The 44,145-nt window shown below is 65.5% G+C and carries 34 protein-coding genes and 1 pseudogene (1 of these 35 running past the window's edge); 15 read left to right on the top strand and 20 right to left on the bottom strand.

Annotated features, from left to right (window positions below; genetic code table 11):
• Positions 1-196 precede the first annotated feature (196 nt).
• Both AC1RDS_RS17755 and AC1RDS_RS17750 read right to left on the bottom strand, forming a co-directional pair.
• A complete protein-coding gene (locus AC1RDS_RS17755) occupies positions 197-373 on the bottom strand; it encodes a helix-turn-helix transcriptional regulator (RefSeq protein WP_492227199.1) in 177 nt (58 codons plus the stop codon).
• A 459-nt stretch (positions 374-832) separates the two neighbouring features.
• Complete coding sequence (locus AC1RDS_RS17750; RefSeq protein ID WP_492227198.1) at positions 833-2,164, bottom strand: tyrosine-type recombinase/integrase; 1,332 nt, start codon at positions 2,162-2,164, stop codon at positions 833-835.
• 331 nt (positions 2,165-2,495) lie between these two features.
• On the opposite strand from AC1RDS_RS17750, the gene AC1RDS_RS17745 reads away from it, so the two are divergent.
• Complete coding sequence (locus tag AC1RDS_RS17745; RefSeq protein WP_287877402.1) at positions 2,496-2,813, top strand: single-stranded DNA-binding protein; 318 nt, start codon at positions 2,496-2,498, stop codon at positions 2,811-2,813.
• 161 nt (positions 2,814-2,974) lie between these two features.
• On the opposite strand, the gene AC1RDS_RS17740 is transcribed toward AC1RDS_RS17745, so the two are convergent.
• Both AC1RDS_RS17740 and map read right to left on the bottom strand, forming a co-directional pair.
• Positions 2,975-5,566 carry a [protein-PII] uridylyltransferase gene (locus AC1RDS_RS17740; protein WP_287877401.1) on the bottom strand — a complete coding sequence of 864 codons (2,592 nt, stop codon included), beginning with the start codon at positions 5,564-5,566 and terminating at the stop codon, positions 2,975-2,977.
• 72 nt (positions 5,567-5,638) lie between these two features.
• Positions 5,639-6,454 carry a type I methionyl aminopeptidase gene (gene map, locus AC1RDS_RS17735; RefSeq protein WP_092696652.1) on the bottom strand — a complete coding sequence of 272 codons (816 nt, stop codon included), beginning with the start codon at positions 6,452-6,454 and terminating at the stop codon, positions 5,639-5,641.
• 202 nt (positions 6,455-6,656) lie between these two features.
• On the opposite strand from map, the gene purL reads away from it, so the two are divergent.
• The 5 genes from purL (at position 6,657) to egtB (ending at position 15,033) form a co-directional block, all read left to right on the top strand.
• On the top strand, positions 6,657-10,664 hold the full coding sequence (purL, locus tag AC1RDS_RS17730; RefSeq protein WP_492227197.1) for a phosphoribosylformylglycinamidine synthase: 4,008 nt from the start codon (positions 6,657-6,659) through the stop codon (positions 10,662-10,664).
• Positions 10,665-10,764: 100 nt separating this feature from the next.
• Positions 10,765-11,754, top strand: a complete 990-nt coding sequence (locus AC1RDS_RS17725) for a DUF808 domain-containing protein (protein WP_492227196.1) — start codon at positions 10,765-10,767, stop codon at positions 11,752-11,754.
• A 132-nt stretch (positions 11,755-11,886) separates the two neighbouring features.
• The gene (locus AC1RDS_RS17720) at positions 11,887-12,477 is read left to right on the top strand and encodes an OmpW/AlkL family protein (protein WP_092696655.1); all 591 of its coding nucleotides are present in this window, start codon (positions 11,887-11,889) and stop codon (positions 12,475-12,477) included.
• A gap of 364 nt (positions 12,478-12,841) precedes the next feature.
• Positions 12,842-13,759 carry an L-histidine N(alpha)-methyltransferase gene (egtD, locus tag AC1RDS_RS17715; protein ID WP_492227195.1) on the top strand — a complete coding sequence of 306 codons (918 nt, stop codon included), beginning with the start codon at positions 12,842-12,844 and terminating at the stop codon, positions 13,757-13,759.
• A 26-nt stretch (positions 13,760-13,785) separates the two neighbouring features.
• The gene (egtB, locus tag AC1RDS_RS17710; protein ID WP_492227194.1) at positions 13,786-15,033 is read left to right on the top strand and encodes an ergothioneine biosynthesis protein EgtB; all 1,248 of its coding nucleotides are present in this window, start codon (positions 13,786-13,788) and stop codon (positions 15,031-15,033) included.
• A 401-nt stretch (positions 15,034-15,434) separates the two neighbouring features.
• On the opposite strand, the pseudogene AC1RDS_RS17705 reads toward egtB, so the two are convergent.
• Positions 15,435-16,253 (bottom strand): annotated as a pseudogene (locus AC1RDS_RS17705) (NYN domain-containing protein); the annotation flags it as partial.
• 135 nt (positions 16,254-16,388) lie between these two features.
• Here AC1RDS_RS17705 and AC1RDS_RS17700 point away from each other — a divergent pair.
• Positions 16,389-16,922, top strand: coding sequence for an anti-sigma factor (locus AC1RDS_RS17700; RefSeq protein WP_287877391.1), 534 nt, complete (start codon positions 16,389-16,391; stop codon positions 16,920-16,922).
• Between the two features lie 110 nt (positions 16,923-17,032).
• On the opposite strand, the gene AC1RDS_RS17695 is transcribed toward AC1RDS_RS17700, so the two are convergent.
• The 4 genes from AC1RDS_RS17695 to AC1RDS_RS17680 form a co-directional block, all read right to left on the bottom strand.
• Positions 17,033-18,316: an O-acetylhomoserine aminocarboxypropyltransferase/cysteine synthase family protein gene (locus AC1RDS_RS17695; RefSeq protein WP_492227193.1), complete on the bottom strand. Its 1,284-nt coding sequence runs from the start codon at positions 18,314-18,316 to the stop codon at positions 17,033-17,035.
• Between the two features lie 126 nt (positions 18,317-18,442).
• Complete coding sequence (locus tag AC1RDS_RS17690) at positions 18,443-21,145, bottom strand: cation-translocating P-type ATPase (RefSeq protein ID WP_492227192.1); 2,703 nt, start codon at positions 21,143-21,145, stop codon at positions 18,443-18,445.
• On the bottom strand, positions 21,135-22,169 hold the full coding sequence (locus AC1RDS_RS17685; RefSeq protein ID WP_092696662.1) for a sodium:calcium antiporter: 1,035 nt from the start codon (positions 22,167-22,169) through the stop codon (positions 21,135-21,137). Before AC1RDS_RS17685 ends, AC1RDS_RS17690 begins: the two co-directional genes overlap by 11 nt.
• 98 nt (positions 22,170-22,267) lie before the next feature.
• Positions 22,268-24,271 (bottom strand): peptidase U32 family protein, encoded by a 2,004-nt coding sequence (locus tag AC1RDS_RS17680; RefSeq protein ID WP_092696663.1) that lies wholly within the window; start codon positions 24,269-24,271, stop codon positions 22,268-22,270.
• Positions 24,272-24,496: 225 nt separating this feature from the next.
• Between AC1RDS_RS17680 and AC1RDS_RS17675 the strand changes: the two genes are divergently transcribed.
• From AC1RDS_RS17675 to AC1RDS_RS17655, 5 genes are all read left to right on the top strand, one after another.
• Entirely contained in the window at positions 24,497-25,648 is a 1,152-nt protein-coding gene (locus AC1RDS_RS17675; RefSeq protein WP_092696664.1) for a branched-chain amino acid ABC transporter substrate-binding protein, read from the top strand.
• A gap of 76 nt (positions 25,649-25,724) precedes the next feature.
• Positions 25,725-26,366: an FMN-binding negative transcriptional regulator gene (locus AC1RDS_RS17670; protein WP_348684057.1), complete on the top strand. Its 642-nt coding sequence runs from the start codon at positions 25,725-25,727 to the stop codon at positions 26,364-26,366.
• Between the two features lies 1 nt (position 26,367).
• The gene (locus tag AC1RDS_RS17665; RefSeq protein WP_092696666.1) at positions 26,368-26,619 is read left to right on the top strand and encodes a hypothetical protein; all 252 of its coding nucleotides are present in this window, start codon (positions 26,368-26,370) and stop codon (positions 26,617-26,619) included.
• A gap of 65 nt (positions 26,620-26,684) precedes the next feature.
• A complete protein-coding gene (tadA, locus tag AC1RDS_RS17660; RefSeq protein WP_287877377.1) occupies positions 26,685-27,779 on the top strand; it encodes a tRNA adenosine(34) deaminase TadA in 1,095 nt (364 codons plus the stop codon).
• A 20-nt stretch (positions 27,780-27,799) separates the two neighbouring features.
• The gene (locus AC1RDS_RS17655; protein ID WP_287877376.1) at positions 27,800-28,786 is read left to right on the top strand and encodes an LD-carboxypeptidase; all 987 of its coding nucleotides are present in this window, start codon (positions 27,800-27,802) and stop codon (positions 28,784-28,786) included.
• Between the two features lie 26 nt (positions 28,787-28,812).
• On the opposite strand, the gene AC1RDS_RS17650 is transcribed toward AC1RDS_RS17655, so the two are convergent.
• Entirely contained in the window at positions 28,813-29,160 is a 348-nt protein-coding gene (locus AC1RDS_RS17650; protein WP_348684060.1) for a hypothetical protein, read from the bottom strand.
• 158 nt (positions 29,161-29,318) lie between these two features.
• Between AC1RDS_RS17650 and AC1RDS_RS17645 the strand changes: the two genes are divergently transcribed.
• Positions 29,319-31,862, top strand: a complete 2,544-nt coding sequence (locus AC1RDS_RS17645) for a penicillin acylase family protein (RefSeq protein WP_348684061.1) — start codon at positions 29,319-29,321, stop codon at positions 31,860-31,862.
• A gap of 95 nt (positions 31,863-31,957) precedes the next feature.
• Here AC1RDS_RS17645 and AC1RDS_RS17640 read toward each other — a convergent pair whose 3' ends face one another.
• The 6 genes from AC1RDS_RS17640 to AC1RDS_RS17615 form a co-directional block, all read right to left on the bottom strand.
• A complete protein-coding gene (locus tag AC1RDS_RS17640; protein WP_092696669.1) occupies positions 31,958-32,656 on the bottom strand; it encodes a hypothetical protein in 699 nt (232 codons plus the stop codon).
• A 43-nt stretch (positions 32,657-32,699) separates the two neighbouring features.
• Complete coding sequence (locus AC1RDS_RS17635) at positions 32,700-33,974, bottom strand: acyl-CoA dehydrogenase family protein (RefSeq protein WP_092696670.1); 1,275 nt, start codon at positions 33,972-33,974, stop codon at positions 32,700-32,702.
• A gap of 57 nt (positions 33,975-34,031) precedes the next feature.
• Entirely contained in the window at positions 34,032-35,117 is a 1,086-nt protein-coding gene (locus tag AC1RDS_RS17630) for a phosphotransferase (protein WP_092696671.1), read from the bottom strand.
• Positions 35,118-35,141: 24 nt separating this feature from the next.
• On the bottom strand, positions 35,142-35,861 hold the full coding sequence (locus AC1RDS_RS17625) for a Crp/Fnr family transcriptional regulator (RefSeq protein WP_026436106.1): 720 nt from the start codon (positions 35,859-35,861) through the stop codon (positions 35,142-35,144).
• Between the two features lie 161 nt (positions 35,862-36,022).
• Positions 36,023-36,802 (bottom strand): oxepin-CoA hydrolase, alternative type, encoded by a 780-nt coding sequence (locus AC1RDS_RS17620; RefSeq protein ID WP_348684064.1) that lies wholly within the window; start codon positions 36,800-36,802, stop codon positions 36,023-36,025.
• A gap of 19 nt (positions 36,803-36,821) precedes the next feature.
• A complete protein-coding gene (locus tag AC1RDS_RS17615) occupies positions 36,822-38,345 on the bottom strand; it encodes a 3-hydroxyacyl-CoA dehydrogenase (RefSeq protein WP_348684066.1) in 1,524 nt (507 codons plus the stop codon).
• Between the two features lie 179 nt (positions 38,346-38,524).
• Here AC1RDS_RS17615 and AC1RDS_RS17610 point away from each other — a divergent pair, with 179 nt between their 5' ends.
• Positions 38,525-40,576, top strand: coding sequence for a hypothetical protein (locus tag AC1RDS_RS17610; protein WP_348684067.1), 2,052 nt, complete (start codon positions 38,525-38,527; stop codon positions 40,574-40,576).
• 95 nt (positions 40,577-40,671) lie between these two features.
• Here the strand turns inward: AC1RDS_RS17610 and AC1RDS_RS17605 are convergent, their stop codons facing one another.
• From AC1RDS_RS17605 to AC1RDS_RS17590, 4 genes are read right to left on the bottom strand one after another with little or no spacing between them, the layout of a single operon-like run.
• Positions 40,672-41,601 (bottom strand): thiamine phosphate synthase, encoded by a 930-nt coding sequence (locus tag AC1RDS_RS17605; RefSeq protein WP_092696674.1) that lies wholly within the window; start codon positions 41,599-41,601, stop codon positions 40,672-40,674.
• Entirely contained in the window at positions 41,594-42,403 is an 810-nt protein-coding gene (locus tag AC1RDS_RS17600) for a thiazole synthase (RefSeq protein WP_092696675.1), read from the bottom strand. Before AC1RDS_RS17600 ends, AC1RDS_RS17605 begins: the two co-directional genes overlap by 8 nt.
• Positions 42,404-42,416: 13 nt before the next feature.
• Positions 42,417-42,614: a sulfur carrier protein ThiS gene (thiS, locus tag AC1RDS_RS17595; protein ID WP_092696676.1), complete on the bottom strand. Its 198-nt coding sequence runs from the start codon at positions 42,612-42,614 to the stop codon at positions 42,417-42,419.
• Positions 42,611-43,720, bottom strand: coding sequence for an FAD-dependent oxidoreductase (locus AC1RDS_RS17590; protein WP_026436099.1), 1,110 nt, complete (start codon positions 43,718-43,720; stop codon positions 42,611-42,613). The genes thiS and AC1RDS_RS17590 overlap by 4 nt, the downstream gene beginning before the upstream one ends.
• Positions 43,721-43,961: 241 nt before the next feature.
• Here AC1RDS_RS17590 and thiD point away from each other — a divergent pair, with 241 nt between their 5' ends.
• Positions 43,962-44,145, top strand: partial view of a bifunctional hydroxymethylpyrimidine kinase/phosphomethylpyrimidine kinase gene (gene thiD, locus AC1RDS_RS17585; RefSeq protein WP_348684070.1) — the 5' portion only. 671 nt of this gene lie beyond the right edge of the window; 184 of the gene's 855 nt are visible here — the first part of the coding sequence; its start codon is at positions 43,962-43,964; its stop codon lies beyond the right edge, outside the window.

The raw sequence follows: 44,145 nt of genomic DNA, 5'->3' as shown, positions 1-44,145 counted from the left end.
CACGTAAGATAGTCAACCAGCTTCACGAAATCGGTGAAGGTTCAATGAGCCTCACACACAGAAATTCGGACAGGCCCCGACCCACATCAGGACACCCCCAGAATCTGTTTTATCTCGATCACGGGCCAGGCCAGGCGACCCATGGCAAGGCTTGACTCCGTGCCCATATATTTCTCCTTCTGCATGGTTTCTCCTATCAGGCACTCTTGCTTGCGGCGATCCGGCTTGCAATCCAGGCGTCAACATCAGAGCTGGGCCACGCCACGGCCTTGCCCGTGATGCGGATGGGAGGAGGGAACTCGCCATGGGCGATAAGTTTGTAGAGGGTTGACCGTGCGAGGCCGGTCTGGGCCTCCACTTGTTTGCGGCGCATGAGCGCGGTCGGTAATGTTGCGGCATGAGTCATTGCCAAACTGCTTTCTCAAAAAGGTCGAAAAAGCTCATAGCTGGGGCCGCCAGACCTGGCGCATGCTTGCCGTTCACCCTGTTACGGGTGAAGGGTGTAGCATGTGCCCTTGAAGTGGACTGCAAATCTCTTCATGGCTTTGTGCCCCTGAAACCCCATTTGCCTTGCCGGGCATCTGGGGTTTCTTGCTATGAGTACCTGTCAGTCTGAGATGGCCCGTGAAGGCCTTTCTTGGACTAACGCAGTGAGTTTAGGAATGCTTTTGCACGGTGCCGGATTTTTGTTTCGACTTTCTTTAGATCACGAAAACCCACTGTTCATGCGGGTTCCAGAGGGGTGGACGGATTCCCGACGGTGAAAATTGAGTGAATTTCTTCCAAAACACATTTTTCTGTGCTATCGAGGGGCGTAACGAGGTCAATATGGTCATGCCACGCGCAAGGTGCGCACGTTGGTAGGGCTCTGTGCTAGGAGCTCAAGGCGTTCTCCTAGCAGTCGCCAAGCGTCGTGCATGGGCCCTTCGTACTTAGCCCGCTGGTAGATTCGCTTCATTTTGTTTTCTTCGGTGTGGTTCAGGCAACGCTCCACGACATCTGGCAGGACTCCCAATTCGGCCATCATGCTGGCCCCGGTGCGGCGCAGGTCGTGCGGCCGCCACTGGCCTCCCGGCAGTGCTAGTGCGTCGATTAGTTTTGTCCTGCCTGACATGGGCTGATCCGTGCGTTGCCTATCGGCTACCTGCTTGGTGACTGTCTTGCTACATACAGGGCCGTTTAGCCGGGATGAAGGGAAGACCCATTCGGTCAGACCAGTAAGTTCCTTCAGGTGTTCGAGCTGGCGCAGCGCAAAGTCGCTCAGCCGGATGGTGTGGGATTTTTTGTTTTTCGTTTTGGGCAGCGTCCACAGGCGGCGTTCAAAATCGACATGATCCCACCGGGCGCCCAGAACCTCGCAAATGCGAGTAATCGTTGCAAGCTGTAGGAGTAAGGCGTTTTGAGAGATGTCGACCAGGCCTGACGTTGGCAGCATCTTGAAGAGTGCGGTCAATTCCGATTCGCTCAAAACACGGTCGCGCTCTCCATCTGGCCCGATCTTGGATTTCTTGATGCGGGCGGTAGGGTCAACCTCGACCAAGTCCCGATCCAGCGCGAAGCCAAACATCTGCCGCAAATCGGAGAGGACGCGCTTTGTCATCCGCACGATGTCGCGCATCATCATCGTGTCAACAATGTTCTGAATGTGTGCTTTAGTGACATCCGCTGCGGCCATGTCGCCGATCTGGGGAAAAACATCCCGCTCGAAAGCTCGCTTGGCCTCGATGCCCTTGTCGGCGCGGGTTCGGAGTTCCAGAGCCTGCCATTGGTCGAACAGGCCCCGGACTGTCAGGCGTGCCTGTTTTTCTGCAAGTTGCTGTAACCGCTCAATTTGCTGGTGAATTGCCTCGGCTTGATCAGCCTGGACCCTGAGCTTGTCGGCGGCCTTCCGGTCGATGGGGTTGATTCCGGACTTGACCTCGGCGGCGAACTTGTCACGCTTATCCCGGATCGCCTTCAACGAGGCGCCGCCCTTGTTTTTCCAAGTTCCGATTGAAATCTGCCGCGGCTTCCCGTTGAGCTTGTAGCGCCACACAACATACACACTCACCTCGCCGCCACGTCCGGCACGCACCGTACCGTACATCGATTCGCCCATGCTGATGCGGCGGCCATCGTCTGCCACCGTGAGCGCTTGCAGTTCCTTAACTGTGATTGCTGTCATGACGTTCCACAAGAAAATTTAGCCACACTTTTAGCCACACCGTTTTCGTGGCTATGAGGGTAATGTAGTGGATCTTTGTGGAATTTTGGATTTTTGTTCAGTTACGTAACCTGTTGATTTATATTAAAAAAATCTAATTTATGAGATTCAGGTGGACTTAGATGGATTGACCAATAATTGCATGGGGTGCAAGGGGTCGCGAGTTCGAATCCCGCCACGCCGACCATTGATAGCAAAAGCCCAGAGCCGTAAGGTTCTGGGCTTTTTTGCTATGTGCAGGCCGGGGCACGCGGGTCCTGGCTTGTCCTTATCCTCTCCTACCGGAAATCCCATGATCAGTGGACTCGTCGCAGGCAAGCTTTTTGGTTCGGTAGAACTGCGCACCGACAAGGCGGGCAAGCCCTTTGCCGTGGCCAAGGTGCTGGCTACCAGTGGCGATGGTGAAACGCTGATCGTGAATGTGATCGGCTTCGAGCCTGCCTTGTGCGCTGCCTTGCAGGCGCTGGGTGAGGGCGAGCCCGTTGCCCTGGCCGGCGGCCTTACGCCCCGGGTATGGACAGACAAGCAGGGCAACACCCGGCCCGCGCTGGACATGGTGGCACACCGTGTGCTGACGGCTTGCGACGCAGGCGACGGCCGCAGGGCGTGATCGCCTGGAGGCGGCGGGGGAATCGACCGCCGCCGCTCATGCGGTTTTGCCTTCAAACGTAAACGATAGTTGGTTCGCCTTGCCGTGCTAGAGCACTGTCTGCGGCTTCCCGCCTGGTTATCCGCTTGAATGCAAGACCGTATCAGGCCATGGACCGCCACTCAGGCCGAAAGGGCTTGCAGCAACTCGGTTTCGATCTCGATCTGCCGGGCGTTGCTTTGCAGTTCCGGGCCCTGGATCAGGAAGGTGTCCTCGACGCGTTCGCCCAGCGTGCTCACCTTGGCCAGCTGCACGCTCAACTGGTGGCGGGCCAGGATACGAGCCACCAGGTAGAGCAAGCCGGCGCGATCGCTCGCCGAGATCGCCAGCAGCCAGCGCTGTGCTTTTTCGTCCGGGCGCAGCGTGACGCGGGGCGCCACCGGAAAGCTCTTGACACGGCGTGACACGCGCCGGGCGGCGGGGTCGGGCAGCGGGCCCCCGGTTTCGATGGCGCGCACCAGATCGTTTTCGACCATGTGCGTGAGTTCGCGGTAGTGGCCCGGCTGGTTGGAGGCAACGACCTGGAAGGTGTCGAGTGCGTGGCCATTGTTGGCCGTGTGCACGCGCGCATCCAGAATGCTGAATCCCGCACGATCGAAGTAGCCGCAGATGCGGGCAAAAAGGTCGGCCCGGTCGGGTGCGTAAACCATGACCTGCAACCCTTCGCCCGCGAGCGACTGGCGTGCGCGCACCACCGGGTGGGCCGCACCCACATGGCGCGACAGGTGGCGGGTGTGCCAGGCGATGTCGGCGGCCTCGTGGCGCATGAAGTAGCTGACATCCAGCGTGGCCCACAGCGCCTTGTGGGCCTCGAAGGGCAGGGCGTTGAGTGCCAGCAGCACCAGCGCCTCGCGCTTGCGGGCCTCGATTTCGGCCGCTGCGTCGGGTGCGCGCCCGCCCAGGGTGCGCAAGGTGGCACGGTACAGGTCTTCGAGCAGCTTGCCTTTCCAGGCGTTCCAGACCTTGGGGCTGGTGCCGCGGATGTCGGCCACGGTGAGCAGGTACATGGCCGTGAGCTTGCGCTCGTCACCCACGCGCTGCGCAAAGGCGGCGATCACGTCGGGGTCGCTCAGGTCCTGCTTTTGCGCCACGGTGCTCATGGTGAGGTGCTCGCGCACCAGGAACTCGATGAGCCGGGCGTCTTCCCGGGCCACACCATGCTGGCGGCAAAAGCGGCGCACTTCCGTGGCGCCTATCAGCGAATGGTCACCACCGCGGCCCTTGCCGATGTCATGGAACAGCGCGGCGATGTACAGGATCCAGGGCTTGTCCCAGCCTGCGGCGAGCTGCGAGCAGAACGGGTATTCATGCGCGTGCTCGGCCATGAAGAAGCGGCGCATGTTGCGCAGCACCATCAGGATGTGCTGGTCCACGGTATAGACGTGGAACAGGTCATGCTGCATCTGCCCCACGATGCCGCGAAACGCCCACAGGTAGCGCCCCAGCACCGATGTCTGGTTCATGAGCCGCATGGCATGCGTGATGCCCGAGGGCTGCTGCAGGATGCGCATGAAGGCGGTGCGGTTGACCGGGTCGCGCCGAAAGGCGCCGTCCATCACGCCGCGTGCGTTGTACAGCGCGCGCAGCGTGCGCACCGAGAGATCCTTGAGTCCCACCGTGGTCTGGTAGAGCAGGAAGGTCTCCAGAATCGCGTGCGGGTCGCGCTCGTACAGGTCATCGCTGGCCACTTCGATGAGCCCGGCTTTCTCGAAAAAGCGCGCGTTGATCGGCCGCGGTTCGTGGGTCGATGGACTCAGGCGCTCTTCGATGTTGAGCAGCAGGATCTGGCTGAGCTGCGACACGGCCTTGGCCGCCCAGTAATAGCGGCGCATCAGGGTTTCACTGGCGCGCATGGGCAGGCGCGTGCCATCGGGCGCTTGCGACCGGTAGCCAAACGATTCGGCCACGGCCGTCTGCAGGTCGAAAACCAGCCGGTCCTCGTGCCGGCCGGCGGCGGCGTGCAGGCGGGCACGGATCAGGCACAGCAGGGCCTCGTTGCGTTCGATCTGGCGTACCTCGAACGCCGTGGCCAGGCCGCTGGCCGCCAGCTCCTTCCAGGTGCTGCCCAGGCCTGCGGCGCGCGCCACCCACAGGATCATCTGCAGGTCGCGCAGCCCTCCGGGCGACTCCTTGCAGTTGGGTTCCAGCGCGTAGGGCGTGTTTTCGTATTTGGTATGCCGCTGGCGCATTTCCAGCGTCTTGGCCACCAGAAAGGCCTGCGCGTCCATCTGGGCGCCGTATTGCTGGCGGAACTGCGCAAACAGGGCCGGGTTGCCACAGACCAGGCGCGACTCCAGCAACGAGGTCTGCACCGTCACATCCAGCGCCGCCTCGGCCAGGCACTCTGCCACCGTGCGCACGCTGGAGCCGATTTCCAGGCCCGCATCCCAGCAACTGCCAATGAAGCTTTCCAGCCGGGTGCGCAGTTCGCATCCTGCCTCTGGCGTGCTGCCTTCGGGCAGCAGCACCAGCACATCGACGTCGGAAAAGGGAAAAAGCTGGTCCCGTCCAAAACCGCCCACCGCCACCAGGGCCAGGTCAGGTGGAAGCTGGGCGCGTTGCCACAAGGTCTGCAGCAAGCCGCCCGCCAGGGTGGAGAGCTTGCGCAGCATCACGCGGATGCCACGGGTTGAGGCGCCTGTAGCCTGCATGCTGGCCAGCAGGGCTGCCTTGTCGAGGCGGTAGGCGTCCCGCAGGGCGTGGATTTCGGTCATGGGCAAGGGAGTGGAAGAAAGCGATGGGCCATGACCTGGGCAAGCAAGAGTCGTGCTCGCGGCAGGCGCACCTCAGGTGGCCGTGGCGGTCACAAAGGCGGGCAGCGGGGGCGAGCCGGCCGACAAAGTCATCACCTCGTAGCCGGTCTCGGTGACCAGCACCGTGTGTTCCCACTGCGCCGACAGGCTGTGGTCCTTGGTGACGATGGTCCAGCCATCGTTGCCGAACTCCTTGATCTCGCGCCGGCCGGCGTTGATCATGGGCTCAATGGTGAACACCATGCCGGGCCTGAGTTCTTCGAGCGTGCCGGGGCGGCCGTAGTGCAGTACCTGGGGCTCCTCGTGGAACACCTTGCCGATGCCGTGGCCGCAAAACTCGCGCACCACCGAGAAGCCATGCCCTTCGGCAAATTTCTGGATGGCGTGACCGATGTCGCCCAGGTGCGCGCCGGGCCGCACCTGCTGGATGCCCAGCCACATGGCGTCGTAGGTCAGGGCGGACAGTCGCTTGGCGGCAATCGAGCATTCGCCAATCAGGTACATGCGGCTGTTGTCGCCATACCAGCCATCCTTGGTGATGACGGTGACGTCCACATTGACGATGTCGCCCTTCTTCAAGGGCTTGTCATTGGGGATGCCGTGGCACACCACATGGTTGACCGAGGTGCACAGTGCACCGGGATAGGGTGGGTAGCCCGGTGGCTGGTAGCCCACGGTGGCCGAGATGGTGCCTTGCTGGGCCATGCATTCGGCGCCCAGGCGGTCGATTTCCTTGGTGGTGATGCCGGGTTTGATGTGCGGCGCGATGTAGTCCAGCACTTCAGAGGCCAGGCGGCAGGCGAGGCGCATGCCGGCGATGTCCTCCGCGGTTTTGATGGTGATACTCATGCCGCAATTATCCCATCGCACCTCAAGCCTTGCCGGGCAGGGGCATGGGCGGTGGGCTGCTCCCGGTAAAATGGCGGGCTGCGCCAAAAGCATCCCTTGCGTCATCTGACCGGGCAGTGGCCGCCTCTGCGGGGTGGCCGCACCCGGTGACGCAGGAGGCCCGTCGCACCTTATCCCCTCTCATTTCGAACAGGCCGCTACCGTGACCTTGCACATGACCACGCTGGCGGGCGGCAACGCCCTCAGCTCCTTTCGCGCCCAGCAACTTCAACCCGCTCTGGAGGCCATTCACCCCCGGATCAGCGGCATTGCGGCACGCTTCGTGCACCTGATCGCTACCGATGCGGCCCCCACGCCCTCCGAAAAAGAGCGCCTGGCAGCGCTGCTGACCTACGGCGATCCGTATGCGGGCCCTGCCGACGGTACCGTCCTCATCGTCACACCGCGCCTGGGCACGCTCTCGCCCTGGGCTTCCAAGGCCACCGACATCGCGCGCAATTGCGGCCTGGCCATTCGCCGGGTCGAGCGCATCACCGAATACCATGTCAGTCTCAAGGCCAGCCTGCTGGGCAAGGCGCCCGAGCTGAGTGCCGAGCAACTGGCCCAGGTGGCCGCCCTGCTGCACGACCGCATGACCGAATCGGTGGTGGCCGACCGCAGCGCCGCTGCCGCGCTGTTCACCGAGCTGCAACCCGTGCCCATGGAGCATGTGGACGTGCTGGCCGGTGGCCGCGCTGCGCTGGAAGCCGCCAACACCCGCTTTGGCCTGGCGCTGGCCGATGATGAAATCGACTACCTCGTGACCGCCTTCACGGGCCTGAAGCGCAACCCCACCGATGTGGAGCTGATGATGTTCGCGCAGGCCAACAGCGAACACTGCCGCCACAAAATCTTCAACGCCGAGTTCACCATCGACGGCGTGGCGCAGGACAAGAGCCTGTTCGGCATGATCCGCAACACGCACCAGCTGGCGCCCCAGCACACGGTGATCGCGTATTCGGACAACGCCTCGGTGATGGAAGGCCATCAGGTGGAGCGTTTTGTGGCAAAGATGGCCGTAAGCGCCCGTGAATCAATTGCCAATAGCTATCAAAAGAGCAGCGTTAGCCAGCATGTGCTGATGAAGGTGGAGACGCACAACCACCCCACGGCCATCTCGCCGTTCCCGGGCGCATCCACCGGCGCGGGTGGCGAGATCCGCGACGAAGGCGCTACCGGCCGGGGCTCCAAGCCCAAGGCCGGTTTGACCGGGTTTACCGTCTCCAAGCTGTGGGGCAGCACCGTGGGCAAGCCCGAGCACATTGCCAGCCCGCTGCAGATCATGGTCGAAGGCCCTCTGGGTGGCGCGGCGTTCAACAACGAATTCGGCCGCCCCAATCTGAACGGCTACTTCCGCGAGTACGAGCAAAACGTCGGTGGCGTTCAGCGCGGCTACCACAAGCCCATCATGATCGCGGGCGGCGTGGGCGTGATCGATGCCGAGCTGACGAAGAAGATCGAATTCCCTGCCGGCTCGCTGCTCATCCAGCTGGGCGGCCCCGGCATGCGCATCGGCATGGGCGGCAGCGCCGCCAGCTCCATGGCCACCGGCACCAATGCGGCCGAGCTGGACTTCGACTCTGTGCAGCGTGGCAACCCCGAGATCGAGCGCCGTGCGCAAGAGGTCATCAACCACTGTTGGGCGCAGGGCGCGGCCAACCCCATCCTCGCCATCCACGACGTGGGTGCGGGTGGTTTGTCGAATGCGTTCCCCGAGTTGACCAACGATGCAGGCCGTGGCGCACGCTTCGATTTGCGTGCCGTGCAGCTCGAAGAATCGGGCATGGCGCCCAAGGAAATCTGGAGCAACGAGTCGCAAGAGCGCTATGTGCTGGCGATTGCGCCCGAATCCCTGCCGCTGTTCCAGGCCTTTTGCGAACGCGAGCGCTGCCCGTTTGCCGTGATCGGCACGGCCACCGAAGAGCGCCAGCTGGTGCTGCACGACCCTGCCGCCACGGCAGAAGACCAAAAGCTGCCCGTGGACATGCCCATGAACGTGCTGCTGGGCAAGCCGCCCAAGATGCACCGCGACGTGAAGACCGTGGTGCGCGAATTCGCACCGATGGACTTGACCGGCGTGCCGCTGCAAAAGGCCGTGATCGACGTGCTGGCCCACCCCACGGTCGCCTCCAAGCGCTTCCTCATCACCATTGGCGACCGCACCGTGGGCGGCCTCAGCCACCGCGACCAGATGGTCGGCCCCTGGCAGGTGCCCGTGGCCGATTGCGCCGTGACGCTGGCCGACTACCGTGGCTTTGCCGGCGAGGCCATGAGCATGGGCGAGCGCACGCCGCTGGCCGCCATCAACGCGCCCGCATCGGGCCGCATGGCGGTGGCTGAAGCCATCACCAACCTGCTGGCTGCGCCCATCGAATTGCCGCGTGTGAAGCTGTCGGCCAACTGGATGGCCGCCTGCGGCGAGCCCGGCGAAGACGCTGCGCTGTACGAAACCGTGAAGGCCGTGGGCATGGAGCTGTGCCCCGCTTTAGGCGTGTCCATCCCCGTGGGCAAGGACAGCCTGTCCATGCGCACCCAGTGGAACGAAGGTTCGGACAAGAAGAAGGTCACGTCCCCCGTCAGTCTGATCGTGAGCGCCTTCGCCTCGCTGTCCGACGTGCGCGGCACGCTCACGCCCCAGCTCGATGCCACCGAGGCCGACACCACGCTGGTGCTGATCGACCTGGGCAAAGGCCAGAACCGCATGGGCGGCAGCATCCTGGGCCAGACGCTGGAGCAAAGCGGCGACGTGGTGCCCGATGTGGACGACCCGCAAGACCTGGTCAACCTGGTCAACGCCGTGAACGCGCTGCGCGCCAAGGGCCAGATACTGGCCTACCACGACCGCAGCGATGGCGGCCTGCTGGCGGCGGCCGCCGAAATGGCCTTTGCCGGCCATGTGGGCGTGGCGCTGAACGTGGACATGCTGGTCACCGAGGGCGACGGCATCAGCGATAGCCGCATGGAAACCGGAGACGCCAAGAACTGGGCGCAGCAAGTCAGCGCGCGCCGCGAAGAACTCACGCTCAAGGCCCTGTTCAATGAAGAACTGGGCGTGCTGCTGCAGGTGCGCACCGCAGAGCGCAACGACGTGATGCAGGTGCTGCGCGAGCACGGCCTGTCCAAGTTCAGCCACTTTGTGGGCAAGACGCGCCCCGTGTCGTCTGAAATCGACGCGGGCAAGGGCGAGCTGCAGGTCTGGCGTGACGCCAAGGCCGTGTTCAGCGCCCCGCTGGCCGACCTGCACCAGGTGTGGGATGCCGTGAGCTGGAAGATCTGCCAGCAGCGCGACAACCCCGCCAACGCCGATGCCGAGCACGCCGCAGCGGGCGATCCCGCCGACCCCGGCCTGCATGTGCACCTCACGTTCGATGCCGCCGACAACGTGGCCGCGCCGTACCTGAATCTGGCCCGCCCCAAGGTCGCCATCCTGCGCGAGCAGGGCGTGAACTCGCATGTGGAAATGGCCTATGCCTTCACCGAGGCGGGCTTCGAGGCATTCGACGTGCACATGACCGACCTGCAGACCGGCCGCGTCAAGCTCGAAGACTTCAAGGGCGTGGTCGCCTGCGGCGGCTTCAGCTATGGCGACACGCTGGGCGCGGGCATTGGCTGGGCGCGCTCCATCACGTTCAACCCCGTGCTGGCCGCGCAGTTCCAGGGCTTCTTTGGCCGCAGCGACACGTTCGGCCTGGGCGTGTGCAACGGCTGCCAGATGTTTGCCGAACTGGCCGACATCATCCCCGGCGCGCAGGATTGGCCGCGTTTTACGACCAACCAGAGCGAGCGCTTCGAGGCCCGCCTCTCGCTGGTGGAAGTGCTGGAGTCCCCCAGCCTGTTCTTGCAAGGCATGGCGGGCAGCCGCCTGCCGATCGCCGTGGCGCACGGCGAGGGTTATGCCAACTTCAAGTACCGGGGCAACGCCGACAAGGCCATTGCCGCCATGCGCTACGTGGACAACCACGGCCGCGCGACCGAGCAGTACCCGTTCAATCCCAACGGCAGCGCGGGCGGCTTGACCGCCGTGACCACGGCCGACGGCCGCTTCGCGGCCATGATGCCGCACCCCGAGCGGGTCTTCCGCAATGTGCAGATGAGCTGGACCAGCGAAGACCAGGCGCAGTACAGCGGCTGGATGCGCATCTGGCGCAACGCGCGCAAGTGGGTAGGGTGAGAGTTTTTTGCTATTGAAATAGCAGTTTGGTGCGCATGCTGTATAAGCGCTAGACGCTATTTTTGTATGTAAACATCTCTTCGAACTCTGGGAGTGATCCATGGCCGCTGGCAGCCTTCTCGCCTTGTTGGACGACATCGCCACCGTCCTCGACGATGTGGCCCTCATGACCAAGGTCGCTGCCAGGAAAAGTGCCGCCATGGCCGATGACGTGTCGGTCATGACCAAGGTGGCGGCACAAAAGACGGCGGGCGTGCTGGGCGACGATCTGGCGCTCAATGCCCAGCAGGTCACCGGCGTGCGCGCCGAGCGCGAAATTCCTGTGGTCTGGGCCGTGGCCAAAGGCTCGCTGGTGAACAAGGCGATTCTGGTACCGGCGGCGCTGCTGATCAGTGCCTTCGCGCCCTGGGCGGTGACACCGCTGCTCATGGTGGGTGGCGCCTTTTTGTGCTTTGAGGGGTTTGAGAAGCTGGCGCACAAGTTTTTGCACAGCACCCAGCACGACGAGGCCGTGCGCGAAAGCCATGCCCAGGCCAATGCCAACCCGGCCGTGGACCTGGTTGCGTTCGAGAAGGACAAGATCAAGGGCGCGGTGCGCACCGATTTCATCCTGTCGGCCGAAATCATCGCCATCACCCTGGGCACGGTGGCCAGTGCGCCGTTTGTGCAACAGGTGGCGGTGCTGGCTGGCATTGCGGTGGTCATGACGATAGGTGTTTATGGCTTCGTGGCGGGCATCGTCAAGCTCGACGACCTGGGGCTGTGGCTCCACAACAAGCCGGGTGCCACGGCCCGTGCGCTGGGCGCGGGCATTGTGCGTGCCGCGCCCTGGTTGATGAAGGCGCTCTCGGTAGCGGGCACGGCGGCCATGTTTCTGGTCGGCGGCGGCATTCTGGTGCACGGGATCCCAGCACTGCAACACGCCGTGGAGGGCGTGGGTGTGGCGGTGGCGCTTTGGCCTGTGGGCGGCCTGTGGGCGGTGCTGGTTCCCAACCTGCTCAATGCCGTGATCGGCATCGTGGCGGGCGGCCTGGTGGTGGTGGGCGTGACGCTGGTGAACCGGCTGCGCAAGGGTGCTACAGCCCCTTGATGCCGGGGTGCATGTGCCGCACCACGCTCAGGGTAACTACCAGGATTTTGACCTGAGGCAAGGTTGACCATTTTGCTAACAGGCTCAATTGCGGTACGGGGGTCGTCCCCGTTCAACCGCATCGAGTTCTGTATGAAAAAAAATCTGCTGGCTGTCGCCGTTCTGTGTGCATTGACCTCTGGCGCTGCCTTTGCGCAACAGGTCGAAAGCCCCTGGCTGGTGCGCGTGCGCGCCGTTCATCTGGACAGTGCCAACAAGGACAGCACGGGGCTGGGCCTGTCGATCAACAACAAGACGATTCCTGAATTCGACATCACGTACTTCTTCAACAAGAACGTGGCTGCCGAGCTGGTCCTCACGGTGCCTCAAAAGCACGACGTGCGTTCCAACGGCACCAACATTGGCACCCTCAAGCACCTGCCACCTTCGCTGCTGCTGCAGTACCACTTTGATGCCCCCGGCTTCAAGCCCTATGTGGGCGCTGGTGTCAACTACACGCGCTTTTCCAGCCTGAACCTGCCCGCCGGCGTGGGCATCGACCGCAACAGCTGGGGCGGTGCCCTGCAAGTGGGCGTGGACATTCCACTCAACAAGAACCTGTCGCTGAACTTCGACGTGAAGAAGGTCTACATCAAGACCGATGTGTTTGCGGGCGGCGTCAAGGCAGGTACCTTCAAGGTCGATCCCGTGCTGGTGGGCGTGGGTCTCGGCTGGCGCTTCTGATGCGAAGGCGCTGCCTGCGCGGCGCCTGGCATCACATGACTCCAAGGTGAAAAGGGCTGGCGCCTGCGCCGGCCTTTTTCTTGAGGGGGCGATTTTTCCCGGTCATCACCGATGCAGGAGCCGGGTGGCTGTGGGTTCTGATCGCCGAATGCTATATAAACAATAGCTGTTGGCGATTTGTGGGATTGCGCTACAACCAAAAAATCGTGAAATGGCATCAGGCCTTGCAATGCAAAGGCTGGCCGGTACGCTTGCGTGTGGGTGCAATCCTGCGTGGCCTGTCGTTGCAGGCTGTCACCCACGATGAACGCAGTGGGGGTAGCCTGTGGCATCGTTCACACCCCGATGCCCGACGCCCACCGCCATGCACCCCACCCACCCTAGCGCTATCACCGAAGGCCTGAACCAGCACCCCGCGCGCATCTCCCCCAAATATTTCTACGACCAGCGCGGCTCGCTGCTGTTCGAGGCCATCACCCGCCTGCCTGAGTACTATCCCACACGCACCGAAAACGCCCTGATGCAGGCGCATGCCGCCGACATGGCCCAGCAGCTGGGCCCTGTGCGCACGGTGATCGAGCCGGGCGCCGGCAGCTGCGAGAAGGCCCGCGTGCTGTGCCGCCGGGTGCGCCCCATCTGCTTTGTGGGGGTGGACATTTCGGTGGATTTCCTGCAAACGGCCGTGCAGCGCCTGCGTGCGGACATCCCGGGCCTGGACGCGCGGGCGGTGGGCGGCGACATGACCCAGGGCCTTGTGTTACCCACCGACATTCCCCGAGCGGGGCGCCTGGTGTTCTATCCGGGTTCTTCCATTGGCAACTTCGACCCGCCCCATGCGCTCGATCTGTTGCGCCACATGCGCGCGCTGGTGGACAGCGACGGCGGCTTACTCATCGGCATTGATCTGCCCAAGGAGGTGGCGGTGCTCGAAGCCGCCTATGACGACGCCGCAGGGGTCACGGCCGCCTTCAACCGCAACGTGCTCACGCACCTGAACCGCCTGATCGGCAGTGACTTTGTGGAAGAGCAGTGGGCCCACCGTGCCTTCTTCAACCGCGAGGCGTCGCGCATCGAGATGCACCTGGAGGCCCTCGCGCCGATTCGCGTGCGCTGGCCGGGCGGCGAGCGCTGCTTTGCGGCCGGCGAGCGCATCCATACCGAAAACAGCTACAAATACCCCCTTGCGGTGTTCACCACCCTGCTGGCCCAGGCGGGTTTTTCGCGTGCGCAGGCATGGACCGATGAACAGGGCTGGTTTGCCGTGGTGCATGCCCGCCCCTGAACCCTCTGCTGGAGCGCTGTCTGGCCATGCATCCCTTGATTTCCCGCTACCTTGACGTTCGCCGCCACACGCTGGGCCTGGCCGAACCCCTGTCGCCCGAAGACTGCGCCGCCCAGTCCATGCCCGACGCCAGCCCGGCCAAATGGCATCTGGCCCACACCACCTGGTTTTTCGAGACCTTTGTGCTGGAGGCGCACGAGAGCGGCTTTGCGCCGTTTGAAGCCGCATTCCGGGTCTTGTTCAACTCGTACTACAACGGTGTGGGCGCCCGGCACCCGCGGCCCCAGCGCGGCCTGCTCACGCGCCCCCCGCTGGCCGAGGTGCTGGCGTACCGGGCCGATGTGGATGCGCGCATGCAGCGCCTGTTGCCCACGCTGGTGCACGACGCAGCCCTGTGCGCGCTGGTGGAGCTGGGCCTGCAGCACGAGCAGCAGCACCAGGAGCTGCTGGTGACCGACATCAAGCACCTGCTGTCGTGCAACCCGATGCACCCGGCCTACCGCCCGGCGCAGCCCGTGGCCGTTGAATGCGCAGCCGCACCGCCGCTGGTCTGGCATGCGTGGGCCGGCGGGCTGGCCGAGATCGGCCATGCGGGCGGCGGCTTTGCGTTTGACAACGAGAGCCCGCGCCACCCGGTGTATCTGCAGCCGTACGCGCTGGCATCGCGCCTGGTCACCAATGTCGAGTTTGCTGCGTTTGTGGACGATGGCGGCTATGGCCAACCCGCCCACTGGCTGGCCGAAGGCTGGGACTGGCGCGCAGCCCAGGGGCTGGAGCAGCCCATGTACTGGCAGCGCGACGGCTCCACCTGGCACGAGTTCACCCTGGCCGGGCTGCGGCCGTTGCAGGGAGCGCAGCCTGTGGTGCACCTGTCGTACTTCGAGGCCGACGCCTATGCGCGCTGGGCGGGTGCCCGCCTGCCCACCGAGGCCGAATGGGAGCACGCCGCAGCGCCGGTGCTTGCCGGCATGGCGGCCAGCGAGGCCCCAGGCAACCTGCTGCACCCCCGCGCTGCGCAGGGCAGGGGCCTGGAGCAGCTGGTGGGCGCGGCGTGGCAATGGACGCAGTCGAGTTACGCGCCATACCCCGGTTTTCGCGCGGCAGAAGGCGCCGTGGGCGAATACAACGGCAAGTTCATGGTGAACCAGTATGTGCTGCGCGGCAGCTCGTGTGCCACACCGCCAGGCCACGCGCGCGCCAGTTACCGCAATTTTTTCCCGGCCACGGCGCGCTGGCAGTTTGCGGGGGTGCGGCTGGCAAAGGACATAGGCTGAGGTGCCTGCAGGGGAGCAACTGCCGCAAGCCGCGGTGCCGGTCTGGATTACGGGGCGGTGCTGCCTTCGGGGGGCTTGCGCGTTCGGCGGGGCCGGGCAGGGGCCTTTTCAGATTTCTGGGGTTTCTTTTCCGCTGCGGCCTGCGGCAATGCGCTGGAAGGCGCTTGCGGCACCGCCTGTGCTTCGGTAGCCGCGGGTGCGGTGGGTTCCGTGGCCGCTTCGGTGGTGGGCGCTGCCGCTTTGCGGGCGCGGCCACGGCCGCGCGCAGGGGCCGCTGGCGGCGCGGGCTCCGCCACTTCGGCGGGCGGCGCTGCGGCAGGTGCTTGCTGCCGGAAATAGCTGGTCATCACGGGCCGCTCTGCCGTCGCGTCGGGCCGCGCCGGGGCGGCGCTGGTGTTGCCCGTGCTGCGAAACACGTAGGCGCCGGATTTTTCGTCGCGGCCAAACTCCAGCAGACCGCGCTGCTGGGCTTCTTCCAGCAGGTTGCCAAAGGCCCGGAAGCCGTAATAGCTTTCGCTGAAATCAGGTTTGCGGCGCTTGATGGCTTCCTTGAGCACGGACGCCCAGATCTTGCCGCTGTCGCCCCGCACGGAGAGCAGGGCGTCAAACGTCTCCACGGCCAGCTCGATGCCCTGGGTGCGGCGCGCCTCCTGCGCTTCCTTGCGGTTGCGCTCCTCCTCGGGCGAGCGCCGGGCCACGGGCGCCGCATCGGACGGCTGGCGCCGCGCCTGCGCGCGCTGGCTCTCGCGCACCAGGTCGTCGTAAAAAATGAACTCGTCGCAGTTGGCGATCAGCAGGTCCGAGGTGGACTGCTTGACGCCCACACCGATGACCTGCTTGGCGTTTTCGCGCAGCTTGGAGACCAACGGAGAAAAGTCCGAATCGCCGCTGATGATGACGAAGGTGTTGACGTGCGACTTGGTGTAGCACAGGTCCAGAGCGTCCACCACGAGGCGGATGTCGGCCGAGTTTTTGCCCGACTGGCGGACATGGGGGATTTCGATCAGCTCGAAATTGGCCTCGTGCATCGTGGCCTTGAAGCCCTTGTAGCGGTCCCAGTCGCAATAGGCTTTCTTGACCACGATGGAGCCCTTGAGCAGCAGGCGTTCGAGCACCGGCTTGATGTCGAACTTGTCGTATTTGGCATCGCGCACTCCCAGTGCGACATTTTCGAAGTCGCAAAACAGTGCCATGCTGATGTTGTCGGTGGGGGATGCCATGGTGATTCCGGTAACGTTGCTGGCTGGATCATCACACGGAAACTGCGACGTACTGCGAACGCCGTAGGCATCTGTCGGGCGGAGCGGTGGACGCGGGCATACTCCCGATCCTTTGTTGCCTTCACGGATTGCTACATGCCCGATTCCCCATCCACTGCGCTGGCTTCCTCCACTCCCACCCGCCGTGGCGTCAGCGCGTGGTGGCGGGCGCTGGCCATTTCCCTGATGGTGGTTCTGCTGATCGCCTGGGCGGCCAGCGCGAGCATGCTCGAACAGCTCAAGGCCCAGATTGCGCACCTGCAGGCCAAGGTGAGCGTGGTGGCCCAGGTGCAGTACCTGTCGGTGCTGCTCGACGGCCAACAGCAGCCGGCCTTGCTGGTCACTGCCGATGTGCAGGGCAGCGTGCTGCAGCTGCAGCGCCTGAACGAAGTGCGCGAGGGTCGGGACGACAGCATGCAGCTGTGGGCCCTGGAGGGCGACAAGCCCCCGCGTTCGCTGGGCGTGGTCACCAGCGCCTACCAGACACTGCAACTGACTACTGCCACCGCCGCGCTGGCGGGGGTGCAGGAACTGGCCATCAGCGTGGAAGACAAGGGCGGAGTCGCCGAAGCGCGCGGGCCCCGCTTGCCTTATCTGTTCAAGGGGGCGCTGGTCAAGAAAGCCCTCTGAGGTTTGCTATTGAAAATATGGCTAATGGCGCTTGTTGCATAAGCGCCAGAGCCTGAAATGGCGCAATTATTCACCCACCGCGCAGTGCGACCCGCGCGGTAGGTGCTGCCTCAGACTTTGTCGAGCGCCTGTGCCAGATCGGCCTGCAGGTCGTCGATGTGTTCGATGCCCACCGACAGGCGCACCATGTTCTCGCTCACGCCCGCCTTGGCCAGCTCTGCGGGGTTGAGCTGGCGGTGCGTGGTGGAGGCCGGGTGCGTGGCCAGCGACTTGGCATCGCGGATGTTCACCAGGCGTGTGAACAGGCCCAGTGCATCGAGGAAGCGGGCGCCAGCAGCGCGCGGGTCGGCGTCACCCGCCTTCAGGCCAAAGCTCAGGATGCCCGAGGCGCGCCCGCCCATCTGGCGCTGCGCCACGGCGTGGTCGGCGTGGTCGGGAAGGCCGGCGTAGCGCACCCATTCCACCTTGAGGTGGCTTTGCAGAAACTTCGCCAGCGCCAGCGTGTTGTCGCAGATGCGGTCCATGCGCAGCGGCAGGGTTTCTATGCCCTGCAGCGTGAGCCAGGCATTGAACGGCGAGAGCGCCGCGCCCATGTTGCGCAGCGGCACCACGCGCGCGCGGCCGATGAAGGCGGCGGCGCCCAGCGCCTCGGTGTAGACCACACCGTGGTAGCTCACGTCGGGCTCGTTCAGGCGCTTGAAGCGGGCCTTGTGCTGGGCCCAGGGGAACTTGCCGCTGTCCACGATGATGCCGCCGATGCTGTTGCCGTGGCCGTTCATGTACTTGGTGAGGGCGTGCACCACGATGTCGGCGCCGTGCTCGATGGGGCGGCACAGGTAGGGGCTGGGCACGGTGTTGTCCACGATCAGCGGCACGCCATGGTCGTGCGCCACCTTGGCGAGTGCGGCGATGTCGGTCACGTTGCCCAGCGGGTTGCCGATGGATTCACAGAACACCGCCTTGGTGCGTGCGTCGATCAGCTGGGCAAAACTGGCCGGGTCGCGCGGGTCGGCGAAGCGCACCTCGATGCCTTGCTGCGGAAAGGTGTGGGCAAACAGGTTGTAGGTGCCGCCATACAGCGTGCTGGCCGAGACGATGTTGTCGCCGGCCTCGGCAATGGTCTGGATGGCCGCCGTGATGGCCGCCATGCCCGAGGCCAAGGCCAGCGCCGCCACGCCGCCTTCGAGGGCTGCCACGCGCTGCTCCAGCACGTCGGTGGTGGGGTTCATGATGCGTGTATAGATGTTGCCCGGCACCTTCAGGTCGAACAGGTCGGCGCCATGCTGGGCGCTGTCGAATGCATAGGCCACGGTCTGGTACAGCGGCACGGCGGCAGACTTGGTGGTGGAGTCGGGCTGGTAGCCGGCGTGGACGGCCAGGGTTTCGATGTGCATGGGGCGGTCTCTCTGTCGTTGAGTGTTGTCGATGACCCGCAAAGTCGCGGCGCCAGCGCGCATTCTTGCACTGGCCGCTGCCGGGGCCCATCGAATCGTGCGCGATGTGCTTATGGGACTATGGGGCTACGGGGTGGGGTCGTCCATGGCGCTGCCGCCGGCCTTGCGCTGGCGCCGCCAGGCCTTTTCCAGCTCGACCACGCCATACACCACCAGGGCCGCTGCCAGGCAAATGCCCAGTTCGCCCAGGCTCAGGGGCTCGGTCTTGAAGATGGGGTTGAGAAACGGCACGTAGATGGTGGCCATCTGCAGCAGGAACGTGAGCAGCACGGCGTAGAGCAGGGGCCGGTTGCTGGCCAGGCCCAGGCGCCACAGGGGTTCGCTTTCGGAACGGATGGCCATCACATGGGCCATCTGCGCGAGGGTGAGCACGGTGAACACCATGGTCTGCCAGTGCGCATGGCCGGTGTGCAGGGCCCAGGCCTGCACGGCCAGGCACAGGCCGGCGATCAGCAGGCCCATGCCCAGGATGTGCTGCCACATGCCCTGGGCGAACAGGCTCTCATTCGGCGGGCGGGGCGGGCGCTGCATGATGCCGCGCTCGGCGGGCTCGGCCGCCAGGGCCAGGCCGGGCAGGCCGTCGGTCACCAGGTTGACCCACAGGATGTGGATGGGCAGCAGTGGAATGGGCAGCAGCAGCAGGGGCGCGAGAAAGATGGTCCAGATCTCGCCCGAGTTGCCGGTCATGGCGTAGCGCACGAACTTGCGGATGTTGTCGTAGATGCGCCGGCCTTCCTTCACCGCCGCCACGATGGTGGCGAAGTTGTCGTCCAGCAGCACCAGGCTGCTGGCCTCGCGCGCCACGTCGGTGCCGCCCTTGCCCATGGACACGCCGATGTCGGCGCGCTTGAGCGCCGGGGCATCGTTCACGCCGTCGCCCGTCATGGCCACGAAATGGCCCTGGGCCTGCAGCGCCTCGACAATGCGGATCTTCTGCGCCGGGTCCACGCGGGCATACACATGCACCTGCTCGACCCTGGCGCGCAGGGCCGCGTCGTCCAGCTGGGCCAGGTCGGCACCGGTGAGCACGGGCGCGTCGGCGCTTGGCACGATGCCCAGCCGGTGCGCAATGGCGCGCGCGGTGGCGGGGTGGTCGCCCGTGATCATGACGGGCGTGATGCCTGCGCTGATGCAGTCGCGCACGGCGGCCTGCGCCTCGGGGCGTGGTGGGTCGATGAGGGCGATCAGGCCCAGCAGCTCCAGCTGGCTTTCCACGGCGTCGATGTCGTTGGTGTCCGGCAGGCGCGCATGGTGGCGGCGTGCCAGGGCCAGCACGCGCAGGCCCTGGGCGGCCAGCTGGCTGGCGGTGGCCAGCACCGTGTCGCTGTGCAGCGCGGCAGTGCCGTCGGGCGTCCAGTGGGTGGCGCAGCGAGGCAGCACGGATTCGGGGGCGCCTTTGGTGTAGGCCACGAACCCCTGGGCGTCCCGATGAAACGTCGTCATGCGCTTGCGGTCGGAGTCGAAGGGCTGCTCCTGCACGCGCGGCCAGGCGGTGTCGATCCGGGCCTTGTCCAGCCCGCCCGCGTGCGCGGCCAGCACCAGCGCGGTCTCGGTGGGGTCGCCTTGCCAGTGGGCGTCGGTGAGGTGGTCGTCGCCCGTGGCCTGGCGCGTGGCGTCGTTGCACAGGGCGGCAGCGCGCAGGGCCTCGGCGTGGGCCGGGCCGGGCAGGGGGTCGCCGGGCACCCAGCGCGTGCCGTGGGCCACCAGCAGTTCGGCGTGCATGCGGTTTTGCGTGAGCGTGCCGGTCTTGTCCGAGCAGATGGTGGTGACCGATCCCAGGGTCTCGACCGAGGGCAGGCGCCGCACCAGTGCATTGACGGCCACCATGCGGCGCGCGCCCAGCGCCAGCAGCACCGTGACCACGGCAGGCATGGCCTCGGGGATGGCGGCCACGGCCAGGCTGATCGCGGTGAGGGCCATGAGCAGCGGGGCCTCGCCGCGCAGCACCCCCACCACGAAGATCACGAGGCAGATGCCCAGCACGCCAATGGCCAGCCGCTTTCCAAATGCGGCCAGGCGCAGCTGCAGCGGGGTGCTGCGATCGTCGGTGTCGAGCAGCGTGGCGACCTTGCCCAGCTCGGTGTGCATGCCGGTGGCCACCACCAGCCCGCGCGCCCGGCCGTGGGTGGCGGTGGTGCCCTTGAAGGCCATGTTGGTGCGGTCGCCCAGGGCGCCTGCGTCCTGCGCGGCCAATGCCTCGGTCTGCTTGGCCACGGTGACCGATTCGCCGGTGAGGGCCGATTCGTCCACCTGCAGCTGCGCGATCTCGATCAGGCGCAGGTCGGCCGGTATCTGGTTGCCCGCTTCCAGCAGCACGATGTCGCCGGGTACCAGCACCGTGGCGGGCACCACCTGGATTTCGCCGCCGCGCAGCACGGTGGCGTGCGCCGCGGCCAGCTGGCGCAGTGCCGCCATGGCCTGGTCGGCGCGCCAGGCCTGCACGAAGCCGATGATGGCGTTGAGCACCACGATGACCAGGATGACCAGCGTGTCGGTCAGGTCCCCGATCACGCCGGAGACCGCTGCCGCGGCCAGCAGCACCAGCACCATGAAGTCCTTGAACTGGTCGGCCAGCAGCGCCAGCGGGCTGCGCTGCGCGTGGTTCTGCAATTCGTTGGCACCGTGCTGCATGGCGCGCTGCGTGGCCTCGTCATCGTGCAGGCCGGTATGGGGATTGACGCGGTACACCTGGGCGAGCTCCTGGGCATCACGCAGGTGGGCATTGGCTGGCGGCGGAATGCCGGACGGGAGCGTGGTTTCAGGCGCCATGAAGGAAGACCACGTAGGTGTTGAGAAGATAGACGGCCGCCAAGCCGAGGCTGACAGCGCCCACGGCGCGCAACACCCGGCCACGCGGGCGAAAGAACAGCCCCACCAGTGCAAGCCCGGTCATCACAATGGCTGAACTGGCGGTAACTGCATGGACCAGCGAGACATCTGACAGCAGCACGCCAGGGCGGTAGAAAAAGTCATCCACGGCAACAATGGTCACGTTGAACAGGTTGCTGCCCAGCAGGTTCCCAATGGCCATGTCCAGAGCGCCCAACCGCAGTGCCGACAGCGTGACCGCCAGTTCCGGCAGCGTGGTGGCCATGGCCACGAACAGGCTGCCCACGAAACTGCGATTCCAGCCCATGGTGTTGGCCAGCTCCACGGCGGCGAAGGGCAGCCACAGGCCGGCGCCCACCACCACCGATGCGGCCAGGGTGAAGCGCACCAGGGTGTGGCGCAGCGGCAGTGAGGGAGGGGCATCTGCTGCGGCGGATGTGTCGGGGTGCGAGCGCTCGTAGGCAAACAGGGTTCGCATGGCGATCAGGTACAGCATCAGCATGATGGGTGTCATCAGCCCAACGCTCCATACCGATACCTGGGTGGTGCCCGAGGAAACGGATGGGGGACGGAGTTGACCAATGAGCAGGCCTGTCAGCAAAAATCCCAGTAACACCACGCCAAAGGCGGCAGCCAGCACATGGCCTTTGCTCGCCCGGCTCCAGACCGCCTCGCGGCGGTAGATGAGGTCGATCAGCACCAGAAAAGCGAGGTTCAGCACGCAACTGCCCAGCGCATTGCCCACCGCCAGGTTGGGCGCCTGGGCCAGGGTCACGCTGGTGATGCCTGTGGCCAGTTCGGGCAATGAGGTGACGCTGGCCACCAGCGTCAGCCCGATCCAGCTCCCGGACAGTCCCGTGTGCTGCGCAATGGCGTCGCCGTAGCGAGAGAGCTGGAAACCCGCAGTTCCGATGAGTGCCGCACAGGCAATGAATTGCAGCCAGGCCCAGACGGGCGCACTCATGAGGCCACGCCCTGGCCAGGGGCGATGGGGGTGGCTGCCGTGATTGGAAATCGCTGGGTCACGGGGCTGTGCATCCTTGTGTCCAGCCTTCCGCAATGTCAGGCGGTGCGCTGGGGGCGGGTGGTGTAAAACTTGACGGGAGACTCGCTCGTCTGCTGCAGCACATGGCGTTTCATGCGGCCTACCACATGCATTTCACAGGGCTTGCAGTCAAAGCGCAAGGTCAGTTTCTCCTTGCCATTGATCAATATCAAGGGTTCGGCCTTGATGGTGCCCTGCACGCCCGTGACGCCCTTGGCCTGCTTGGGGCACAGGCTCATCGAGAAGCGCACGCAGTGCTTGGTGATCATGAGGCTGACTTCGCCTTCTTCTTCATGTGCCTCGTAGGCCGCGTCGATCACCCTCACGCCATGGCGTACATAGAAGTCGTGCGCCTTGTGGTTGAACACGTTACCCAGAAAGCTCAGCGTGTCGTCGGGGTAGGGCGCTGGCGGCTCGACCGGTGTGGCGCGCGGCAGGCGCACAAAACCCTTGGCGCGCGCTGCTTCCAGCTGTTCCAGTGCTTCGCGGCGCAAGGAGTTGAGCGCCGAGGCGGGTACGAACCAGGGCTGCGAGAGCTGCAGCGCAATGTCGTTCACCGCAAAAATGCTGGCGCCAAACCGACCGATCTGCTCGCGCAGCGATGCCTCGGCCTTGGCGGTATCGGTGGCGCTCTGGTGTGCGTGTGCCACGCGCGCGCTGCCGGTGTAGCCGTCTTCGTCGGTCAGCGTGAGGGCCAAGCCATCGGGTGCTTCGGCCAGTTGCACCCACAGGCCGATGCGCCGGTCGCTGGACTTTTTCTCCAGCGTGCGCACCCAGTCCATGTCGCGGTTGCGGTTGACTTCGGTGCCCTTGCGCAGATCCTTGAAGCCCTCCATCGGGTCCTTGGGGTACACGCGCCACTGGCCGACGCTGCGGGCCGACACCGGCTCGGCCCGGTTGATGGCCATGCCGATCAGTTCCTTGTGCAGGTCGTAGTAGCACAGGCCGTCGCCGTTGTGCAGCACGGTGGCGGGGTCGCTCACCTCCAGCTCGACAAAGTCGGGGCCGAGCTTGGTCACCCAGCCAATCGCCTGGCCGGGGTTCTTGGGGCTGTCGAAGGCGCCGATGTCGTCCTTGCGGCCGGTCACGAAGTAGTCGGTGAACTCGCGGTTGAAGTTCTGCAGCGGGTCGGGCGTGAAGGTGAAGCGGGTGCGTCCGCTGGACGAGCGCGCCAGCGGATGGCCCGAGGCCTCGCGCTCCTCCAGGATCTCGTCGATGAGCGTGCGGTAGTGGGCTGTGATGTTCTTCACATAGCCCATGTCCTTGTAGCGCCCTTCGATCTTGAAGCTGCGCACGCCCGCGTCGATCAGCGCGCGCAGGTTGTCGCTCTGGTTGTTGTCCTTCATGCTCAGCACGTGCTTGTCGTGCGCGATGAAGCGGCCCTGGGCGTCGGTCACCTGGTAGGGCAGGCGGCAGGCCTGGCTGCAGTCGCCCCGGTTGGCACTGCGGCCGGTTTGCGCATGGCTGATGTTGCACTGGCCGCTGTAGGCCACGCACAGCGCGCCGTGGATGAAGAACTCGATGTTGGCGCGGCCCGGCGCATCCACCGGGCCCAGGGCCTGGTGCACCGCGGCGATCTGCTGCACGGTCAGCTCGCGTGCCAGCACCAGTTGCGACAGGCCCGCGTCCTGCAGGAAACGCGCCTTCTCGGGCGTGCGGATGTCGGTCTGGGTGCTGGCGTGCAGCTGGATGGGCGGCAGGTCGATTTCCAGCAGGCCCATGTCCTGGATGATGAGCGCATCGGCCCCGGCGTTGTATACCTGCCAGGCCATCTGGCGGGCGGCTTCGAGCTCGTCGTCGCGCAGGATGGTGTTGAGCGTGATGAAGATGCGGCTGTTGAAGCGGTGGGCGTGTGCGATCAGGCGCTCCAGATCGCGGATGTCGTTGCCCGCACCGGCCCGGGCGCCAAAGGCAGGGCCGCCGATGTACACGGCATCGGCGCCGTGGTTGACGGCCTCGATGCCGATGGCGGCATCGCGGGCAGGGGAGAGCAACTCGATCTGGTGGGGCAGCAAAGACATGGGGCGATTATCCCAGTGCCGGCTGCCGGGCGTGGTGTTTCCGCGCATCCGTGGGTGCTGCCCGCATGGAGGAAGTCCTACCTTGTTTATTAGTGAAAGTAATAAGCATAAAAAATTCATGCTCTATTGCTAATGGACTGACTGTGGCCGGGCGCGGGCGTAGGATGCGGGGTTTTTCGCACCCTTGAAGGTTGCGTACTTTCTTATATTGATGGAGATTGAGCCATGCTGACTGCTTCCCGCCTGCGTTTTTCCCTGCAATGGACCGCTGCCGCCGCCCTGACTGTCGCCTGCGGCGCCACGCTGGCCCAAGAGGAGCAAACCGTCAAGATCGGCCATGCCGGCCCGATTTCCGGCGGCATTGCCCACATCGGCAAGGACACTGAAAACGGTGTGCGCATGGCCGTGGACGACCTGAACACGCAGAACCTGGTCATTGGTGGCAAGAAGATCAAGTTCGTGATCGCCGCCGAGGACGACGCCGGCGATCCGCGCCAGGCCACCGCCGTGGCGCAAAAGCTGTGCGACCAGAAGGTGGCCGGCGTGGTGGGCCATCTGCAGTCGGGCACGTCCATTCCCGCCTCGTCGGTCTACAACAAATGCGACCTGCCGCACATCACGGCATCGGCCTCCAACCCCGACCTGACCAAACCCGGCTACAAGACGTCCTTCCGCCTCATCGCCAACGACAACGCCCTGGGCGCCGCGTTGGCCCTGTTTGCGGCAGACAGCCTCAAGCTCAAGACCGTGGCCATCATCGACGACCGCACGGCCTATGGCCAGGGCGTGGCCTCGGTGTTCAAAGCCACGGCCCTGCAAAAAGGCCTGAAGGTGGTGGGCGAGGAGTTCACCAACGACAAGGCCACCGACTTCATGGCCATTCTCACGGCCATCAAGAACAAGAAGCCCGATGGCATCTTCTATGGTGGACTGGATGCGCAAGCGGGCCCCATGCTGCGCCAGATGGAGCAACTGGGCCTGGGCGATGTGAAGTATTTTGGTGGTGACGCCCTGTGCACGCCCAAGCTGCCCGAGCTGGCCGGCAAGTCGCCTTCCGTCAAGAACGTGACCTGCGCCACCGGTGGCGCATCGGTGGACAAGATGCAGGGCGGCAGCGACTGGAAGAAACGCTACGACGCCAAGTTCCCCGGCCAGTTCCAGATCTACAGCCCCTACGCCTACGACGCCGCCATGGTGCTGGTGGATGCCATGAAGCGCGCCAACTCGGTGGACCCCGTGGTGTACGGCCCCTTCCTGAGCAAGACCCAGTACAAGGGCGTGACGGCCAACATCAGCTTCATTGCCAAGGGTGAACTGGCCGCGCCTGCCGTCACGCTCTACACCTACAAGGATGGCAGCCGCGTGCCGCTGAACTGACGCGCGGTTGACGTGCACGGGGCGCGCCGGGGCTCCCCGGTGCTTTCCGGGGGTTTTGCCACTACAGTGAGGCCCCATGTACCTGCCACCCCAGTTCCATTCGCAAGACCCGGCCCATGCCCGCGCACTGATGCGCGCGCACCCGCTGGCCAGCCTGATTTCCAATGACGACGAAGGGTTTCCCTTCGTCGCCCATTTGCCGCTGCATGTGCAGCAGCGCGGTGATGCTCTGGTGCTGCTGGGCCATTGCGCCCGGCCCAACCCGCACTGGCGCTACCTGCAGGCACGGCCCCAGGCCCTGGTCACCTTCATGGGGCCGCAGGCCTATCTTTCGCCCTCGGTGTACCCGGATCTGGCCCGGGTGCCCACATGGAACTACCTGGCCGTGCACTGCCGTGTGCAGGCTACCCTGGTCGAGGAGCCCGCCGCCAAGGATGCGCTGCTCAAGCAGCTGATCGGCGACCACGAACCGTCCTATGCCGCGCAGTGGCGCGCGCTGGGCGAGGACTTCGCCCGCAAGATGCTGGCGGGCATCGTGGCATTCGAGCTCGAAGTGCTGGAGCTGCAGTGCAAGCTCAAGCTCAACCAGCACCGGCATGAATCCCATGCATCCCTGTACGCGCAGTATCGGCAAGGCAATGCCGATGCCCGGGCGCTGGCGCAATGGATGGAGCGGCTGGGCATGGTGCCCGGGTCCGCGCACAACCCGGAGGTCTGAGATGCGTGCTGTTTTTGGATTGGTGGGCTTGGTGGTGGCGCTGGCCATTGTGGGGGTGCTGGCCAAGAAGCAGCTGGCGGCCACGCGCACGCCGGTGCCTGCGCTGCAGCTGCCGGTGGCGCCCGACAGTGCAGCCGCCCCGGCGCCAGCAGGCACGGTGCGCGCACAAAGCCAGCAGGTGCAGCAACAGGTCAAGCAGCAGGTGGAAGGGCTCATGCAGCAGGCCCGGCCCATGCCCGACGATTCCAAGTAATATTTGAATGAGAATGGCCTGTAGAGCTTATAAATAAAGCGCTATATGCTATTATTTATATAGCAATGCAGTTGCAGCAAGACGAGCACTGGATGCGCCAGGCACTGGCCCAGGCGCAGGCCGCGGCACTGGCGGGCGAGGTGCCGGTAGGGGCTGTCGTGGTGAAGGATGGCCAGGTGATTGCCACCGGCTGCAACGCCCCGGTGCAGGGGCATGACCCCACCGCGCATGCCGAAATCGTGGCGCTGCGGGCCGCGGCACAGCTGCTGGGCAATTACCGGCTTGATGGCTGCACGCTCTACGTCACGCTGGAGCCCTGCGCCATGTGCAGCGGCGCCATGCTGCATGCGCGCGTGCCGCGCGTGGTGTTTGGGGCCACAGACCCCAAGACCGGCGCTGCGGGGTCGGTGCTCAACCTCTTCGGGCATGCCGCCATCAACCACCAAACGCAGGTGCAGGGCGGGGTGCTGGCGCACGAGTGCGGCGCGCTGCTGAGCGTGTTCTTCCGCCGCCGGCGCGCCCAGCAGCGCGCCGAGGCGCTGGCGCAGCATCCGTTGCGCGACGATGCCTTGCGCACGCCCGACGCGGCCTTTGCCCATCTGCCCGATTACCCCTGGGCGCCGCATTACCTCAGCGACCTGCCCAGCCTGGCGGGGCTGCGCATGCACTACCTCGACGAAGGACCTGCGCAGGCACCGCGCACCTGGCTACTGTTGCACGCGAGCCCGGCCTGGAGCTACCTGTTTCGGCACGCAGTGCCCACCCTGCTGGCTGCCGGGCACAGGGTGGTGGCGCCCGACCTGATTGGTTTTGGTAAAAGCGACAAGCCCAAGAAAGAGGCCGTGCACCGCCCGGATTGGCACGCGCAGGTGCTGCAGGAGTGGGTTACTCGGCTGGACCTGCGCAATGCCGTGCTGCTGGCGCAAACCGGTGCGCCGGACATGGCCATGTCTGCGCGCGCCACCTTCGAAGCCCCAGCGCCCCGGGGCAACGCTTATGAAGCGCCATTTGCCGATGCAGGTCACCGCGCCGGATTGCGTGCCTTTGCGCGATTCGGAGCCCGCGCGGTGGTGGGGCCACTTTTGGGGACTTTTGATCTGGATCGCCCTGAAGCGGCCCGGCAGCTTGTCGCGCAGGCCATGCAATACTTTGACCATTGATCTCAACCGCGCACACCATCTTGTCCTCCTCACACCACCACAGCACCGAAGACGGCCACGCCCATCACCATGGCCCCCAGCACATCTATATCTACTCGCCCGCCGGCTCCATCCGCGACAAGGCGGCCTTCAAGCGCGGCATTGCGCGCCTGAAAGCCCTGGGCCACGAAGTGGAAGTGGACCCCGATGCGCAGGCCGTGCACACCCGCTTTGCCGGCGACGACGCCACGCGCCTGGCCGCCATCCACCGCGCGGCGGCCAGCGGGGCCGATGTGGCGCTCATCACGCGAGGGTCTTACGGCCTGACGCGCATCCTGCCGGGCATCCGCTACAAGGCGGTGGCCAAGGCCATCGACGCTGGCATGAAATTCGTGGGCCTGAGTGATTTCACGGCATTCCAGACGGCCGTGCTGGCGCAGACCGGTGCCGTGACCTGGGCCGGCCCCGGTCTGCTCAGTGATTTTGGCGTCGAGGGTGAGCCCGACGACATCATGCTGGCCTGCTTCGACGACCTGCTCACGGGCCACGGCGAGGGTGCGGGCTGGCGCATGGCGCGAGAAAAACCGCAAGCCGACGGCAAGCCCGCGGTGCCGGACCTGTATGTGAAAAAAGCCACCCTCTGGGGTGGCAACCTGGCCGTGCTCACCGGCCTGGTGGGCACGCCCTACCTGCCTGCGGTGCGTGGCGGCATCCTGTTCGTGGAGGACGTGGGTGAGCACCCCTACCGCATCGAGCGCATGCTCACACAACTGCTGCATGCGGGCATCCTGGCGCAGCAAAAGGCGGTGGTGCTGGGCCAGTTCACCAACTACAAGCTGGCGCCCCATGACAAGGGCTTCAAGCTGCAATCGGTGGTGGACTGGCTGCGCAGCCAGATCAAGGCGCCCGTGCTCACCAACCTGCCTTTCGGGCATGTGCAGACCAAGGTGGTGTTGCCAGTGGGGGTCAAGGTGTCGCTGTCGGTGGAAGACCGCGATGCGCTGCTGTACTGGGGGCACCAGCACTGAGAACGTGAACACGTTCCGAGGGCTGATCAAAGGTGGGTGGGCTTGGATGCTCCGCCCAGCGCGCGGGGAAGCTGCCCCTGGAACAGCAGTGTCAATTGGGCCAGCGTGGCATGGGCAAGTGCCTCGCCCCGCAGTGGAGTGTGCACGGCGAGCAAATCGCTGCGCAGGTACCACAGCGCCTCTATGTCGCCTGCGTAGCGCAGCCGCATGTTCATGCGGGCGACGTCACCGCCACTGAGGCCCGCCAGGGACTGGATCATTGCGTACCGGATATCTTCGAGGTCCTGGTTGCGCACCCAGGCCGTCGATGCTGGAGCATCGCGGCCCAGAAGGCCGTGCAGGCTGCTGCGAAGATTGGGCTTGTTCCAGCGCATGAAGAATTGCAGGAATGTCTGCGAGTGGCAGGGCAGTTCAAGTTACGCGGGAGTGAGACGGTGCGCAAGGGGCGTGCTCCTTTTTTTGCATAAAGACAACAAACTGCGCCCTTTTATTTCAATTCGCCGATGTGGGAGCGATCGAGGAGACAGACACCATGGTGTGGTTACAGCGTGCAATCGTCGGATGGGTGGCGGCGGCCTTGCTGGCGGGTGCCGGCGTCGCCCTGTATGTGCAGCGTGCTTTTCCGGCGCTGGACGGGCGCATCGTGGTGCACGGGTTGCGCGAGGGGGTCAGCGTGCAGCGCGACGCTGCCGATGTCACGCACATCCGCGCGCAGTCTGCGCAGGATGCGTGGTTTGCCATGGGCTACGTGCATGCGCAGGAGCGCACCTGGCAACTGGAGTTCAACCGCCGGGTCATGCACGGCGAGCTTTCCGAAGTCTTCGGGCCCGCCACCCTGGACACCGACAGGCTCATGCGCGTGCTCGACATCATGGGCCATGCACGCAAGCAATATGCCGGGCTGCCCGCCCACGCCCGCGAGGCGTTGCAGGCCTACAGCCAGGGCATTCATGCGTTCCACCAAAACCTGCCGCAGGCATTGCCGCCCGAGTTCCATGTGCTGGGGGTGAAGCCCGGCGGTACCACCGGCGCAGTCTGGGAGCCCGAGGACAGTGTGGCCTGGGCGCTGATGATGGCGCTGGACCTGGGCGGCAACTGGGGCAACGAGTTTGCCCGCCTGTCTGTGGCCAGAACGCTGGACACCGGGCGCCTGTGGCAGCTGATGCCGCCCTATCCGGGCGAACCACCCGCCGCATCCGCCGATCTGGCGTCGCTGTACCGGCAACTGGGCATCTACCGTGAGGCGCAGGCGCCTTCTGCGCCCGCAGGCAGCGGGGGTGAAACGCCCGTGGCGACGAGCACCGGGCCGCGAGAGGCCGTGGGGGGTGTGTTTTCGCACGAGATCAGCCAGGGCATGCTGGCCTGGGCACAGGACCTCACGCGCAATGCGGGCACCTCCGAAGGCAAGGGCAGCAACAACTGGGTGCTGGCGGGCTCGCGCACGGTCAGCGGCAAACCCTTGCTGGCCAACGACCCGCACCTGGGCCTGAGTGCGCCGGCCATCTGGTATTTCGCGCGGCTGCAGGCACCTGCGGGGGCGGCTGCCGACGGCACCCCCATCGGTGCGATAGATGCTGTCGGCGCCACCTTGCCGGGGCTGCCCTTTGTGGTGCTGGGGCGCACCGGCGGCGTGGCCTGGGGGTTCACCAACACCGGCCCCGATGTGCAGGACTTGTACCTGGAGCAGATCAACCCCGCCGACCCCACCCAATACCGCACGCCCGATGGCTGGCTGCCTTTTACGCTGCGCACGGAAACCATTCGCGTCAAGGGGCAAGCGGATGTCGTGCTGCCGCTGCGCGCCACCCGCCATGGCCCGGTGCTGAGCGATGTACAAAAGTCGCATGCCGAGGTGCTGGATTTGCGCAAATACGTGCTCGCGCTGCGCTGGAGCGCGCTCGATGCCGACAACCAGACGGTGCTTGCCGGCCTGCAGAGCAACCAGGCGCAGTCGGTGGATGCGCTTTTCCAGGCGCTGGAGCCCTACCACTCGCCCATGCAGAGCGTGGTGGCCGCCGATGTGCAGGGGAACATCCGCTTCAAGGCCATGGGCAAGGTGCCTGTGCGCCATGCCGACAACGATATTCGCGGCATCGCGCCGTCGCCCGGCTGGGATGCGCGCTACGACTGGCAAGGCTGGCTGCCTTCTGCCCAGACGCCCGAGGATGACGGCGGCAGCGGCTGGGTGGCCACCGCCAACCAGCGCGTCACCGCGCCCGGCTATCCGCACTACCTCACTCAGGACTGGGTCTTGCCCTACCGCCATGACCGCATCGCCCAGCTGATAGCGGCCACCCCCCGGCATGATGCGGCCAGCATGCAGGCGATGCAGGCGGATGCCTTGTCGCTGGCCGCGCAGCGGCTGCTGCCCCATCTGCGCAAGGCCGCGCCGCAGCACCCGCTGGCGCCCGCCGTGCAGGCCCTGCTGCGTGATTTTGACGGGGTGATGGACGCCAACCGGGCTGCGCCGCTGGTGTTTGCGGCCTGGGCGGATGAACTGGTACGGGGTTTGGTTGCCCCCCGTGTGGGCGACGACCGTTTCAAAGCCACCTACGGCAAACGTGACTACCGCGCGGCCCTGGAGGGCATTCTGGAGCGCAACGATGCCTGGTGGTGCCAGCCCCTGTCGTGTGCCGACCAGTCGGCCGCCGCGCTGGCGCGCGCGCTCGATCGCCTGCAGGCCGCCTACGGTGCCGACCCGGCCCGGTGGCGCTGGGGCGACGCCCACCCCGCGCTCAGCAGCCACAGGCCTTTGGGTAACGTGGCCCTGCTGGCGCCGTATTTTGATGTGAGCGTGCCTTCGCCCGGCGATGCCTATACGGTGAACGTGGGCCAGTACAACGCGGGCGACGCCAAAGGCCCCTTTGTGAATCGCCATGCGGCTTCGCTGCGGGCGGTGTATGACTTGGCCGATCTGGAGCAGTCCCGGTTCATCTACCAGACGGGCCAGAGCGGGCTGGTGTTCTCGCCGCGCTACCGCGACATGCGCGCCACCTGGGTGCAGGCGGGCTACCGCCACTTGCAGCGCGAGCCCGCGCAGATGCGGCACGACCTGCGGCTGGTTCCTGCGCCATAGGGGTCTGCTGAGCCCCGAAATCTTTGGCTGTGGATCCGGCAAGGCTGACCCATGCGGCAGCACTCAGAATGTGAAGAAATCATGCGGCGAGCGCTTTATGGGTACGCGCTGGCCGCGACGAAGATGGAGGCAAGTGATTCCGTGTCGGGCAGCACATAAGCCACGCCGCTGCTGCGGCCAAACAAGGGCGCAATCCACTGGTCGTAGAACACCTCGGGCGCGTTGATGCAGCCGTAGCTGATGCGCTTGTCCTGCACGCCAGGGCTGGCCAGGCGCTGCCGGCGCCGCTCGGCGGCGCTGACGCTGCGCACGCGGTGCAGCGAAACGGCGGCGTCGTAGTCAATCCAGACAATGTCTTCGCCGCGCAGGTTGCGGCCGGGCTCGGTCACAAAACGGCCGGCGGGGGTGGTGCGCTCCTCGGGCCGGATCTGGGCCAGCGGGCGCTGGCCGATGCCGGGCACCGAATGGTCGCCGCGCGCCGCGCCCAGCAGCACGGGGGCCGTGCCCAGCCATAGTGCCTGCGCCGAAAAGATGTGGATGCGGGCAGCCAGCTTGTCCACCACGGCAAACGGCAGGCCCTGGTTGTCGCCCGTGCCTTCGATCCAGCGCACCAGCTGGCGTGCCTGCGGGGTGGCGCGCGCAGCAGGCCAGGCGCTTTTTGCAGGGTTCTCATCCGCGGGCTGGCCGGCTGGCGCCGCCTGGGCCTCGGGCCATGCCGCAGCCGCCAGCAGGGCGCCCAGGCCACACAGCACGGAGCGGCGGCGCAGGGGCGGGGTGGTGAAGAAAAGGGGCACAGTGCCCCCATCGTAGCCGTTCGGTGCGTGCTTGCGCTGGCGCTCAACAGCCGCGCGTGACCGGGGGGGGCGCCTCGTGCCGGGGCGCTGCGTACTTGCCCAGCTCCCATTTCGCGATGGCATTGCGGTGCACTTCGTCGGGGCCGTCGGCAAAGCGCAGCGTGCGCGCACCGGCGTAGGCGTAGGCCAGCGGGAAGTCGTCGCACATGCCGCCGCCGCCGTGCACCTGCATGGCCCAGTCGATCACCTGGCAGGCCATGCTGGGCGCCACCACCTTGATCATGGCGATCTCGGTGCGTGCGACCTTGTTGCCGGCGGTGTCCATCAGCCAGGCGGCCTTGAGCGTGAGCAGGCGCGCCATGTCGATCTTGCAGCGGGCTTCGGCAATGCGCTCCTGCGTCACGGTCTGCTGGGCCACGGTCTTGCCAAAGGCGGTGCGGGAGCTGGCGCGCTTGCACATCAGCTCCAGCGCGCGTTCGGCCAGGCCGATCAGGCGCATGCAGTGGTGGATGCGCCCGGGGCCCAGGCGCCCCTGGGCGATCTCGAAGCCCCGGCCTTCGCCCAGCAGGATGTTGCTGACCGGCACGCGCACGTTGTCGAACGTCATCTCGACATGGCCGTGCGGCGCATCGTCGTAGCCGAACACGTTGAGCGGGCGGATGATGGTGATGCCCTGGGTATCGGCGGGCACCAGCACCATGCTTTGCTGCGAATGCTTGGGGGCTTCGGGGTCGGTCTTGCCCATGGTCACGAACACGGCGCAGCGCGGATCAGCGGCACCCGAGATCCACCACTTGCGGCCGTTGATGACGTATTCGTCGCCCTGGCGCTCGATGCGGGTCTGGACGTTGGTGGCGTCGCTGGATGCCACCTCGGGTTCCGTCATGGCGAAGGCCGAGCGGATCTTGCCTTCGAGCAGCGGCTTGAGCCAGCGGGCCTTGTTGGCTTCGTCACCATAGCGCGCGATGGTTTCCATGTTGCCGGTGTCGGGCGCCGAGCAGTTGAACACCTCGCTGGCCCATTGCACGCGGCCCATGATTTCGGCCAGGGGGGCATATTCCTGGTTGGTCAGGCCGGCACCGTCATAGCCCGACGCCGCCGCGCTGTCCACGGGAAGGAACAGGTTCCACAAACCGGCGGCCTGGGCCTTGGGCTTGAGGTTCTCGATGGTCTGGAGCGCGCTCCAGCGCTTGCCGGCGGCCGTGTTGGCGGCCAGCTCGGCGGCGTAGGCGGCTTCAGCCGGGTAGATGTGGTCGTCCATGAACTGGAGCAGCCTGGCCTGCAGTTCCTTGGTTTTGGGCGAGTAGTCAAAGTCCATGGGGTTCTTCTCCTTTGGTGATCGTGGGGTGATGGCGCCTGTGCCCGTGTTGCGTCCTCAGCCCCGCTGCGCGAACGACCAGGCCAGCTCGGCCATCGGCCGCGCCGTGTCGCCCGAGGCCTTGGCCTGTGCGCTGGAGGCGGTGCCCGCCTCCACGCGCTTGGCAATTCCTTGCAGGATGGCCGCGATGCGGAACATGTTGTAGGCCATGTAGAAGTTCCAGTCGGCACGCAGCGCCTCGGGCGTGGTGATTCCGGTGCGCTCGCAGTACCGGCGGATGTAGCTGTCTTCGCTGGGAATGCCGAGGGCGGCAAGGTCTTGCCCCGCAATGCCGCGGCCCATTGCCGCCGGAATGTGCCAGCTCATGCAGTGGTAGCTGAAGTCGGCCAGCGGGTGGCCCAGCGTGGACAGTTCCCAGTCCAGCACGGTGATCACGCGCGGCTCGGTGGGGTGGAACATCAGGTTGTCCAGGCGGTAGTCGCCATGCACGATGGAAACCTTGCTTTCATCCCGCGCGCTGGCGGGCATGTTTGCGGGCAGCCATTCCATGAGCTTGTCCATTTCGGCAATGGGCTGCGTGATGGAGGCCACGTACTGCTTGCTCCAGCGGCCGATCTGGCGGTCGAAGTAATTGCCGGGCTTGCCGTAGCCGGCCAGGCCCCGGTCGGCAAACTGCACGGTGTGCAGCGCCGCGATCACGCGGTTCATCTCGTTGTAGATGGCGCCGCGTTCGGCTTGCGACATGCCGGGCAGGGACTGGTCCCACAGCACACGGCCCTGCATGCACTCCATCACATAAAAGGCGCGGCCAATCACCGACTCGTCTTCGCACAGCACATGCATGCGCGGAACGGGCACGTCGGTGCCATGCAGGCCGCGCATCACCGCAAACTCACGCTCGATGGCATGGGCCGAGGGCAGCAGCTTGGCCACGGGGCCGGGCTTGGCCCGCATCACATAGCTGGCGGTGGGCGTGTTGAGCTTGTAGGTAGGGTTGGACTGCCCGCCCTTGAACATCTCCACGGTCAGGGGGCCGGCAAAGCCTTCCATGTTCTGCGCGAGCCAGGCGCTCAGCGTGGCGATGTCGAACGCGTGCTGGTCGGAGACGGGCCGGGTGCCAACGAAGTGGTCAAAGTTGCTCATGGATGGCGAGGCGTTGGTTGTGCTTCAGTTGTCGGTTTCGGCAATGCGCATGAGTGCAGCGCGATCGCGCACCACCAGACCCCCCGGCTCGATGCGGATCGCGTCCTCGCGTTCCATGGCCTTGAGTTCCTGGTTCACCCGCTGGCGCGATGCGCCCAGCAGTTGCGCCAGTTCTTCCTGCGCCAGTTGCAGTCCGATGCGCATCTCGCTGCCATCGGACAGGCTGGGAATGCCGTAGCTGCGCACCAGGTGCACCAGTTGCTTGGCCAGCCGCGCCCGAAGGGGCAGGGTGTTGAGGTCTTCCACCAGGCCGTAGAGTTGCCGGATGCGCCGCGCATGCAGGCGCAGCATGGCTTCGGAGAACTCGGTGTGCGCCGCAAGAATTTTCTTGAAGTCGGCCTTCGCCACGCACAGGATCGTGGTGTCGCCGTGCGCATAGGCATCGTGCGTGCGCCGATCCCCGTCGAAGATCGCCACATCGCCAAACCAGATGCCTGGCTCCACATAGGTCAGCGTGATCTGCTTGCCCGAGATGGAGGTGGAGCTCACCCGCACGGCACCGCGCGCGCAGGCAATCCACTCCTCGGGCGGGTCGCCCCGGGCGGCGATGAGGCCGCCGTCCTTGAAGCGTTTGACGTATGCACATCGGAGGATGTCGTGGCGCAGGGAAGGTGAAAGAGAAGAAAACCAGCGACCGGAGTTGATCGCTTCACGTTCATCAATGGTAAGAATCGGGTCGTCCATGGCCTGTCTTGTGTGTGACTGGAAACCGGATCATTGTCGCGTGAGGGACGGACGCCTGACGTCAGGGGTGTCGCCTGCGTGTCTGCGGCCTTTGCAGAAAGCAAAACCCCCGAAGCCTTGTGGGGCGCCGGGGGTGCGTGGATGGGTGAGGGGTCGGGCGGCTACTCGTATCTCGGCGTGCGTTTTTCCAGAAATGCCGCGATACCGGCACCCGCGTTGGCATGGTGCAGGTTCTTCACAAAGTGGTCGCGTTCGCTGGCCAGGTGCGTGGAGAGCGTTTTGTGGGGCGCTTCGGCTACCAGTTCCTTGATGCTGGACAGTACGTTGGGCGCCCGTGCGTTGAGCTGATCGGCCAGCGCCAGCGCCGTCGCCAGGGCGCTGCCCGGCTCGGCCACGCGGTTGACGACGCCCAGGGCGTGCAGGCGTTCTGCCGCAATGCGGTCGCCGCACATGAGGATTTCGGTGGCCAGCTGGCGCGGCAGTGCCTGCGCCAGGCTCCAGCTGGCGCCTCCATCGGGCGAGAGGGCTACGTTGCTGTAGGCCATCAAGAACACCGCATTGCGGGCTGCCACCACCAGGTCGCACGCCAGTGCCAGCGAGAAGCCGGCACCTGCCGCTGCGCCTTCGACCGCTGCGATGACGGGCTTGGGAAAGGCGCGAATGGTTTCGATCCAGCTGTGCAGGCCTTCGATGCCCTGCGCCTGCACCTGCGGGTCGGCCTGCCGGCTGGCTTGCAGGTGCAGCAGGTTGCCACCCGAGCAGAACATGCCGTCCGCTCCTGTGATGACGACGCTGCGCACTTCGGTGCTGCTTTCTGCGACGTTGAGTGCCTCGATGCCCGCGGCATACATGACCGGGTCGATGGCGTTGCGCAGCTCCGGGTTGCGGAGTGTCAGAACCAGGGTCTGGCCCTCGCGGGCGGCTTGAAGTTGTGCGGGCATGGGGTGGTGCAGACAGGGGTTAATGCTCTTCAACGTGTGCCAGGCTCAGACCGATGGCCCCTCGCCGGCGCAACCAGGGGCTGGGGCGATACCGTGGGTCGCCATACACCGTCTGCATGTTGAACAGCACTTCAAGGATGTTGGTGGGGCCCCAGCGGTCGCCCATGGCCAGCGGCCCGAGGGGGTAGCCGAGTCCCAGCGTGACAGCGGTTTCCAGGTCACGCGGGCTGCAGATTTGCTGCTGACAGATGTCGCTGGCAATGTTGACGATGGTGGCCACCACGCGCTGGGTGACGAAGCCACCACTGTCGCGGATCACGCTGACGGCCTTGCCGTCGCGGGCGAAGAGGGTGTGGGCTGCATCGCGAATGTCCACGCGCGTGGCCGGATTGGTGGCGAGCACCCGCCGCCGCGTTGCTGCGTCGTCGATCAGCATGTCGATGCCGATGGTGCGGGCAGGATCCAGGCGCTCCACCACGGCTACGGTGGTGATGTCGAAACCCAGCGGAGCCACCAGCGAGATGGCTGTTTGCGAGGGCGAGGCGCCCGTTTCGATGGAGGCGCCCAGGTCCTTGAGCAGCTGGTAAAGCTCGGCGCGCCGGGCGGCGCGCGGCGACACCCAGACCGGCGGAATGCTGCTCACTTCGGGCGCAGCTGGTTCGGGGGGAATCTGCGCCACGCCGTTTTCGTAGCGATAAAACCCTTCGCCCACTTTCTTGCCGAGCATTCCGCCCGCCAGACGCTGCGCTGTGATGACGCTGGGGCGAAACCGCGGTTCCTCGTAATACTGGTGGTAGATGGATTCCATCACCGGGTGGGACACATCCAGCGCTGTCAGGTCCAGGAGCTCGAAGGGCCCCAGCTTGAAACCCGCCTGGTCGCGCAGGATGCGGTCGATGGTGGCGAAATCGGCCACGCCTTCGCTGACGATGCGCAAGGCCTCGGTGCCGAAGCCACGTCCGGCGTGGTTGACGATGAAGCCCGGGGTGTCCTGCGCCTGCACCGGGGTGTGTCCCATCTGGCGTGCGTATTGGGCCAGCGCCTCGCACACCGCGGGGGCCGTCTTGAGCCCGCCGATCACCTCCACCACCTTCATCAAGGGCACGGGGTTGAAGAAGTGAAAACCTGCCAGCCGCTCAGGCCGTTGCAAGGCTGCGCCGATGGCGGTGACTGCCAGCGACGATGTATTGGTGGCCAGCACGGCCTGCGGCCCCACCACGGATTCCAGTTGTTTGAACAGTGCCTGCTTGGCATCCAGCCGCTCCACGATGGCTTCGATCACCAAGTCGCAGGAAGCCAGATCGGCCACGGCGGCTGCGGGCTGCAGTTGACTGGCCCAGTGGGTCATCTGCTCACTGGAAATGCGCCCTTTTTCCAGCAGGCGTTGCCATTGGGCCTGAATGCTTTGGCGGGCCGACTCTGCGGCATCCGGCTGCATGTCCAGCAAGAGAACCCGGCTGCCGGCCTGGGCTGCTATCTGTGCTATGCCTCGGCCCATGGCGCCGGCACCTACGATGCCTATGGTGGAAAACTGATTTTTCATGGCGGCATTATGGCGGTGGCGTTTCAGGGCACTTGTGTGCAAAAATAACCATGCCAAAAAAAGAAACGTTTGTGAAATTACGTAAATTCATTTTCGGACTCGGGTGTTGGTTGGTTGCCAGCGGTGCAACTGCCATCTCACTGGGGCAAAGCCGGGGATCTGTCATCCTCGGTGCTCCGGTGGATCTCGCTTTCGGTGTGCAGCCCGATGCCGGTGCGGATCTGGCTTCGTCCTGCATCACGGCCGACGTGGCATTTGGTGACTCCGCTGTCGCCGAGAACAAAATCCGGATAACTCACCTGGTGGACTCGTCAGCGGTGCGTGTGCAGGTGGCGGGTTCGGTGAACGAGCCTGTCGTCACGGTGACGGTGTCGGCGGGTTGCTCGGGCAATGTCACTCGTACTTACACTTTTCTGGCCGATCTGCCCATGGCGCATGTGCCGGGTCGCGTCGTGAACATTGACCAGTTGGCGTCGGCTCCCCCAGCCGTAGCCCGTGATTCCGGCGCAGGCGCAGACCGCACCGTGTCGTCACCTGCCGCGCGCCGCCGTGCGCAAGCGCCGGTCGAACCCAGAGAACAGGGTGAGGCTGCGGCTGCTGCACCTCTCAAACCCCCGGTCGCCAGGCCAGCAGCCCGCATTGCGCCACCGCGCCCCCCCCGGGTGGTTGCGCCCAAAGCAACTGAAAACGAAGCGCGCACGGCCAAGGCTGTCGCGCCGCCGCCCGTGCCGGAGCGCTCACGCTTGGTCATGGAGCCGTTGGATGCTTTGGCCGAACCATCGGTTGCCCTGCGGCCTTCGGCCGACATGGGGGCCGTGTCAGCCCAGTCTTCGGCATCGCAACGGCAAGAAGCAGCGGTGGCCTGGAAGGCGCTGAACACGCCCCTGGAAACGGTGCAGCGAGGCGACGAACGTGTCCGCGCGCTGGAGGCCGAAATGGCTGCCTTGCGTGCCAAATCAACCGCCGAGCGCATTTCGGTGGTTGAGTTGCAGCAGCGGCTGGCATTGATCGAGAGCCAGCGCTTTCCTGCAGGAGTTGTTTATGTGTTGCTGGCCTTGCTGGCGCTGGTTTCGGTCCTGCTGGCCTGGGTCTGGACCCGGGCGCGCCGCGATGCCCAGCTGGCCATGCAGGCCTGGCGCGATTCTGTGGCATTGAGCGCCAAGTACAGCGATGCCGGTGCGTACGACCCCCATGGCCTGAGGTCGCACCCCCATGGCACCTGGGCGCCCGAAGAATCTTCCCCGTTGGGCGAAGATACCTATGTCCTGCCTTCGGAAATGGAGCCCGTCAGTTCCAGCGAGACACCCGCACCCGCCACGCCAGAGCGTGCACAGACGCCGGCACCGGTCGCAGCGGCTGGTTTTCTCCGCGAGAGTTCCCCGCAAATCGTCAACCCCGAGGAGCTTTTTGACATCCAGCAACAGGCTGAATTTTTTGTCTCCGTGGGGGAGCACGAGCAGGCCGTGGAGGTGATGAAGCGTTACATCGCCGACCATCAGGAAACCTCGCCTTCGGCCTACCAGGAGCTCTTGTGGCTGTACCACAAGCTGGGCCGATCGGATGATTTTTCCCGCTTGCGCGAACAGTTCAGTCGCCATTTCAATGTGCAGGTTCCCGCGTTTTCAGCGTTCAGCCACAAGGGCAGAACCCTGGAGGACTACCCCGATGCACTGGCCGCCATCGAGGCCGAGTGGACTTCGTCGTCCGTGGTGCAGTTGCTCGAGAAGTTTCTTTTCCGGCGTGATGGCAGTGCCGTAGTGGCCCCGTTTGATCTGGCTGCGTTTGACGATCTGCTGCTGCTGCTGGCCATCGCCCAGACCACCCCGGCAAGTGCGCGCGGAGCATCGCCTCCGCGTTTGCGCACCACGCCGCTTGGATCGCAGTTGGACCGTGTGGCGTCCGTGCCTGCCGCCGGCCAATCCCCGGTTCCTGCCGTCGGCCTGCCTATGGATTCGCTCGCCGCCAGCCTCGAATCTGATTTTGGCCAGCATGCGCCATCGGCAGGATTGCCCCGCAATACCACCTTGTCGCCCAGCGCAGGCCTGGATGCACCGAATCCGGCGCTGGACGTGGATCTTTCCGATCCTCCGCATCTCACGCTGAGCGATCTGCCACCTGTTCCGGTCACTGCTGCGCCGCGTCCGGACCAGCCCGTTGGCTTTGGCACGGCCAACGACCTGATGGAATTGCGTCTCGAACGCGAACAGCGCAAGACCGATCCCAAGGCATGATAAGGGGCCGGGCGCTGCGTGGCCCGGCCGGTTGAAAATCCCGTTCACCGCAGTCTGCCGACACGGTGCAACCACCATGCTCCGCCAATCTCAATCTATCCAGCGGCCCCTGCTGCGGGGCTGTGCATGGTGGCCAAGCGTGCCATCAACTGGCGCGCGGCATCTTCGGGCGCGGGTGCGTTGACGAGAGCGCGCACCACGGCGATGGAGCCCACGCCGGTGCCCAGCACTTCGCCAAACTGATCGGCGCCAATGCCGCCAATGGCAACCCGTGGATACTCCCGCATGAGGCGTGCATAAGCCGCCAGCCGGCCCAGACCTTGGGGTGCCGTGGCCATTTTCTTGAGCGTGGTGGGGAATACCGCCCCCATGGCGATATAGCTGGGACCCACGGCATCGGCGCGCAGCATTTCGGCGTAGCCGTGCGTGCTGACACCCAGCCGCAGCCCCGATGCCTGCAAGGCTTGCAGCTCAGCGGGCCGCAATGCATCGAGGTCTTCCTGCCCGAGGTGGACACCATAGGCGCCGGCCTCGATGGCCTGGCGCCAATGGTCGTTGATGAACAGCAGCGCCTGCGTGCCCTGCACGGCCTGCACGGCGGCGGCCACCTCGCGTGCCACGGCGGCGGGATCGCTGGATTTGTAGCGCAATTGCACCGTGGGTACGCCGGCCCGGGCCATGCGGCCTACCCATTGCGCATCGGGCAGTACAGCATAAAGCCCCAGCTGCCGGGGACACGCCGCAAAACACAGCGCCCGGGGCAGGGGCTGTAGGCCAAAGTCCGTTGGTTCGTCCGGCCATGGCGTCGGGACGAAATGACCCATGCGCTCGGTGCATACCTGCCAGGCGCGGGCAATGCATTCGGCATCGTGCGCGATGAATCCCAGGGCACTGCTGGCCTGAAGTGCCGCCTGGTACACCGGATCTGGCGATGTGGGGGCGGGCGTGGGCTGCGCCGGAAAACCTCGAAACGCAGCGACATGGTGCTGCAGGATGTCCTGCCGCAGGGTGGCGATGTCACTCATGGGTGTGGTGCCAGAAAGGGGTGCCCAGCACCGGGGTGCTGGCCTGGGCGGTGTCCTGGGCGGCCATGGCGCCGGCACGGCGTGCGGCCCGGCCGGCCTGCACCGCATCGGCAAAAGCGCCGGCCATGGTCACGGGGTCTTGCGCCAATGCCACGGCGGTGTTGAGCAGCACGCCGTCGTAACCCCATTCCATGACCTGGCAGGCATGCGAGGGCAGGCCCAGGCCCGCGTCCACCAGCAACGGTACATCCAGGCGCTCGCGCAGCAGCTGGAGCGCATAGGGGTTGACGGGCCCGCGCCCGGTCCCGATGGGGGCGGCCCAGGGCATCACGGCCTGGCAGCCCACGTCCACGAGGCGCTGGCAGAGCACCAGGTCTTCGGTGCAATAGGGCAGTACCTGAAAGCCGTCCTTGATGAGTTGTTCGGCGGCTTCCACCAGGTTGAGCGTGTCGGGCTGCAGCGTGTAGTCGTCGCCGATCAGCTCCAGCTTGATCCACGGGGTGTCGAACACTTCACGGGCCATGTGCGATGTGGTGATGGCCTCCTGCACGCTGTGGCAGCCAGCGGTATTGGGCAGGATGGGTACGTTCAGACGGCGCAGCAGCTCCCAGAAGCTGTTGCCCGCCTCGGCGCCGTGGCTGCCCTGGCGGCGCAGTGAGGCGGTCAGCATGGCCGGGCGTGCGCGTTGCACGGCGGCCTCCAGTACGGCCGGAGACGGGTAGCGGGCCGTGCCCAGCAGCAGCCGGCTGGTGAAAGACTGGCCGTAAAGAACCAGGGCGTCGTCGGAATGGGATGAGGTCATGGCAAGCGGGGTGTCAGCCACCCGTCACAGGAGAGATGATTTCCACCCGGTCATCTGCCAGCAGCATGTGTTCGGCATAGCGGGTGTTGGGCACGAAGACGGTGTTGACCGCGACGGCAAAGGGCGGGCGCGCCGCCACGGTGGTGATGGCGTCGGCCACTGTGGCACCGTTCGGCAGTTCGTGGGGTGTCTGGTTGATCAGGATTTTCATGGGGCCGCGCGCTTGTCGTCTCCGGTGGGCAAGGCAAGGTCGAAACGGGAGGCCAGTGGCGACTGGCCGGTGGCCATGAGCTCCAGCACCACATCGAGCATGGCCGGGGCAATCATGAAGCCATGGCGGTACAGGCCGTTGACTTCCAGCACCCTTGGGCGCGGCTGGCGAACAGCCGGCAGATTGTCGGGCAATGTGGGCCGGCACTGGGTGGCGATCTCCACGATGCGGGCTTCGGCAAACCCCGTGTGCACGGCATAGGCCGCGCTCAGCAGTTCGAGCGTGGACCGCACGCTGGCCGGTGAAAGGTCTTCCGATTCGATTTCGGTCGCGCCGATGACAAAGATATGGTCTTCCTTGGGTGCGATGTAGATGGGGTAGCGCGGATGCACCACGCGCGTGGGCCGCTGCAGCGTGACCTCGGGCGCGTGCACGCGCACCACCTCTCCGCGCACACCGCGCAAGGCGCTCCACTGGCCCCGCGCGCCCAGCCCCCGGCAGTCGATCAGCCAGTCGGCCTGCCCGGGGGTGCCCGGAGAGAATTCATCCGGATCGCGGGGTGTGTGCCAGTGGCAACGCACTCCCAGGCGGCCCATCTCATGCACCAGCGTGGCCAGCAGCTGGCGATTGTCCAGCTGGCCTTCACCGGGCAGGTACAGCCCCTGCATGAAGCGGTGCGCCAGGGTGGGCTCGGCCGCGGCCACGCCGGCACTGTCGAGCACCTGCATCGCGGGCAGTTCGGGAATGGTAGCCTGGGTGGTTTGCAGCAGGCGCTGCAGCCGCTGGGCCTCGGCGGCGTCCTGGCGGTGCCAGACGATCAGCGTGCCTTCCTGCTGAAAGAACACCGGCTGCGTCAGCGCTGCCAGCATTTCGCGCCAGCGCGGGAGCGAGTATTGCCCCATGCGCACAACGCCCGGTTCGGTCACGGCGGACTCGGCCAGCGGGGCCAGCATGGCGGCGGCGATGGGCGCGGCGGCATGCTCGGCGGCTGGTCCACCGCTGTCGAACACTTCGACGGCGTGGCCCTGGCGGGCCAGTTCAACGGCCAGAAGCCGGCCCATGAGGCCGGCACCCAGAATGACAATGGAGGAAGGTTGGGGGTTCATGCGTCCTTCTGTGGCAACAGGAGGACAAAACGGGGCTGTGCCGTTGCTGGAAACTCCCCACGCCAGCATGACCTGGATCGGGTAGCGGAGCCCAGCGCCGAAGCGGCTGTTGAGTGGCTCCAGGGTCTTTCTCAGTCGCGCGCCAAGCTGGCGGGACACCCCTGTTTCGTCCGTAGGCAGGCATTACAGCATATCCTTTTGCGCCCCGGATTGACCTGGCGCATAGGCCATAATTTTTGCCATGACCATTCCATCCCGTTCCGATTCCCCGCAGCCGCGCTACGTGCGCGTGCTGTCCATTGCCGGCTCCGACAGTGGTGGTGGCGCGGGCATCCAGGCCGACCTCAAGACGTTCAGCGCCCTGGGCTGCTACGGCATGACCGCCATCACCGCCATCACCGCCCAGAACACGCTGGGCGTGACGG

The organism is Acidovorax sp. GW823-FHT02H02, assembly GCF_058797075.1.
This window is presented reverse-complemented; position numbering and strand designations above follow the sequence as displayed.

Excerpts from the sequence above, each read along its gene's own strand:
- AC1RDS_RS17600 (WP_092696675.1), bottom strand. The coding sequence starts at position 42,403 with ATGACCTCATCCCATTCCGACGACGCCCTGGTTCTTTACGGCCAGTCT.
- AC1RDS_RS17675 (WP_092696664.1), top strand. The coding sequence starts at position 24,497 with ATGCTGACTGCTTCCCGCCTGCGTTTTTCCCTGCAATGGACCGCTGCC.
- AC1RDS_RS17665 (WP_092696666.1), top strand. The coding sequence starts at position 26,368 with ATGCGTGCTGTTTTTGGATTGGTGGGCTTGGTGGTGGCGCTGGCCATT.
- AC1RDS_RS17700 (WP_287877391.1), top strand. The coding sequence starts at position 16,389 with ATGCCCGATTCCCCATCCACTGCGCTGGCTTCCTCCACTCCCACCCGC.
- AC1RDS_RS17720 (WP_092696655.1), top strand. The coding sequence starts at position 11,887 with ATGAAAAAAAATCTGCTGGCTGTCGCCGTTCTGTGTGCATTGACCTCT.
- AC1RDS_RS17605 (WP_092696674.1), bottom strand. The coding sequence starts at position 41,601 with ATGAGTGACATCGCCACCCTGCGGCAGGACATCCTGCAGCACCATGTC.
- AC1RDS_RS17645 (WP_348684061.1), top strand. The coding sequence starts at position 29,319 with ATGGTGTGGTTACAGCGTGCAATCGTCGGATGGGTGGCGGCGGCCTTG.
- AC1RDS_RS17695 (WP_492227193.1), bottom strand. The coding sequence starts at position 18,316 with ATGCACATCGAAACCCTGGCCGTCCACGCCGGCTACCAGCCCGACTCC.
- AC1RDS_RS17750 (WP_492227198.1), bottom strand. The coding sequence starts at position 2,164 with ATGACAGCAATCACAGTTAAGGAACTGCAAGCGCTCACGGTGGCAGAC.
- AC1RDS_RS17650 (WP_348684060.1), bottom strand. The coding sequence starts at position 29,160 with ATGCGCTGGAACAAGCCCAATCTTCGCAGCAGCCTGCACGGCCTTCTG.
- AC1RDS_RS17755 (WP_492227199.1), bottom strand. The coding sequence starts at position 373 with ATGCGCCGCAAACAAGTGGAGGCCCAGACCGGCCTCGCACGGTCAACC.
- AC1RDS_RS17590 (WP_026436099.1), bottom strand. The coding sequence starts at position 43,720 with ATGAACCCCCAACCTTCCTCCATTGTCATTCTGGGTGCCGGCCTCATG.
- AC1RDS_RS17685 (WP_092696662.1), bottom strand. The coding sequence starts at position 22,169 with ATGAGTGCGCCCGTCTGGGCCTGGCTGCAATTCATTGCCTGTGCGGCA.
- AC1RDS_RS17745 (WP_287877402.1), top strand. The coding sequence starts at position 2,496 with ATGATCAGTGGACTCGTCGCAGGCAAGCTTTTTGGTTCGGTAGAACTG.
- thiS (WP_092696676.1), bottom strand. The coding sequence starts at position 42,614 with ATGAAAATCCTGATCAACCAGACACCCCACGAACTGCCGAACGGTGCC.
- AC1RDS_RS17740 (WP_287877401.1), bottom strand. The coding sequence starts at position 5,566 with ATGACCGAAATCCACGCCCTGCGGGACGCCTACCGCCTCGACAAGGCA.
- AC1RDS_RS17635 (WP_092696670.1), bottom strand. The coding sequence starts at position 33,974 with ATGGACTTTGACTACTCGCCCAAAACCAAGGAACTGCAGGCCAGGCTG.
- egtB (WP_492227194.1), top strand. The coding sequence starts at position 13,786 with ATGCATCCCTTGATTTCCCGCTACCTTGACGTTCGCCGCCACACGCTG.
- AC1RDS_RS17680 (WP_092696663.1), bottom strand. The coding sequence starts at position 24,271 with ATGTCTTTGCTGCCCCACCAGATCGAGTTGCTCTCCCCTGCCCGCGAT.
- AC1RDS_RS17630 (WP_092696671.1), bottom strand. The coding sequence starts at position 35,117 with ATGAGCAACTTTGACCACTTCGTTGGCACCCGGCCCGTCTCCGACCAG.
- AC1RDS_RS17615 (WP_348684066.1), bottom strand. The coding sequence starts at position 38,345 with ATGAAAAATCAGTTTTCCACCATAGGCATCGTAGGTGCCGGCGCCATG.
- AC1RDS_RS17725 (WP_492227196.1), top strand. The coding sequence starts at position 10,765 with ATGGCCGCTGGCAGCCTTCTCGCCTTGTTGGACGACATCGCCACCGTC.
- AC1RDS_RS17625 (WP_026436106.1), bottom strand. The coding sequence starts at position 35,861 with ATGGACGACCCGATTCTTACCATTGATGAACGTGAAGCGATCAACTCC.
- tadA (WP_287877377.1), top strand. The coding sequence starts at position 26,685 with ATGCAGTTGCAGCAAGACGAGCACTGGATGCGCCAGGCACTGGCCCAG.
- egtD (WP_492227195.1), top strand. The coding sequence starts at position 12,842 with ATGCACCCCACCCACCCTAGCGCTATCACCGAAGGCCTGAACCAGCAC.
- map (WP_092696652.1), bottom strand. The coding sequence starts at position 6,454 with ATGAGTATCACCATCAAAACCGCGGAGGACATCGCCGGCATGCGCCTC.
- AC1RDS_RS17690 (WP_492227192.1), bottom strand. The coding sequence starts at position 21,145 with ATGGCGCCTGAAACCACGCTCCCGTCCGGCATTCCGCCGCCAGCCAAT.
- AC1RDS_RS17620 (WP_348684064.1), bottom strand. The coding sequence starts at position 36,802 with ATGCCCGCACAACTTCAAGCCGCCCGCGAGGGCCAGACCCTGGTTCTG.
- AC1RDS_RS17670 (WP_348684057.1), top strand. The coding sequence starts at position 25,725 with ATGTACCTGCCACCCCAGTTCCATTCGCAAGACCCGGCCCATGCCCGC.